The sequence below is a fragment of the Clostridium pasteurianum BC1 genome, assembly GCF_000389635.1.
Lineage (GTDB): Bacteria > Bacillota > Clostridia > Clostridiales > Clostridiaceae > Clostridium_I > Clostridium_I pasteurianum_A.
The window spans coordinates 2710561-2766538 of sequence record NC_021182.1 but is presented as its reverse complement, the minus strand read 5'-3'; the positions used below and the strand labels follow the sequence as shown (position 1 = coordinate 2766538).

Here is a 55978-nt window from a genome sequence, read left to right as displayed (position 1 = left end):
GTGCAATTTATATAAAAATAAATAAAGGGGTAATGTAAAAATGAATAAACAAATATTAATTAAAAATCTTAAATCTAAAATATTCTGGACAGCTATTGGAGCATTTGTATTATACTTATTACATAGTGCTGGTGTTGGAGTTGTAGATGCACAATATAATGAAATAATTAATGCTGTATTACAATTATTAGTGTTAATGGGGATATTAAATGCTCCACAGTTAGATACAGAAGTAAAATAAATACATAAGGGGTGTAGCCAGAAATGGTTATACCCCTTATTTTTCGACTTTTTAATTGTCATGTTTTTATAGTACGAAATTAAAAAGATTTGACTTTGGTATCTTTAAAAATTAATAAAGCTATGCTCTTATCAATTTTTTTAAATAATAAATTATAAGAGATATTAATGGAATTATAAAAACAATAGGTAGAAAAATATATGGTAATGCAAAATTCCAACCAATATTTATATGCTCCGGATTATTTCTTGCTATTATTAGTGAAGTAATAAATATTAATGTACCCAATATAATGCACAACAAACCCCAATTTTTAAGTTTAAATACTTGTGAAATTCCTAGTGCTGATACATACATCAGCACAGATATTTTAAAAAATCCACCTAACATTAAAATAACTATAAATATTATATCTAATCTATTTAAAAAATCTCCAATATGTACCAATCTGAGAGTTTGAAGTAAAGGATAATTACTTGAAACGGCAAACTCATATCCTAAAGTTACTATAAATAAAATATTATTCAATGCTAGAAATATACCCTCTAAAATTGATGTAAAAATCACAGTTTTCTTTAATTTACTTTTTTGCATTAGAAAAGGATATAGCATAATCATAGTTATAAACTCACCATAGGGAAACATAGAAAGTTTCCATCCTTTTGAAACCAGTGGTATGAAACCTCCGTGTAAAATCGGTAATAAATTGTAAAATTTAAAAACGCCCTCATCAGTTATAGATAATAATATAAAAACAAGAATAATGGAAAATATCATAATTATAAAACCTAATTGTGCCATGTTTCCTATATTTTCAATACCCTTATAAACACTATATGTAATAACAATCATAAAAACTGCTGCTATAATGTACATAGGCGTTCTTATCAGTGCAAAAGAAGTTGGAAGTTCAATAAAATCTCTTAAATCTCTGGCAGCATCATATGCAAAAAAACTTATATATGCAATACTTAATATAAAGCCAATATATTTTCCATATATTTTAGGTAAATACGTTACTATAGAATCTTCAGGATATTTATTAAAAAGGCTTATATATATCATTTGAATAATTATAGAAACTAATGAATAAAAAAGCATTGCAATCCAGATGTCATTTTTAGTATCCGGAGTTACAAAAAATAAACTGGCAGTTCCATAAGGTACTAAAAACATTATTGCTAGAAATTGATATGATGTTATTTTTTCTTTCATATTATGATCCTCTTAAACTTTTTATTGTTATTATTTGCAAAAAATTTTATTTTATTAAATTTTATAGGGTGTCACAAAAATGTGATATCCTTATTTTTTCTTAGGTGTCCGAAATTTTGAACCACCTTTATTTTTTAGAGTATTTAAGATATGTATATAAAAAATATCTAAATTAAATATTGTAAAAAGTAAAGATTAGAAATAAGTACTTGCAATATGATTTAGTAGAGTTATAATATATGTATAAACAGTTTGAAAATACACCTATAAAATAAAGAAAATTTATAGGTATTTATTATAGAATTTAATATGCACATAATAATATTCTTAAGTCTGTAAAGTGTTGATATAACTGGCTTGATACTATAAATAAATTATTTGGCTATACAATACATAACGCAAAAGGTAAGCCAACTAATTCGGAATTTATTGCAATGATAGCAGATAAGCTTAGACTTAAGAACAGAGTTAAGAATGTTGCTCAGTAAATGGTTTAGCGGTAGTTTGGGTTATATCAATAGAGCAACTAATTGATTTTTAGACCGACTAATATTTATTTAAAAATAAGGATAACTTTCAATATTCATTGGTGTGATTATTGGAGGTTATTTTTATGAACAAAGATGTAAAAAAATATAGTTTAGATTACAAAATTGATGATTTTATGATTTGGTGTCAACAGAAAGATTTAAGAATAAAAACTATCACATCGTATGAATCATGTCTCAGATTATTTGCTAGATATATGAAAGACGAACATGGTATTGATAATATTAATGAAATAAAAGAACAACATATTAGAGAATATATTAAGTATACTAAAGAAAGAGGAAAGTATACTTTTGTTTCGGACAAAAATTCTTTACGTATAAATTATCCAGAAAATAGAAAAGACTACAATTCAAAAATTTCAGTAACAACTATAAATAATTACATTAGAAACCTGAAAGTATTTTTTAATTATATGGAAGAAGAGTATAATTTAAAAAATAATCCTATGAAAAAAATAAGACAATTTAAAAATAGTAGGAAGCCTAAAGAAGCAATTACAGATGCAGAACTTAAAAGATTACTTCAAAACATTGACACAACTAAATTTCATGAATATCGAGATTATATTATTATCCAATTGCTAATTGATACAGGCATGAGACTTAATGAATGTTTATTATTAGAGATAGAAAACCTTGATTTAGATAGAAGGGCTATTTTAATTCCGCAGGATATAACAAAAGGTAGAAAAGATAGATATGTATTTTTCTCCAGGAGTATGGGAACTCAATTAAAGAGATGGATTCAATATAAAGACAGATATATAGAATCGGAGTTACTATTTTGTACTAAACATAATACAAGATTAAGTGTATCAAATTTTGAAAAGAATTTTAGAGGATATTGTGGAAGAGCAGGATTAAAGAACGTAACAGCACATTGTCTTCGTAATAATTTTGAAAGAAATTTTCTTATTAATGGTGGCAGTATTCATATTTTGTCAAAATTACTTGGACATAGCAGTGTCACCGTAACTGAACAGGCATACGCAGACCTTTCAGACGAAGATATAAGAAAGGCATATAATAAGATAAGTCCTATTGAGAGAATAAAAGGGGGTAGAAAATAATGACTAATTTTACCCTTATTGATAATGATGATATTATATCTAATATTACTGATGGAGCATTTAGAACATATACATTAATTAAATCCATGTGCTATGGGCAAAAAATTGAATGTTACCCTTCTCAAAAATATTTAGCTGAAAAACTTAATAGAAGTATAAGGACTATACAGAGATATATTATAGAACTCGTTAAAGCCAAGATGATTAAAATTAAGCGACGTGGCTCTATAAGCAATGTTTACACAGTAATGAGCAAAGTTACATCTACAGTAAAAGAAGCTGTAAATAAGGCTAAGAAGGCTTATGATAATCATTTTAAAAAGAAAAAAGATTATGCTGATATTAAGAAAACTAAATTTAATGATTATGAGCAGAGAAATTATAACTATGAAAATTTAGAGCAAATGTTATTGGGTAACATGGAATATGATCCTCAAAAATTACTAGAATAAGGAAATAAGAAAAAGACCTATTACAGCTGGCAGGCTCTAATAAGTCCTCAAAATAAATAGGAAAAATAAATATTTAACAAATATATTTTAACCTATATTTTTTAAAAATAAAAGTACCTAGGGTTTATTTCCTATACAATTTTTTAAAAATAATAATATATAGGTTTATTTGTGTTGTAAAAATATTGTTATTTGTATTTTATAATTATATTAGGAAGGACAAATTATCCGTCTAACTTAGATATAATTGTAAAATAGAGGTAACAATATTTGTTTTTTTATATTTTATAGCAAAAATGTCGTATTAGAAATGTCAATAGTATAACTTTTAAGGTGACAGCATTGATATACAAATAAATAATAGCTTGAGAAATAATTATATATAATATTATATCTAACGTAATTAATAGTGTTCACGTTTATACTGTTTACATTCTAATTTACAAAAATCATTAAGTGCTTTTGTATATTTGTTATCTAATAAATCTGAAACCACAAATCCTAAAGATATAACCATAATATTTATAAAAATGATTATTAACATTAAACTCACCTCCAATACATTTATTTGTATCACCTCATATTAATTGTAACATGAAACAGTTGTAAATTACAACAATTGGTGTATAAATATTTGTATTATGGTGAATGGGCAAGATGGCTTGAAGAGAAAGCTAATTTTAAATAAATTGACTCAACTTCAAGGTTGCTTAATATTCCCAAACATTAAATGGCTTTGGAACATAAGTCAAGTGATTAATTTAGTGTTTTATAAAAATATGATATTATTTAAAATAACATTACTTTTTAGTATTCTAGATTGATATATATATAAAATTTTATTGTAAATTATAAAAAATTTTTGTTTACATGTATAAAATTTTTACTAACATGATATAATGTTAATATACGATAGAAACTATGGTGAGATATCACCTACTAGGGAAGTGACGATTCCTTATATTTTAAAGTAAAATTAAAAAGAGGAATTACCCCATAGAGTGCGAATCTATGGGGTAACCCTTTTTTTGTGTTTAATATGCTGATGGTAGTATTTTAGCTCTATATATTCCTTTATTTGACGTATAAAGGTTATGTTGGTTCAACATATTCTAAACACATATTCTTTAATTAAAATACTTTGCTAAGCTTAATCCAATAACTAAAAATAGCATTGCAACTTTGAGATACTTCATTCTCTCTATGCTATTTTCTGCATATTCACCTATTTGGATTAAGCCTAAAATTACAGCTACTCCGATAAAAACCATTAGGAGATATTCACCCCCTTTTCATAGAACTTACTACCATTATTTATTATAACATTCACATATATAATTAAACATATATAGATGTCTTATGATTTAACTACCAAAAAAATTTTTTTATAATAATAATGAAGATTTCGCTATTATAGTGGATTGTAATAATTAATTTGTTAATAATTAAGTATAATTTTTATTAAAATAAAAAATATTAAAAATGGAAAATTTTTAATATTTTATGATTATTTAGATATTGTGATATACACCACCTATTTTGAATATTTTTACCACTACTACAAGGATGATCATAAGGTGGAATTACATTTAAAACATCAATAACTTTTCTTGTTATCGTTTTTATCGAAAGCGAATTTTAAATTTCTAAAATCAATATCGTGAAAAAACAATATATCAAAAAGCTAATGTAGCATTAATATGGGAAGAAATTGAAGAAAAAATAAGTAAACCCTATGTGTGGACATAGGGTTTACTAAAAAAGGGGTACCATTTAGCACTTTTGATCTATGCATATTATACGTTATTATGTAGAAAATGTAAAGAAATTATTGTAAATTTTTTTGTCTAAAATACTTATATTATTAATAGAATTTAATTTTATATTAAAGAAGAAATTTAATTCCACAGCCCCATGAAGTAAATGGACATACTAATACAGTTGATGAGATGAAGAATTTTACATATTGTAATAAAAAATTTCACAATAAAATTGTAAAATAATTGAAAATAATATATAATAAATATATGGTAAAATTTGTAAATGCGGGAGTGGTTTTATGTATGAATGCCAAATGAGTGACTTGAAGGAAAAGAGAGAAAGGTTAATGGTTCAAAATGAAAAAACTGTACAAAATATTATTGTAACTAAATTCTTAGAGATTCTAGGTTATAATGATGAATGGTATATTTACGAGAATGATCTTTATAATTCTAAACTTTATAGTGATATATCGATATGTATAGATAGAAATAAGTCACTATTATTAATTGTTGAGGTTAAAAATAGTAATATCTCTATAAACGATGATGAACTAGAACAATTATCAAGATATATGAATGCTAAAAAAGCTGAATGGGGAATAATTACAAATGGTAATGATTTTATATTATATAATAATGATATAGATGGTAATATTGATGAAAGAGTTGTTTGGAAATATAATTTGTCAAATAATAAAAATATTCAATATGTTCGCTATTTTAGTTATGAATATATATTCAAAAAAAAGGTTAGTAATTTTTTTAAATATATAAGACAATTTGAGGTTTATTTTTTGGAAAATAATAAAGCTTCTTCATTAAAAGGTTATAAAGGTACTTTATATTATTTTTTTGATTTTCTTGCAACTAATAAATTAAGTACATTTTATTCTGGAGTGTTCTGAATAAAATAGACACATAGAATGTACGATTTTCTTTGAAATTCTTGGTATTTTATAATAGACACTTCCAATGTAAATCATTTTAACTAATGCAAATATAAGTAAGTAAAATTATATAGATATCTATCTGTAAAAACACATTACTAAAATTATGCAGCATCTTTTAATTTTAGGTAATAATCTCTTTTATATTCTTTAGGTGACTTATATTCTAATGTTGAATGCAATCTTCTTGAGTTATAAAATAATTCTATATATTCAACTACTGCTATTTTAGCTTCATCTCTGGTTTTAAAGCTACGTCCATATAGCTTATCTTTCTTCAGAGAAGAGAAAAAAGATTCAGCACAGGCATTGTCATAACAACATCCTTTAGCACTCATACTTTGAACAAAATCATTATTTTTTAACATATCTTGATAATCATAGGAGGCATACTGGACACCTCTGTCAGAGTGAAATATCAATCCTTCCTTAGGATGTTCTTTATTAATAGCAGAGTTAAATGCATCAATAACTAATTTTCTAGTCATAGTAGCATCCATGGACCATCCAACTATTTCTCTATTAAATAAATCTACGACAGTAGCAAGATAGAGCCATCCTTCATGCGTATCTATATAAGTTATATCACCTACATAGACTTTATTTGGTTTATCAACTGTAAAATCTTGTTTTAACAAATTAGGAGCTACATTAAAATTATGATTTGAATAAGTAGTTGCCTTGTATTTTCTTTTAAGTTTACTAAATATATGATTTTGCTTCATCAATCTGCAAACTCTATTTTTTCCACAGGCTACGCCTTCTTTATTTAATTGTGCTGTAATTCGGCGAAAGCCGTAGGTACCTCCTGATTCTCTGTGAATTCTTCTTATTTCTATAGCAAGCATAGAATCTTCTTTTTTCCTGCGAGGTTGTGGTCTTTTTAACCAAGCATAGTAAGAGCTCCTTTTAATATCTAATACATTACACATCTTCTCCACGTGAAATTTGGAGCTGTGATCTTTTATGAACTTGTATCTTATTTCACGGGCTTTGTGAAGATGGTTATAGCTTTTTTTAATATAGCGTTTTCTTCTTCGAGGTCTGCCATTTTCTTTTTCATTCGTCTTATTTCTTCATCTTCCGGTCTTAATTTACCCTTACCAGGAAAAGCGTCTTCTCCATGAATTCCATATTGCTTTATCCATCTTCTAACTGAAACCTCACTAACACCTATGTCTTTTGCTACTTGAGTTACTTTCTTTCCTTGTTCTGTAACAAGCTTAATTATTTCTTTTTTATACTCTACTGAAAATTCTCTCTTGTTTCCCATTTCATCGGCACATCCTTCCTTATGCACTTATTATACATACTTTTCTATGTGTCTATCAAATAGGATATACTCCAGTTCATGGATTTAGTAATAATTATATGTACAAGTATTGTGATGGACATACATATAAATCAGAGCCATATAAGCAATGGATAAAGTATTTTCCTTGTGGACAAGTACCAGAAATTGATTATTGGGAAGATGTAGATTTCGATAAATCAATAGAATTATTTATTAACTATGTTGCTAAAGCCAATGTTGATATAAGAAATTTAGATAAGAGTTTCATAGATATGATATTTAATAATATCTATGAAGTTGATGATAATATTGTTGAATCTATACATAGTCAACGTGTTGGTGTGGCTGACACATGGCAAGAAGGTAAAATTAGTTTCTTTATAAGAAATAAATAATTACATAGCATGTCTAGGATATGCAGATTATACATATTCTCGTTGTGGCCCACTGGGTTCCAACGAGGAATTAACACATATAGAATTATTAAGGGGTAACACAAGTTTGTTGCCCTTATATTTTAGTAAGTTAAATTCAACAACTTACTAACGGACTTATTCAAAGCTCGTTAACTATGCCGAAAGTTGGGCTTAGTGTCAAATTTAACACGAAGGAGATTATTATGATAAAACTAAATAAAAAAGAGTTTGCATATGCACAAAATCAATTCAAGCACGTAATAGATAAAATAAATAATTTACATGGTGAAGAATTAAAGGATTTTGTAGATAATATTGGTGGCAGTAAGAATGTTAATAATGCCATTGTAAACATGGATTTTACAGATATTAATATTGTCAATAAAGATGAGGAAATTAATAAACAATTTATTAATACTATCTGGGAAATATGTGGCATGTGGGTATTTGGTGAGGGTTCTATGACTAAGGAAGAAGTACGTGAATATATAGATAGTGATGAGTATTGTAGTATCTACAATAAAATATTAGAAGAAGATATTCAGGAAGCTATTACAAAAACTCATAAAAAACATGAAAAAATGATGAAGAAACTTGGTGAGGATTAATTATGGATGAAAATAATATTGAACGTTATTGCAGCGTAGAAAAAAGCATTGAAGAATCCTTGAAGCAAATAAAGGAATATAAACAGGGTAAACGTAAATTAAAGACATGGAGAGAATATAGACAAGAATGGCAGAAATTAATTGATGAAATTGCGGAGGAGGAATAGATTATGGATGATAAAAAATTAGAAGAATTATTTTATTTTGAATAAATAAGTGGAAATAGATGTAACTGAAATATGGTATAATTTACACAGATTTAATCATCACAGTATTATTTTGAAATCCATATATGTCTTAAGTGTAACCATGCTCAAATTATTCGAATATACTAGGTCTGAGGTGTTTTACTATGTCAATTTTTGATTCAATAACTCCTAAAGAATTGGCTATTCTAGCAGGCGTAGTTGCAATTACACTTACCGAAGGAAAGTCAGCAACTGATAATAACGTCTTGGGTAATTTTTTTGCTGCTGTTTCAGGTAGTATACTCACTATTGCAGCTCAACAGCAAAATCTTGAATCTTTAAAAGAGAAAGAGAAACAAATTGAAGATAAACAAAAACAAATTGAAGATATTCAAAAACAAATTAATGATATAAAAAAAGATCTCTGACACATAGATGATAATCTCTCTATGTGTTCTTTAGATTATTACTAGTATTGTTTACACCTTTCTTATATAACGAATTAAAACAACCTATCATCCTCCAATAATAGGTTGTTTGTGATGTAAAAAACTTAATAGTGGTATGAACATTGATTACATGTAGTTAATGTATAAAGTTAGTTGTTTATGGAGTCGTGGTGGGTGTGGACTAGATATTAAATCACAATTATTAACAGGGAATTTCCTATAAAAAAGCGAAGATTTTGAAGCTAGAGTGTTATAAAAAGAATTTTTATATGAATAAAGTAAATTAACAAATTGCTATGAAATTGTTCCTACCGTATAATATTTCAGTACAAGATATTGTGTTCGGGAGGATTGTTATGGAAGATAATAACTCTAAAATTTCATTAAGAAATGTGTTACTAGATATAGCTAGGAAAAATTATGAGCAAAGTTTGAGACTTACAAGAATTGATTTTTTTCATTTATATGATTCTTGTAAAATTAATAATCTAGTTTCTGAAAAAATAAAAGAAGTCCAAGTCTATATTGACGAACTTGATATTGAGGGCTTGTTAAAAAAACTTGGATATAAACTGAATACACCAAGATTAAAAAAAGCTCAAGTCGATTTTAGACTTAGACAAATAATGAGTTCAATAATTGAATCAAAGAAATTTAAAAAAAGAATTGATAAAAGATTTTCTATATCAATATCAACACTTTTTGCTAGTTCAATTGATATCAGCTCAGAGGAATTAATAATTAGAGAATTAGAAGAATTAATTAGAAAAATAGTAATTGAAGAATTATTTTATCAAGTTAAAAAACGTGAATACGTATTACAGAATAATATTTTATTTGAAAAGAAAGCATTTAGTAAAATAAAATTAATTTTGTTAAGAATGATGAAATATATTAAATATAATTATAAGAGTATAACTTTAGAAATAATTAAAGATTTAATAATAAGTGTTATTGCGAATATAATTGCAAAATCTATAAACAGAAGGATAAAAACTCCTGTTATTATTTTTTTAGAAAAGAGCAAAGAAAGCCAAATGTAATATCCATCGGTAAATTATACCAAGGGAAATAAATATAAATATTTTGAAAAATAAAGGGATAATTACTCCAATTGTAGAAGTATATAGCAGAAAATATAAATTTATGATTGGAGTTGATTATTATGAGTGAAAAAGTTATAGATATAAGTAAAAAATATTCAAGAGAAATAAGTGAAATTAGTTATATATTAGATAATTTAGAAAAAGGTAGATACTATGAAAATACTGGATCAAAAATGGATGGCTATTTGTCAACCAATATTTGTAATTTAAGAGATGAATTAAATGAATTGTTTAATAAGATAGAATACAATAAGGATTCTATAAATGAGGAAATGAGAAAAGCTTTCTTTAAAATTAATGAATAATTCTATAATTTATAAAGGAATTTGAACTAATATTGTAGAATAGTAGATTAAAATACAATTATTGGGGAGATGGAATTATGAGTTATGAATTTAATGCCTATATCATTAAAGCTGTAAAATACAATGATAATGAAAAAAAAGGATCATATAATTGAAGTAAAGGCAGGTAGGTTATTAGCTGATGAAAAACCAAAAAAAATTGACATAAATGAAGTAACATTTTACCCATATGCCAAAGAGTTAATTATTAGTATGTTAGATGAACAGTTCAAAATTAATTTTTACACAGCGTATGAAGAAAATGCAGAATGGTTTTTAGGTTCAGAAGTTGAAGCAGTTCCAGAAGATAAGCCTAAATATATTAGGACAAAAGGAAATTTAACTTTAGAAGATAATTTAGGTGATTTACCTACTTATGATTAATTTTGATTGGAGTGTTAGGTATGTATTGTGAATTAGCTAAGAAAGAAATAGAATTCTTTGATAAGCCTGTTATTTTAGGAGGTAAGAACACAACTGTTAAAGAATGCTCAGAATTCAAAGATATAATTAGAAATGGTGTACTCATTAAAAACGGATGTAAATTTCGATCCAGTGCACAATGCTTAAAAAAAACAATTTGAACAAAAATACAATATTTTGGGAGATGTAAAAAGATTGGTAGAGATTATGGGAATATGTGATTAATTCACATATTTTTGTGATAAAATTGTAACAATCATCTGATAATATAACATTATTAAATAATCTATTAATTACTTATAAAAGAATAACTATTATAAAATAATAATTAGTATTTACAATTTATAATTTTTTATATATAATATAAGCAATTCAGACGGTTATCATACATAAAATATTTTTATTATTGGGGGATGATGTGTTATGTTAGGATTTAAATTTAAGAGAAAAACTGGTAATAAAACTTATAAAGCACCATTAAATTATTCTATAATAAATTTGGATGAAGATGACGAGATAAATTGGTGGTGTAAAGAGTTAAGTTGTACAGAAGAAGAATTGATAGACGCAGTTAATAAAGTTGGAAATTCTACCAATAGGGTAAAAGAGTATTTTGGAGAGAATTAATATATATAAATAAGTGTTTGTCATTTGCAAATCAAACTGGGAAGCTTAAGCACTGGTAGAAATACTGGTGTCTTTTTTATGTGTAGGATTTTTTTATTCGACAATTAAGGGGATAATTAATCCATTCATAGAAGTATATAGGAGAAAATATAAATATGATTGGAGTGTTAAGAATGGAAAAAAGGATTAAAATATTTTTTAATAGTGGTTCAACACCTCTTGAAATTAATGTTAATGAAAATGAATTTTCAATTATTATTGCTTGGTTGAATGGTATTAAAGAAAATGTTTATAAAATTGAAAATGCATATGGACATGATAAAGCCTGTTATTTAACAAGACAAAGTATTAGTCATATTGTCGAAATGTAATGTTCTTTAGTAAGAACTCTTAACAGGGTTCTTTTTTATTGTAGTGTAAATTATTCGACAATTAAAGGATACTATGATTTTTTTATAGAATATTAACAGTAAAATATTGTGGGAGGGGGTATAATATTCCTAAGAAGGTGATTGTTATATGGGAGTATTTTTAAGAAAAGAATTAGGTGGGAAAACTAATGATAAGTTATTACGAAAGAGAAATGGTGAGATAACAAATAAAGCAGCAATAAAATTAATTAAAACATGTTTAATAGTATTCTTTTTATTTGCCATAGGTGATCTATTTACGATACAAAGTACAATATTATTGGAAGTTGTAGGCATTGTAGATGTTATAGTGTGCTTTGGAATACTGTTTAGTATAATTAAGAAATGGTTTAAAGCGAATAAAGAAGGTAAAATAATTGGTGAGGATCTATAGAAATATAGGTTCTTTTTATTTTGAAATAAAAAAGGAATCTGAACTAATGTTGTAGAATATGGTTATATAATACAATATTAGGGAGATGGGATTATGAGTTGGAAAGAAGATTATGCATATAGTTTAATGCCTAAAAAAATTAATTCAGTAGATTTAATAAATGAATCATGTGCTTTTGCAAAAAAAATGAAAATAATATTTGACAAAGTAGGTGTAGATAAAAACATACAATATTCATCTGAGTTTATTAAAATAGCTGATACAAAAATTACTTTTGATGTAGATAATAATAATATGATTTTTGAATGCGATAATAATAAACTTTTCACCTATGATAATAACATATATAGGAATGTATTATAATAATACAAATTTAATGGACATAGGTTTTGTAACTTTTATTATTATATTAATAATATTCTTAATAATTACAAAACGATATGTGAGAAATAGTAATGATAATAGCGATGATAATATTGATTATGATAAATATAAAAATACATATTAATATTGATGTAGGAATTTTATGGGGTGTCCTAAAATGGGGTGCTCTTTTTTTGTTTTTTGGTGTCCGAAATTTTGTACTACCTTTAGGTAAATATTCTTTTGTAACAAATAATGATTCAAAATTAAAAAATCATCCGCAAAATAGAAAAGATTATGAAAAGAAAGTTAGTGTATCTACGGTAAATAACTATTTAAGAAATATAAAGGCATTTATAAATTGGTGTGTTGGCGAGAGATTACTAAAAGATAATATAGCTAAGAATGTGAAGCATTTAAAGGCATCTAGGAAGCCTAAAGAACAACTTTCTGACCAAGGATATAAAAGGCTTATAGGAAGCCTAGATACGACCAAATACGTTGAATTTAGAGACTATACCATCATAAATACTATTATGGATTCAGGAATGTGATTAGGCGAAACATTAGCATTACAAATTCAAGATGTAGATTTAGTAAGAAGAGCAGTAATGATTAATGCAGATAATGCAAAAAGCAAAAGGGATAGAGTTGTATTTTTTAGTAGAAAAACATCTCAATTATTAAGAAGATGGATTTCTTATAAAGATAGATATTTTGAAACAGATATATTATTTCCTACTAAACGTTGTGGTCAATTACAGGTTATGAATTTTGAGAAGAATTTTAAAAAATATATTACTTTGTGTGGAATTAAAAAATATGTTACACCACATAGCCTAAGAAATAATTTATGGGAATATACAACTTTATTTATACAAATACAAGTAACGATAGTGTTAGTTATTTATTGCTTAAGGATGAGTTTAGAGACTACCTTATGGATGGCGATGACTGGGATGTTTCTGTTATAGAAACAATTGATAGTTTGTTTGAGGATGATGTATTAGAATGGGAGAATTATATTTTTATTAATTGCCACACAGATATTATAATTAATGATAAGGATTTAATTCCAGAAATATATAAGGTATGTGGTGTTCATATGGATGGAGATAGGATTGAAAGATTGATTGAAATTATGGGAATAGCGGAGGAATAATTGATACTATTACTGGAGAAGAATCTAAGAAAATATTAGCTGAAGCACATACAGTATCCAGTCAAAGGAGTAAAGCAAATGGCAAGAAATTAATAAGTTTCTTTGATGCTTTAGATTTAGCATATGATGAATTGGCGAAAGAAAAAGGTATTGATAAACAAAGCATACTAATAAAATTGTTTGAGTAGGATTAATTATGGATGATATGAATAAGGTTGTTAGAACTAGTACATTGTTTAAGACAAAAAAAGATATTTCTAAAATGAATGATGAAGAAAGAATGCAATATATTGGTACTTTGTGCGAGGAATTTATGGCAAGTGCAGATATTTTAATGAAAAGTTTGGCAAATAAATAAAGGATATTATCTTCTTTTGTAGAAATATTAGGCAAAAGGGGAGTGAATATATGGATAGAGATAAATTGATTAAAGATATTAATAATGAGCTAGAAACATTAAAAGATATTCCTATTGATAAAGTATTACAAGATAAAGCCTCGAAGGTAGCAAGTAGATATCAAATTTCGGCATCTTATGCACTTTCAGTTTATATGGATTGGAAAAGTAAACAGAAATAATATATTGAAGTGACAAATGCCAGTATTTTTAGGATGATTAATTTATTCACAGAAAGCGGGGTTAATGTGCCACCAATTAAAGGATACTATGACTTTTTATACAATATTAACAGTATAATATTCTATGGAAGGAAGTGCTAATATGACATTTGAAAGTGAAATTCCACAGGAATTGATAGTAAATAAAGTCTATACATCACGTCAAATAAAGCTTTTTATTGTGTTTAATAGAGTTAAGATTATGTCTAAAGATGCAGTAGAATTTGTTAAAAATGATTTGAAATATAAAGTAACTAAAATTATAAAAGGATATGTTGAGAGCAGTTCAATTAAGGATAAAGTTGTACCAAGTAATGAAGAAAAAATTTATATTGTTGAAAAAGTGTAAAATATAAATTTATGATTGGATGTGTTATATTATATGAAGAAATTATATAGCATTTTAAATATAAATAGAGATGATTTTAGTAAATATAAAATCCATTTTGCATATGGATCTAAGCCAAATGATAGACTTGAACCTTTACGTGAATTTCAAAGAGGTAAATTTAAAGAGTGGCAAGAAGGTCAGAATTGTAAAAATTTTGAGAGAGAATATATTCTATCATTAATTTTTTATGGAAAAGATAAATGGTTATTTGCAGGTATTTATAGCAGTAAGGAATGTATTAAAAAACCAAATGAAAAAAGATTTGAATATGATACAGAACTTATTGACATAGGAAAAGATTTCATTGGAGAAATTGTAAATTATCATAAAAGCTTTAGGTCTGCGTATGTATATGGAGAAAAATATATTGATGATTTTATAGTTAGTGAGGATTAATTATAATAATTCAATAAATAAAGGATATTGACCTAATGTTGTAGAATATGGTTATAAATACAATATTTAGGGAGATGTTAATATGAGTGAAAATTGGAAAGAAAAATATGCAAAAAAATTTATTAAATCAGGTATTACACAGCAGAATGTAGATGATACAATTAAGAATTATATTGAAGATTTTAATAAAATATTTAAAGAATTGACAGGTGAGGGACAGATAACATTAGATGTATCTAATAGATTAATTACTTTTCCTGATTTTAAAGTTACATATAAATTAACAGAAAATAAATCTCTTGCACTAGAATTGAATCCAGAAGCAGGGAAAAATAATATAAAAAGGATTATTAAATTTAACAAAGGAAAATATTCTGTAGATAATGATCCAGATAAAAAAATTGATGAACTTTATGATGCTATAGATGAAGGAATAAAATATTTTTATAATACTAAAAACAAATAAACTAATTAAATATTTGAACCCATGTAAGAACTCTTATAGGGTTCTTTTTATTTTAGGACAAAGAAGGATTTTACCTCAATATATATAATATGGGTATATTGAGGTGATGATATGGATTGGAGCAGTATTATTAAATTTTTAATATCTGTGACTTCTATTTCAGGTGTTATAATTTATTTGAGCAAATCAATGTTTAGTCACGTATTAAGCAAGGATTTAGAGAAATATAAAAAGAAATTGGAAAGTTTAAACAAAGAATATGAAATTAAATTTTCTAAGCTTCATGAAGAAAGAGCAAAGGTTATTAGAGATTTATACTATAGTTTAGTTGAAATGGAAAGTAATTATAAAATTTTATTTGAATTATATATAGAAAAATTAATTGATTATAGTCCACTAAATAATATAAAGAAAAAAATATTTGATAATATAAGTTTATTTAACAATCAATATAAAAAGAATAGAATTTATTTTAATAATGACATTTGTATTTTGTGTGATGAAATTAATGTAAAATTTAATAAAATAAAAATTGGAGATTTTATAACATGTATAGAAAATAGAACACAAATTGACGAATACCAAGTAAAGTTAAGCAAAAGTTTACTTGATGAAGACATTCTTAAATTACGTAATAAATTAGAAGATGAATTTAGAAAAATATTAGGTGTAATATAATTGATGAGATAAAAAAGTAGATAAATATGATAGATATTAATTAGAAATACTTATGAATAACTATTTTTTTGCCAGACATAAAGTGGTATAATATTCCTAAGAAAGTTAGGAATGAAATGAAAAAGATTATAATAACAGTTAGTTTATCTTTATTAATGTTAGGAATTATAGGTTGTGGAGCAAAGACTGAAACAAATACAGATGTAAAACAACAGTTTACTACTACTGAAACAGAAGTGAAGAAAGATATAGTTAAATTTCCAGAATGTCAACAACAAATTGGCAATGGTAAGATATATGTATCTACTCCAGCAGGAACTAGCGAAAATGGTAACATACCTACGTTAATGGTTCAAAAAGATACAAAGATTACATAAATAGTATTAGATGCAAGTAATTTTGATGGAAATAAAGCAAGTTATATTTATATTAATAAGAAGTTTTTTACTAAAGAACAATTAGGTTCGATGACACAGATTAGCTTAAGCTTAAAGGGTGATCAATTAAGCAAAGGAATATATACAGTAAGTGCAATACAGTTTGATAACGATGATCCTAGTAGTAAAGTTATTCAATATGTTGAAGCCAAATATCAAATTAAATAATAGATTAATTAAGTAAGTGCAACAATTGTACTTATTTTTTTACGTTAAAGTCAAAGATAGTCAAAGTAAAAGATGGCAATAAAAAAACAAGATTAAAGAAATCCATCCTTTAATCTTGTGAAACTAAACCAATAGTTTTTAATATTATTGTTTCCAGTAACAATAGACAAATGTGAAAGGGATCTCTATTGTTAGGCTTTATTATATTAAAAGCCAAATGTAATATCAACATGTAAATTATACCAAGACATTAATTAAAGAAGGTGAGATATATTTCTAAGAAAACATGTAAGTATTGCGGGATAGTTGATATGAACCATGTATGTCCAGTAGTATCTAAGGAGCGTAGTAAGTACAGGAATAGTAGGGGTGATAGTAAGATATACAATGATATAAGATGGGATAAGATAAGGCAGGAAGTAATAGATGATTGTAATAGTATATGTCTATACTCATTCATATTGATGGTGTGATACGAACAGTTGATTGTGTGCATCATATTGTTGAGATACTACAGGATAAGACACAGGCATATGATAGGGCCAACCTTATAGGACTAAGTCAGGATGCACATAAAGATATACATGAGTTATATAAAACACAATATAAGAGTAATTTAATTAGATTATTAAGACATTTAAAAGATTATTATAATATTTATGGGCTTAGGATAGAAAATATTGGTGAATATAAGAGTTTAGTAGAGAGTTGGAAGGAATAATATCCCCCCGCTCTTTTTTATTTGCAAAAAATAGGCTTACGGGAAGCACATGGGCTTTCCCCTTCTCAAAAAATTACGAAATGGACACATTTAATGTTAAATAATAGCAATTATCAATTAGAAAGGTGGTGGATAATATGGAAAGAGCATCAAAACCAGTCGATTTACAAGCATCTCATTTGACAAAAGAAGAAATTCAACAAAGAAAACAAGCAGAACAAAAATTGAAAGGTAATGATGACTTAGTTTATAAGCCACCAAGACACCTTTCTAAGGATGAAAAAAAATTATATAAATTTTTAGTACAAGAATTACAAGCCAGTGGAATATTGAATAATTTGGATATAACAATATTAGAAACCACAGTAGATGCAATTGTAAGGATGCAAGAATGTAAAAAAATATTAGATGAACATGGATTAGTAACACCAAAATCAGATGGAACATTTGTTAGAAATCCTGCAAGTACAATTTATAAAGATTATAATGCAATATTTAATAAATGTTGTATGGAAATTGGTTTTAGTCCTTCTGCAAGGGCGAAATTATCAGTCATGAACGTTAAAAAAGAACAGGATAAACAAGATCCATTGCTTCAAATATTAAGTGGTGATTCAAATGGATAATATTAAGGATAGTAAAGCATATAAATATTGTAAATGGTGTATCCAAAAAGATAATAATTATGTGGGAACATATGTTAAAAAACAAGCACAAAGTTGGATTAATATAGTAGATGGTAAAGATAATGAAGCATACATAGATGAAAATATGTTCAATAAAGTTTGTGGAATACTTAAATTAATGATGCATCCAGTTTTTATGAAACATCTTTATTGGAGATAAGCAGAAAGAATTATAGAACTTTTGGAAGTGCAATAATATTCATTATTGGTATGTTATTAGAGCCTAGGTTTTCTCAGTTGCACCAGACTACAAATTATTCTCCGAGCTAAGGTTAGCAGTAAGAAAGATAATAAAATGTAGTCCTTTACTAGAAAGTAGATTCAAAATTAAAAGGGATGTAGTTGAATGTAAATTGGCTAATATATATTTAGCTGATGAATCAAGATTATTAGACGATTATCCAATTGATGCAATGCGTTCTAGTCAGATTACATTAGATAATAAATTAGGTATTATTATTAGTACACAATATCCGAATGAAGCAAATGTAATGCTTACAGAAATAGATTATGCTAAGAGAGTACTCGATGGACTTATAGAAAATAAAAGATATTTTAGTTTGTTGTACGAGCCTAATGAAAATATTAGAAAACAATTGGCGAAAAATGATTTAGTTATATACCAATCTAATTCAGTGAGTGTTGAAAATGAAAAAGTGTTTAAAGCTATAGTTGATAAAAGGACTATGGCTATTTTATATGAGAGTAAAAGAGAAAATTACATTTGTAAACAATAAGCATAATTTTATAATAATCAAGGAATTAAAGAGTCAATTAGAAAACAATAAAAAAGAAATTGAAACAGCACTTGAATTCGTAAATCAAAAATTGATGCATGAGAAAATATGGGAAAAAGTATAAAATCAGTTTATGTAGAATTTATGCATTAAGGAAGGAAAAGGGGCATTGCATTGATAGATGAGGAAAAAGAATATAAAAAAGTTTTTTGATTTTTGAAAAGATGGTCAAAACAGTGGTTAACACCCAGTGCTACAAGGAATTATAGTGCAGGTAATGCTCTACGAGAACCAGCAGGAAAAACCTTAGATTTCATATTGTCATTAGATGATTCCAGTAGTTTTAAGAAAAAATTACTATCTTTGAAAGTGTTTTCAGAAGAACAAGATAAAAAAGAAAAAAACATGAAATCTATGGGTACAGGGTTTTACCATGATACTATATCCTTTATTAACAGGGCAATTATCAGCATTGAGAATGGAGAGTCTCCGAAAATTAGGAAAATTTAGATCAAAATTATAATTTTTTATTGCACAATAGGAAAATTGATTAAGTATAAGTTAAAAGAAAATATATGAAAATGTTTACATGGGTATAAATTTATGATAAAATATTAGAAAAGGAAGAGAAACTATTGTTTAACGAGGTGATTTTATATGTCATTTTTAATATTTATCTCTAGTATTGCTTTAGTAGAATGCATAATAGTAATGTCGTTATGCAAAGCTGCTTCAAAGGAAACGCCTATCTATAACAATAAAATTTAGCGTATTCTTTGTTAATTACTAATATCTTATATGATGAGAGTGGTGGATCTACTCTCTATTTATTTTATTGAATAATAGGAATATAATGCGTATTAATAAGCATTAATAATCCTAAATACTTATTTCATCCAAATATGTTTATAGACATATGTTCGTGTCAATACTTTCACTGAGGTGATTTACTTGGCGGTAAGAAAAGCGAACATGACAATAGATCCTGATGTCTATGAAAGATTTATAAAGATAGCTGAGAAGAAGGGTATTAGAGTTTCGACTTGGGTTAATGCTAGAATGAAAGAATTTGTAGAGCAGGAAGAAGCAGCTGACCTCAAAAAATAAGTAAGAGCACTCTTAAAAGGGCTGACGTAAGGACAGTAAAAAGAGAAAAATTAACATGGAATAAAGTAACATGAAAAAAAGGATAGAAAAAAACATAGCCAAGCCCTAAAATATAAGTTAAATTCGGACAAACAAACTTATAAAAAAGGAGAATTGGCTATGCTTAACAATCAAGAATATATTACCGCAGAATTAGGAAAAATGCTATATGAGATTTTACCCATATCATCCAAGAAACTAAAAAATTTAGTATATATTGTTTTGGGAATATTGTTATCAAAATCAGTTATAATCTCAGAAATATCAGAAAAGCTAAAGGATTACTATACAGAAGCCAATGAAGAAAGTAAAATAAAAAGAATTTATAGATTTTTTTCAAGTTCAACAATAAAGTCAGACTACCTATATTATAATTTTATCGATGAAATTATGATAAATTATATAAAAAGAAGTACCACTAATAAACTGGTTGTAATATTTGACCATACAACACTGGAAGATAAATTTTTAATACTTAAATTTTCGCTGAAAGTGGGAAAAAGAGCAGTTCCACTATGGTATAAAATATTTGAATATAATGAAAAAGATAATAAAAATTTCAAACATATAAAACAGGGAATAGAAGAGATTAAGGATCTTATAAGTTCATATAATTATGAAGTTGTATTGCTGGCAGATAGAGGTTTTAAGAGTATAGATTTATTTAAGTTTATAAATAAAATAGGATGGAAATATTGTATAAGATGTACCAATGATATGCTTGTAAATATAGAAGGGAAAGAAAAAATAAAATACCTTAGAGATATAAAAACTCTAAAAAAAGGCGTAAAAAAGTTTAATGGAATTTTACTAAGTGCTGAAAAATATAGATGCAATTTAGCAGTTTGTAAGGCAGAAGAAGCAGCGGATACCTGGTATATAGTAACCAATCTTGATAGTAAGAATGCTGTTAATGAATATAAGAAAAGATTTATTATAGAAGAAATGTTTAGAGATTTAAAATCCAGTGGCTTCAATATGGAAGATACATGGACAAACAGTCTTATATATTTTGAAAACTTATATTTATGCTTATGTATAGCATATACATGGATGATAATATTAGGAGCAGATTGTTCTAAGAATAAGAAGAGTAAGATAATAGGCGCAACTAAAAAGATAAGAAATAAAATAGTTAGAATATACAGCTTATTCAGCAGTGGATTGACATGGTTTAACAGATGTTATGATTCTAATAGAAAAAAATATGCCTTAAAATTTAATTTGATACTTTATGACATCTAATATGGCAAAAAAAGTAAATATATTCTTTAATAGTAAGGCACCAGTATACCCATTCTCTATTACATTAATTTCATGTTTATGATTATATTATCTTTATAAGCATATTATTGCATTATTACTATTTGGAAATATAATCTTGTAAATGATTTTTATGTTTATTATTCTTATTTAATGCAATTCACTGTCCGTAAGTCAGCTTAAAAGGGTGCTTTTTAATATGTAATTTGAAAATATATTTTATGCTTTAAAAAACTTAAAATATTCTGCTATAATAGAACATAGATAATCGTAGTTAGATTGGAATAGAGGTGAATCAAAATGTATTGGAGTCCATTATTTGAAAATGATGTACCAGTAGTACTCTTCTGCTCTTAATGGAGTGAAGGTGACTACATCTCTCCGTTAGGGGCATTTTCGACCTAAATAAAAGACGGAGGGTATAAAAAATGAAAAACACCATATTAGGTTCTATATATTTAGCTTTAGCTGCCAGTATTTGGGGTGGCATGTACGTTGTTGTTAAAATTGTAGTATCAGTCATACCTCCACTGGAACTTGTGTGGATGCGATATTTAGTGGCTATTGTCGCACTTCTCGCTATCGGCTTAATAACACGACAAAAATGGCGAATCGATAAACGTCATTTCTTAATAATCATAGCCATTGGAATAATTGGTAACGCGATTTCAATTGTTACACAGGAAACTGGTACAATGCTATCCTCAGCACAAATGGGAGCCATTATTACTTCTTCAACACCAGCATTTATGGTTATTTTTGCTCGCTTACTCCTTAAAGAACGGTTGACGTTAAAAAAGGGACTCTCCGTTTGTTTAGCGACAATTGGGGTTTTTCTCATTGTTGGAGGCGGTCATGTGAATTTGTCTAGTAAACTTGGTGGTATCTCACTGCTTATTGCTGCTTTGACATGGGCACTCATGTCTGTACTTGTAAAGCGCGTGCCGAGTAATTATTCACAAATTGTAGTAACGACGTATTCCATCTTGGTATCCCTAATCGTGTTGACACCTTTTGTTTTGCCACGGTTACACGCAATTAATATCTCACAACTGATTCATCCGACCATTTGGGGAGGAGTCTTGTATTTGGGTATTATATCAACCGCATGTGGATTTTTACTTTGGAATCGTGGATTACAAATGCTTAACGCCTCAAGTGGAGGGCTATTTTTCTTCTTTCAACCCGTGGTTGGGACATTACTCGGATGGCTTATTCTAGGAGAGAACATAGGTGTAACATTTTGGATAGGCGCCATCCTAATTCTTACTGGTGTTTTATTCGTTATCATTGAGAAAAAATAGTATTTAAAAACTCCTTCAACCGTATCTGAAGGGGTTTTGCTTGTGTAACAGCACTCATTTTCATGAATAGGGATAAATATTAGCAGCCGTGTCATGTACTGAAAAGTATATACCATTATATGTAATTTACTTCATAAAATTAGATTTGATGTGTAGATATTTCAAGTAAAATAAATGTTGTAAGGTGTAAATAACTTTACTTTGAATAAATTACTAAATATATTTACCTACAAAATAGCTTAAAACTGTAATAGAAGAACTTTACTAGTTAAAATAAATAATATGACCATTTATTTTATCTAATTTATTGAGGCTACTTTGCACTTAATGACACGTTTGCTGGTATTGGGCCTATTACAAGAAGGCTTATAATGAGGATTTAACTCCAAAAACCTTTAACGGTATTAAAATAATAGGATTTACTTATGGAGATACTTTTGAGCAGTTAGAGAATGATTTAATTTGGTTCGCAATAGTAAATATTCGTATTTATAAATATCCATAAACCATTATAAATAACCACTTGTAGATAGAAATGGATATATTAGGAAGTGGGAACATAGGATTCGCAATAGTAAACAAGGTGTAATAGATATCGCTATAGTTATTACATTTGCCAATTCGCTTAATAAAAATATAACCAAAAACATATGGAATTAATATAAATATTTAGCAATTTATACCATGATATGTAATATAATTATAATAGCATGTAATAGGGGTGTAAATTGTTTTGATATTTATAATTATACCATTTATTTTGTTTTATGATTGCTTAATGATTTCATTATTTAAAAGTGCGAAAATAGGAGATAAAAAATGTAACAAAATAACATAGACAAACAATAATTAGAGGAATTAGAAATTTATATTCACAATAGGATAATAATGTTAAAGTTCTTAAGAAGGATTTAGATTAATTTCTAAGTCCTTTTTTCATACCTTAAAGGGGAGATTTTATGTATAGAGTAAAAATAATAAATAATGGTGTAGAAACAATAATCCATGAACCAGGAGCAAGCAAACAATTACCACATGTATTAGGAACAAACTACAAAGAAGTTTTATCTATGGCTAAACAATTCTCTTTTGTTATACCATATGGTAATCCAGGCTATAACACAATAGAAGGCTTAATAACAAAAGTAATAGATACTAGAGATTAGGCATTCACCATGGCTCATAGGATTAACAATTTTTGATATTATAATGATAATATTAACACTTATAGAATATCAGAATATTAAAAATAAAGTTTATGAACAAGTATCGGAAAATTAAATTCAAAGATGACAATGCAGAACTTGAATGATTACTTGTTGAAAATCAAAGTCGTGAAAAAACAATGACTCAAAAAGCACAGGAAGGTAAATTATGGCAAGAAATTGAAAAGAAAAAGGCTAAAAAAAGAATGTTGTCTGGTGGATACCCTACGGACAATGGTTCGGAGGGTGAAAAATGGGAAGTTAGAAATATTATAGCTGATAAAGTTGGTATTGGTTCAGGACGTACATACGAATGTGCAAAAGTGGCAATTGATAAAATAGATTTCAACGACGACATTATGTAGGCATTAAATAATAAAATAAATTGCTATCATTTTTAAGCGATAGCAATATCTCTCTTTTTAAGGGGTATAGGCTTAATTGCTTATACCCTTTTTTTATTTTCAGCTATAATTTATATAGTAAAGTACATTCTCGCTCTTTCACAAGACCCATAGCATAAAATTTTTCTTCTTTTTCTGTAAATCTACTTTTACTTATTCTTCTATTATGAATTTCTGACTTATCCACTATAATCTCTATTTCCTTATCTTTAAAATTTCTTTTTCTATAGTATGGATCAAATACATATACATAATCATCATCAATAGACGTGAGTAGAACATAATGATATATATTTGGATCAAAATAAACTTTTACAGCAGCAACTCCATCGTTGTTTAAGCATTCATAAATCTTGCTATCAGTTTTTAAATTTATTTCCTCGCTTTCTAATGTTTCGCATTGGATCTTAAAATTATGTGATTTAGAGAATTCATTTAGCCAATTACTTATTAATTCTACTGCAAAATATGATGTACCATTTCCACCTGATTTTCCGTTTCTATTATAAGTATCTAAACTATACATATAAATATTTTTTATAACTTCTGGGAAGATTTCATCTCTTTGAAATAGATACTTTAAAGCATTTATAAAAGTTGTTGGAACACAATCATATTCTGTAATTTGATATCCTAATGGTGTTTTCATTTTTACTATAACCTCGAATTATTTAAATTTTTAAACTTACGTTATTATATATTATATAATAATTTTTATCATTGATATAATGATTTATAAAAAAATTATACATTGGTTTAAGTAGTATTTCTAGGTTTTATTTATATATTAAATAAATTTTATTAAAATAATGCATATTTAATACGATATGAACTGCACCCTGTCAAGTAGACAGTGAAAATAATAAAAATTAACCTAAGCGGCTAAAGTCCTAAATTCTAATGGGCCTAGACCGTTTAGTCTTTTTTGTAATCTCTTTGTATTGTAGAAGCTAATATATTCATCAATTGCATTAGAGAGATTGTGGGCGTATAGCAATTAGTAGAGAATTAGAGATAAAAACAACGGAAGTATTGATGGGAACTCATGCAGTAAACCAAACAATAGTTGTAGCTCGATTTTCAAGGGCTAACTATATCCGAAAATCTAAGACAGTTACCAAACAATAGTTGATTCAATTCGGTAAGTCAAGTGATTAATCAAAAGTTGTAAAAAAGACAATTGAAAGACTTGAAGATTGTGCATAAAACATTTTAAGAGGTATAAAATATAATAAAAAAATAGGAGCGTGATAAACATGGTAAAACAATTAATATTAGATGTGAGTATTTCAAAGAATGAAAATATAGAAGAACTTATTAGTTCTATAATAAAAGTAATTAAAAAAAGAGGTAATGAAGTGTTAACTCCGAATGAACTTATATTAAGTCAAGGTGTTTCGGAGTTTTATCCTGATAATGAAAGTGTAAGTAATAAAGATCAATTAGAAGAAAGTCTGAGTAATATATTACGTTTAAAAAAAGAGGAATTAAAAAGTTTAGAAGAAGGTAGTGTGGATTATTTAATTTTAAAAGAAGAAATTTCGGAGGCACAATATATCTTAGATGATAATTGTAGTGCTAAAACTATAGAACAAGTGAAATATTCAACAACAAGTAATAATATATATAATTTATTAAGTCATATAACAGAGGAGGAATATCAATAAATATAGTAGATAATCATGAATTTGTTATACTTAATCATGTTTCTGTTATCTTTAATTTAAAACTTATATTTTTGTTAAGTATATATGCAATTAAATCTAGGGTATCATAAATATACATATTGTTTCCAACAAGATATAGTTATTATAAAACCTTAAATGGGATAAACTAAAACTATTCTAATATTTTGCACTTATTTAGAAGGGAATGATAATATATGAAAAAATTTACTACGAGAACTTATAGAAGTAAAGAGCAATTTATTAAAGCATCTAAGAAATTAGAAAAGAAAGGTTATAAGGTATTAAATGTATCTGAAGTAGATAGAAAACACGTAGTGGAATACCAAACTAAACCTTAATATAAAAATTCATTATATAATACATTATGATCTACTATCACTATTAGATAGTAGATTTTCTTATGCAAATAATTAATCTTAGTATTATTAGCATGTAAAGTTATCCTATTACTATGACAAGTTTAATTAAGTGTTCCAAAACTAATATCATATTTATTATATTTTAAATTATCAGTCCAGAGTAATTCTTCACCACTTCCATATCCCTGCAATTCTTTTATAGTAAAATTATTTTTTGCAGTAATGTATGAATATGAGTAAAATCCTGCAATACATATTATAGCGATAATTATAATCCCAGCTATAGCTTTTTTCATAGAGGTAGAAATTTTATACCACCTTTCATTTTTTAGAGTGTTTAAGAATGTTGGCAAAATTTTAATGATATTTTAATGAAATTTTGGTAAAACATGAATATGAAATAGGGAATATATCAAAACTAAAGTTAAATGTGCTATTGAGGAGAAGAAATAATGATGTTGAACGATGAGCTATTAGAAAACAAAAAAATTAATAAAAAAAATAATATACTCCACAAAAGTTTTGAAATAGGAATATTATTAAAAGGAATTGATTCAATATTTCAAATGATAGGTGGAATTTTACTGGTATTTTTAAATCCCCATAGATTAAATAAAATAGTTGTTTTATTAACGCAACATGAATTATCAAAAAATCCAAGAGATACCATTGCAAACTTTATTGTTAAATCGAGTTTAGGATTTAATTTAAGTGCTCAGCATTTTGCTGTTTTTTATTTGATTTCTCATGGGGTAATAAAGTTAATACTTGTTACTATGTTGTTGAAGAAAAAGATGTTTGCTTATCCACTTACCATATTTTCTTTAGCTCTATTCATTGTTTATCAAATATATCGTTATTCACATAGGCATTCCCCATTGCTTATAGGATTAACAATTTTCGATATTATAATGATAATATTAACATTTATGGAATACCAGAATGTTAAAAATAAAGTTTATGAATAAATAGAAGAAAATTAAGGTTAATATTAAGTAATTTACTATTCTTTAAAATATAATATTGGAGGCGATTTTTTTGTTTGAACCCTTAAATATAGTATTACGAGTGTTTTCAGCCCTCATATTTCTTTTTGCAGCTACTAAATTTTTAAATAAAAGAAGTTTATCTAACCTAACTTATTTTGACTATATTGCAGCTACTATTCTTGGAACCATAGCAGGCAATCTAGCTTTTAACGTAAAAATACATATTTTAAATTTTATTCTTTCCATTATACTTGTAACATTAATTATATCATTAGTATCTTATTTTTCTCTAAAATATAAGTCTTTTCGTAAATTTTTTGCTGGAGAATCAACTATTTTAATTAAAAATGGGAAAATTTTAAAGGAAAATTTGACTAGCTTAAACTATTCTTATGATTACCTAAATCAACAACTAAGACAGGAAAAAGTGTTTGATATTTGCCAAGTTGAATTTGCTATCCTTGAAACTAGTGGAAAGCTAAGTGTTCAACTAAAACCTCAAAACTGTCCATTAACCTCACAATCACTTTATTTATCAACAAAACATGAAAATCTTGCAATTGAACTAGTCTTAGAAGGAAAAGTTATAGAAAAAAATCTAAAACAAAATAGCTTAACGCAACAATGGCTCTATAAAGAATTAAAGAAAAAAGGAATTGAAAACATAAAAGAAGTAGCCTTTGCTGCATTGTCCACTAATGGTAACTTTTATGTTAATCTTTATCATGATTAATATAAATCATCGTACTATGAATAGAATTTTATTCAGAAGTTGAGCTTAAGAAAGAGAAAACTTCATTTTAAGTCATAGTAAGTAAATGGACAAACTAAGACGAGAAATGAAATGATTGCTAGTGAATTTGTGAATTTAAGTGTATTATATAGAGTGATAAAACTCTATTAATAATTTAATAAAATTTTAGTGAAACATGAACATTAAAATAAATAATATGACAAAACTAAAGTTAAATGTACTGTTGAGGAGAAAAAACAATGATATTTAGTAATGGGGTGTTGAAAATTAAAAAAAATAACAAAAATAATATATTTCACAAAGGTTTTGAAATTGGAATATTGCTAAAAGGAGTAGATGCAATACTACAAATTATAGGTGGAATTTTACTAATATTTTTGAATCCAAATAGATTAAATAAATTAGTTGTTTTATTAACGCAGCATGAATTGTCAGAAGATCCAAGAGATATTATTGCAAATTTTTTTATAAAGTCAAGTTTAAGGTTTAATTTAAGTACTCAGCACTTCGGTGTTTTTTATTTAATATCTCATGGAATAATAAAGCTGATTCTTGTTGTTCTATTGTGGAGGAAAAAGACCTTTGCTTATCCACTTACTATATTATCTTTAACTTTATTCATTATCTATCAAATTTATGGCTATATGCTTAATCATTCTGTGGGACTTATAGTATTAACAATTTTTGATATTATAATGATAATATTAACATCTATAGAGTACCAAAATATTAAAAATAAACTTTATAAATAGGTATAAGAAAAATAAGGTTAATAGTAATTAAAGAATTAAGATATAAAAATTGGATAAAAAGACTATAGAAAGAATGAAAGCAAAGGAAAGATTAGCATAAAATAGGCCTTACACAGATTTCTGCGTAAGGCCTAAAAAGATGAAACAAGAGATATTGTTACTGAACAATTTGGATTTGCTAATCATAATATATATAATAAAACAAAGTATATACAGATAATGATTTAGAAAAATTAATTTAGTATGATATTTTAGAAATTTTAGTTTGAATGTTGTTTGCAAGATAATGTATGAAATTTTGTTTATTTGCAGGTTTTATTATTTTATAGTTTCTTTTGTAAATTTATTAATTATTTTCATATCTTCTTGATCTTTTAGTATTTCATATAAGATGCTGTATTCTTCCCCTAATTTATATAACTTAATTTTTTCTAATTTATTTAAATTATGAAAATTTGATAATAGTAAATTTATGGATAACTCGATTAGGCTAAGTTTATCTTCTGTTTTAAGCATTTTTGCTATTTGATTATTAGTCATATTTGATATTTCATTTATATCATAATTATCTATCTTTATAGTAAATCCATCAATGTATCTATTGTTTGTCAACTCTGTATACTTTCTAATTATACGAAGCTGAAGAATATCACATTTGTGAATAAAGCCATTTAATGTTCCTGGATAGCCATTTACATAATATCCTTCTTCAACTTTTACAACTAAAGTTGTTCTTCTAGTAAAAGAGGTATCCATGATAAAAACTACATCTCCTACATGATAATCTACACTATTATAAGTAAAAGCATATTCTCCTAGATTTCCAAAATGTATGTCTTCTTTTGTTTTATAATTTTGTTTTATAATTTTACCTTTCATACATTTTACCTCTTTTCTAATTATAGTAATTTTATATTTATTAAGCTTTCAGATAACTATATTAAAATTATGTACTTTCAATAGAAGACGTGGTAAAAATTTTAAAAATATAGATTGTAATTAAATTTATATTTTTAATAGAAACAGCTGAAAACAGAATTTAAACAAAGTAGCCATATTGCAATAAAGACAATTTATTGCAATATCCATATATAGAAGATATCAAATATATATAAATAAGTTTGCTTTCTACTTTTAGTTTATACATATTCTATAGCTTAGATACAATATTGTCTCATATATGTAAAATTAATATAAAAAAATATAAAATAATTAGAAGATATTTGATAAATTATAACATTATTAATAAATTGATAGTATTTATAAAATAATTTATTATTTCATGTAAAAATTAAGTTTTATTATTGAAATATAGAGTATTCTAGGAAAAAAGAGTATCAAATTTATGTCTTTTACTAAAATATAGCTTTAATTTAGAAAATTTTAAGCTGATAGAATAACATATAATTAATATTGATAATTGTAGCTAAATTTGACAATTATATTTTAGGTCATTAAAATTAAAATATAATTTGTATAAAAGAAGATTTTTTAATTTGGAGGAATTTCTTATGAGACTAGAAGAAGAAACTGTATGTGAGAAGAGCTTATATAAAGGTAACGTAATAGAATTGCTTTTACAAAAGGTTAAGCTTCAAAATGGTAAATATTCAAGTAAAGAGATAGTAAGGCATCCTGGTGGAGTTGCTATTATAGCTTTTAAAGATAAAGATACAATACTTATGGTGGAACAATTTAGGAAGCCCTTGGAAACAGTACTGATTGAACTTCCGGCTGGTAAACTTGAATCTGGTGAGAATACAGAACAATGTGGAAGGCGAGAACTTGAAGAAGAAACGGGATATAAGGCAAATAATTTTAAATATTTAGGAAAGATTGCCACGTCTCCGGGTTTTTGCAATGAATATATTTATTTTTATAAAGCTGAAGATTTATACGAAGGTAAAATTGGTGGAGATGAAGATGAATTTATAAATATTAAAGAGGTAAAGACTAAAGATGTAAAAGAAATGATAATAAAAGGTGCTATAATAGATGCAAAAACTATAAGTGCTTTTATGTATTTATAGTTGGCATATTTATGACTACCTAGTATAGTACTTAATAAAATTATCATATTATCCTATAGCTAATCATAAGTATTATATAAAAAGGTGATTAACGATGGGAGGAATAATTAATGAAAATGGTATTTTTTAAGAACTTAATATCAAATCATTTGCAAAACAATTTATGGTTATATATATTGAGTGCTATTTGTTTGTGTACAGGTATTGTACTTGGAGTTTACACTGTAAGGTATATGAGTGGATTTGAAAAAAGTGACCTTTTAAATTATCTATCATCATTTATACAAACTTACAATTCAAAGAATATCAATTATAACCAACTTTTCTTTGAAACGGTAAAAAATAATATACCAGTATTGTTAATAGTATGGTTTTTGGGATTAACTATGATTGGAATTCCAATAATCTTGGTACTGGATGTAATAAAGGGATTTACCATTGGTTTTACCGTGACTTTTTTTGTAAATGGCATGGGCTTCAAAGGAATATGGCTTGCACTTTTATCTGTTATTCCTCAAAATATTGTATATATACCTTGTATAATAATTGGATCTGTATTAGCAATGGAATTCTCTTTAATGATGATAAAAGATAATGGTAAAAAACGTTGGACAACGGGCATTTCTTCAAGAATAATGTCCTATTCTATAGTATTCGTTATAATATCGGCATGCATGTTTGTGGGTTTATCTTTTGAAACTTATATAACGCCTAATATTATTAAAGCAATTGCATAAGAGGGGACTGTGATAGCTCTTGATTGAGAAGGTTGAATTCATTGATGCTGTAATTTTAATTATGAAATGTTTTTTGATCCTTATTTTTTTGGGTGTTATACTTCCAAAGTTAGTTGATTATTCGATTTATTTATTTATTAGCAAGTCAGAGGTTCATAATAATAGCATTTTAGTATATAATGTACTTGAGTGGGATAAACGCATTATTTATAATTTTATATATTTATTCAAATTAGCCACTAGTTAGCTAGACATATTTTATATGAATTTTGGGAGAAAATTTATGAGCGATTTAGTAAATAGTTATATTAGCCATATTAGTAATAGAAAATTGAGCTCAAATACGCTTGATGCCTATATAAGAGATATAAAGAAATTTCATGAGTTTGTTATGAGCAAAGAGGAAAGTATCGATCAGGTAGATGTAGTTATTATAATGGCTTATGTACAGAGTTTAAAAAAAAGCGGTAAGGCAAATTCATCTGTTATAAGAAATATAGTTTCTATAAGAAATTTTTATAAATATTTAATAAATATAGGCAAGATTGAAAGTAATCCTGTAATACAATATCAGTCACCTAAGATAAAAAGAACCTTACCTGCTATTTTAACAGTAGAAGAAGTAGACAAGCTTCTATCCATGCCTGATTGTGAAACCAATAAGGGAGTTAGGGATAAATGCATGCTTGAAATAATGTATGCAACAGGTATAAAGGTTACAGAATTGTTAAACCTAACTATATATGATGTGAATATAAAGCTTTCTTATGTTAAATGCAAAGGTTTAAAGGACAGGGAAAGAATGATACCTATAGGTTCTTATGGAGTAAAGTGGATTGAAAATTATCTAAAGATAAGATCACAATTAAATATAAATAATTTGGATTTATTATATTTTAATCTTCATGGAAATAAAATGACAAGGCAGGGCTTTTGGAAAATAGTAAAACAATATGCAGATGAGGCAAAAATTGATAAGCCTATAAATTCCTATACCCTAAGGCACTCTTTTGCAGTACATCTATTGCAAAATGGTGCAGATATAAAAACAATTCAAGAACTACTAGGTCATAGTGATTTATCAACTACCCAGATTTACTCAGGTATATCTAAAAAAAGTAAAATTGCAGAAGTATATAAAAAAGCACATCCTAGAGCATGATAACCGTAAGAAAAGGTAAGTGCTTACATTGATTAAATAAAATAGATTACATAACAATATTTTGTATTTCACAATCTAAAGTCCTACAGATAAAGCGACATAGTCGCTTTTTTTATACATTATTTCTAGAATGTTGAATAGTATTGGTACAGAATTTCAGAACCTTTAAAGATTTTTTATATATTATTTCAATTAGGAGATGAAACTTTATGAATAGAGTTATACTAATAGTACTTGATAGCGTTGGTATAGGAGAAATGCACGATGCAAAGCTTTATGGAGATGAGGGAAGCGATACTCTTGGAAATATAGCAGAAAGCATTGGCGGGTTAAGGCTGCCTAATATGGAGAAATTGGGGCTTGGTAATATCAATGATATTCATGGAATAAAAAAAATTGATAATCCAATTGGTAACTATGGAAAGTGTGCTGAATTATCAAAGGGTAAGGATACTGTAACAGGTCATTGGGAAATTTCTGGAGTAGTATTAGAAAAGCCTCTAAAAACTTTTCCTAATGGCTTTCCAGCAGAAATTATTGAAAAGTTTCAAGATAGTATAGGAAGAAAAATAATTGGTAATAAAGTGGCTTCAGGTACGGAAATCATTAAAGAACTTGGTGAAGAACATGTTAAAACGGGATATCCTATTGTATATACTTCAGCAGACAGCGTATTTCAGATTGCTGCCCATGAGGATGTAATTCCACTTGAAAATTTATATGATATGTGTAGAATAGCACGAAAAATGCTTACCGGTGAAAATACTGTAGGTAGAATAATAGCAAGACCATTTGTAGGTGAAAAGGGAATTTATACAAGGACTCCCAATAGGCGTGATTTTACCTTAGATCCTTTTAATAAAACAATTTTAGAATATGTAAAAGAAGATAATTTAAATGTTATGGCAGTGGGGAAAATAGAAGATATATTTAATGGAAAAGGAGTAACAGAAGCAGTACACATAAAAAATAATAGTGAAGGTGTAGATAAGACCATTGAGTATATGAAAGCAGACAAAGAGGGATTAATATTCACAAATTTAGTGGATTTTGATATGCTTTACGGCCATAGAAATGATGTAGAAGGATATGCTAAAGCTTTGGTGGAGTTTGATAAAAAGCTTCCGGAAATAATAAATGCTATGAAAAATGAAGATATTCTTATTATAACTGCAGATCATGGCTGTGATCCTACAACACCAAGTACAGACCATTCAAGAGAATATATACCGCTGCTTGTATATGGTAAGTCAATAAAAAGTGGTGTAAATCTAGGGATAAGAAGCTGTTTTTGTGATATAGGTAAAACTGTTCTAGATATATTACAGATTAAAAATAATTTATATGGAGAAAGCTTTAAAGATAAATTAATTTAGGAGAGGTTCATATGGATAAAAATACTATAATTGAAAGTGTGGATTATATAAAAAATATTATAGATATAGTACCTAAAATAGGAATAATACTTGGCTCAGGGTTAGGAGAGCTAGCAGATGCTCTAGAAAAAAAGATTGTTATAAAATATAGTGATGTACCTAATATGCCTGTATCTACAGTAAAAGGTCATGCAGGTCAATTTGTAATTGGAGAACTTTTAGGAAAAAATGTAATAATGATGCAGGGAAGATTTCATTATTATGAAGGTAATTCTATGGAAAACTTATCACTCCCAGTTTATGTCATGAAATATTTAGGTGTAGAAAATTTGATTGTTACAAATGCTGCTGGAGGAGTAAATACAGATTTTAATCCAGGGGATTTAATGCTTATTAAAGATCATATAAATTTTGCATTTAATAATCCGCTTATAGGAAGAAATGACGAGAAAATAGGAACTAGATTTCCTGATATGTCCTGTGCTTATAATAAGGAACTGATCAGCATAGCAAAAGGTATTTCAAATAAATTTAACTTAGATGTTAAAGAGGGTATCTATTTAATGATGACTGGGCCCTGCTATGAAACTCCAGCAGAAATTAGAATGACAAGAATATTAGGAGGAGATGCAGTAGGTATGTCTACTGTTCCAGAGGTTATTGCAGCTGACCACTGCAATTTAAAGGTATTGGGAATCTCCTGTATTACCAATATGGCAGCAGGTATTCTGGATAAACCTTTAAACCATGCAGAAGTTGTAGAAACATCTAATAAAGTTAAGGATAAATTTAAAAATTTTATAATCAATATAGTTAAGGAAATATAACGATAAAGAGGTGTATTTACTATGAATATTGTAGAAAAAATTAATAAGGCTAAGGAATATATATTAAATGTATACAATAAAAAAATAGATTTGGCAATAATACTTGGTACAGGTTTAGGCAGCCTGGCTAATAGTTTAGATAATAAATTGGTAATAAAATATGAAGATATACCTGAATTTCCAGTATCCACTGTAGCGGGTCATGCTGGGGAATTGATAATTGGAAATATTAAGGGCAAATGTGTACTTGCAATGAATGGCAGATTTCATTATTATGAAGGCTATTCAATGGAAACGGTAACCTTTGGGATTCGGGTTATAAAAGCTCTGGGTATAAGAGATATAATTATAACAAATGCAGCAGGAGGAATGAATCCAGATTTTGGAGCAGGAGACTTGATGCTCATAGAGGATCATATTAATTTTATGGGTACAAATCCTTTAATAGGCAAAAATTACGAAGAATTAGGGCCAAGATTCCCAGATATGTCCAAGGCATATAATAAAGAGCTTATAATATTGGCAGAGAAAAGTGCAGAAGAATTAGGATATAAGATTAAAAAAGGGGTTTATGCAGCAGTAACAGGACCCAATTATGAGACTCCAGCTGAATTAAGAATGCTTAGATTATTAGGAGGAGATGCCGTGGGAATGTCTACAGTACCAGAGGTTATTGCAGCCAATCACATGTCCATGAGAGTGCTTGGAATTTCCTGTATTACAGATATGGCAATAGCAGATAATTTAGAACCATTAGATCATAAAAAGGTTTTAGAAACTGCCAATAAGGCTCAGATTAAATTTGTCTTCATTGTAAAGGCGATAATAGAAAAAATTTAATCCTATTTTGAAAAAGTAAACATTATAAACAGAGATTATGCAATTTATTTAAATTTCACTTTCACTTAATATGTGAAGCTGAAATTGTTTATCTATAAAATATATATATTGCAATAAATTATATTCATAATAAAATATTCATTGAATTTAAGTGGCTGCTAACTAAATGTTATTTATTAAATGAACAATTTTAATTGCAACTTAGTATAAGATAATTTTCTTCTATGTATTTTTGTGAGATATTTATCCGATGACTATCCACTCTAATACTCCCATCCTTCTTCAAAGTGGGAGCAGAGTGTGGCTACGTCCCTGGATAACGATTTCTAAGTATCACAAACCGATACTAAGAACTCTGTTTATAATAAATTAAAGGGGAAAACTAAAATGAGAATGGTAGATTTAATTAATAAAAAGAAAGAAGGCAAAGCCTTAAGTAAAGATGAAATTGAATTTATTGTATCTGGATATGTAAAGGGCAGTATACCAGACTATCAAATGTCTGCTTTTTTAATGACAGTATATTTTAAAGGCATGAATAGAGCAGAAATATCAAATCTTACACTATCCTATGTAAACTCGGGAAATACTGTTGATTTATCCGGTATTAAAGGTATAAAGGTGGATAAGCATTCTTCAGGAGGAGTAGGAGATAAGATTTCACTAATAGTTATTCCTCTTGTAGCTGCTGTAGGTGTTCCAGTTGCAAAGATGTCAGGTAGAGGAATGGGACATACAGGAGGAACCATAGATAAATTAGAAGCAATTGAAGGGTTTAATACCAATTTAGACTATAATACTTTTATAGATAATGTAAATAAATACAAAATGGCTATTACTGGTCAAACAGCTAATTTAACACCGGCTGATAAAAAGACCTATGCCTTAAGGGATGTAACAGGAAGTGTGGACAGCATACCGCTTATTGCCAGTTCAATAATGAGTAAAAAAATAGCCGCCGGTGCAGATGCCATTGTACTTGATGTAAAGGTTGGATCAGGAGCCTTTATGAAGTCTTTAGATAATGCTAAAGAGCTAGCAGAAACTATGGTTGCTATAGGTAAAGCTTTAAATAGAAAAACTATAGCCATTATAACTAACATGAATGAGCCTTTAGGTCATGAAATTGGAAATGCAAATGAGGTAAGAGAAGCTATGGAAGTGCTAAAGGGAAATGGAGCGGAAGATGAGACCACAGTTGCTTTGACTATTGCAGCCTACATGGTTCTATTAGGCGGCGCCTTTAAAGATTTTGATTCTGCCTATGAAAAGTTAAAAGATATTATAAAATCCGGAAAAGCTATAGAGAAGTTTAAAGAGTTTATTAAAATACAAGGTGGCGATACAGAGATAATTGACAAACCTGATAAACTTCCAAATTCAAAATATCATGTTGAAATAAAAGCAAAGGAAAGTGGGTACATAGAAGCTATAAAAGCTGACAATATAGGTGTTGCTGCAATGTTACTAGGTGCAGGCAGAAGAACTAAAGATGACAAAATAGATTTTGCAGCAGGTATAACTGTTGTAAAAAAATATGGTGACAGAGTCAATGAGGGAGATGCAGTTTTTATATTACATACAAATATGGGGAATTGCACTGAAGCCAAAAATATAGTGGAAACTAGTTTTAAAATCGGAAAAGAAAAACCTGAAGCCATTAAATATATATATGAGATAATTAAATAAATTTAGTATTTTTTTCCATAACTAGTGGCTATAATACTTACATTGCTTTTATTAAAAATGATAGTAAAGAGTAGCTATGTCCATGGATATGGATTTTTATGTATTATACATAGGGACTTAGAAATTTGTTAGTAGGCTTAAATAGAAAACTCCATTTGATACCAAAAACTCTGTCTATATGATTAATTGTAAATATAATGAAAGAGAGTACTATAAATTAGTGCTCTCTTTCATTATATTTATATATATGTTAAATATTAATAATAGCTTTTAGACTATTTTTTTACTATTGTGTGATAATCTTTTTTTAGTTGGTAAAAATAAAATTGTTAAAACAATTTATAAGAAAGGGTGGTACATATATGATAAAAAAATGTAAGCTTATTTCAAGTACTTTATGTGCAGTTATGATGTCAACCATGTTTTTTTCCATTCCCATATCGGCAGAAGTATTGGAACCAGCAGGTAAGAAAAGTGAAAATTCATCCAGTACAGATGTGGACGCAAAATCTGCACTATTAATAGAACCTTCAACAGGAAAGATAGTTTATGAAAAAAATCCTCATGAAAAATTTGCACCAGCATCAGTAACAAAGATAATGACCATGCTCATTACCATGGAAAATGTGGATAGTGGGAAAATTAAACTGACGGATAAGATTACTGTTAGTGAAAATGCAAAAAAAATGGGTGGAAGTTCTATGATATTGGATACGGGAGAAATAAGAACTGTAGAAGAACTTTTAAAGGGAATAGCTATAGCTTCAGGAAATGATGCTGCAGTGGCTATGGCAGAGTATTTAGGCGGAAGTGAAGAAAATTTTGTGAAAATTATGAATGAAGAAGCACAAAGACTTGAAATGAAGGATACTAGTTTTAGAAATTGTACCGGGCTCAGTGCTGAAGGGCATTTAACTACAGCCTATGATATAGCATTAATGTCTAAAGAATTATTAAAGCACTCTCAAATTTTAAAATACTCAGGAACCTATATGGAAACTATCAGTGAAGGTAGAAAGTCTCCCATTGAACTTGTTAATCACAATAAATTAGTAAGATTTTATAAAGGATGTGATGGACTAAAGACAGGCTTTACTGAAGAGGCAAAATATTGCATATCAGCAACGGCAACCAAGGATGGAGTCAGAATGCTAGTAGTTATAATGGGTGCACCTACTTATAAAGTGAGAAATAGAGATGCGTCAATGCTTATGACTTATGGCTTTTCAAAATTCGAAAGTAAAAAAATTGTTCAAAAAGATAGCAATATTGAAAAGGTAAATTTAAATAAAAAAGGTGATAAATTTTTCTTAGCAAAAGCTAAGGAGGATTTGAGTTTAGTAGTTCCTAGAGGTAATAATGGAAAAATAGATCATAAATGCATTTATAATAAAAATGATAAAGGCTTTAAAAAAGGTGATGAAATTGGATATTGTGAATTCTATCAAGATAATAAGGTATGCGGTAAAGTGAAGCTATATTGTGATAGAGATGTGAAAAAAGGTGGAATACTTGAGCACTTCAAATACAATTTTGGTAGAGTATTTGATAATGCTATTTAAGGAATATAAATAAACAGTTATTAAATTTTATACTGTGTTTTTTCAGGCTCTGATAAACAGAGTTCTTGGTACCAGGTGGAGTTTTTGTTCCATCTGATGCTAACTAACAGAGTTATTAGTATCGGTTTATGATACTTAGAACTCGTTGTCCTTTAGGGTAAATCGTTATCCAGGGACGTGTCCACTCTTTACTCCCACTTTACGAAAAATGGTGGGAGTATTAGAGTGGGTTGTCATCGGATAAAGTAAAATCAGGGTCTGAATTTAATAAGTATCAAACTCATTTATTATTTTAGATGTCCTATATACTTCTATGTGATAAAATGTTATTGTTATGCTAAAGTTGCAAATAGCTATTTATGAATATGATAACCTATAATTAATAATATGAGTAAACTATAAAAATTTATAATAAAACTTATGGATGCTTATAATAATTTTAAGCTATATATTTATTTATGACTTGTATATTAATTATTGAGATTTATAATATATAGTGCTTATAACATTTCTTACATAAAATAAAGAAAGAATTAAATTGGGAGAATTATTATGTCAATAAATATTAAACTAGACAATTTTGAGGGGCCCTTTGACCTTTTATTGCATTTGATTAAAAAAAATAAAATGGACATATATGACATAAAAATATATGACATAACTTCACAATATTTAAGTTATATAAAGGAAATGAAAGAAATGGATTTGGAGGTAACCTCTGAATTTATTGTAATTGCGGCAAATTTACTTGAAATTAAATCTAAACTATTATTACCTAAAAATAAAACTGAAGACTTAGAGGAAAAAGAAGAAGATCCTAGAATGGAGTTGGTATCAAAACTGGTGGAATATAAAAAGTACAAGCTTTTGGCCAATTTTTTCAAGGAAAGAGAAGAAAATACTGGAATCATATTTATAAAAAAGCCTGAAATTATAGAGGATTTGAGGAAAAATGATCATTCTACAGAGGAATTATTAAAAGGGGTAAGCATGTTAGATTTGTTTAACTTATACGATAAGCTTATGAACGTATATTTAAGTAAAATAAATACAGAAAATGCTATTTCAACAGAAATACCTATTGATAAATTTAGAATAGAAGATAAAATAAATGAATTAATGTCAATTTTTAAAACTAAGGATAGTACATTTTTTTCAAATATAAAAAAACGATGCAATAGTAAAATTGAGATAGTGGTTACATTTTTGGCACTGTTAGAATTGGTAAAACTTAAAAATGTAAAAGTACTGCAACAGTGCAATTTTAAAGAAATTTATATTGAAAGGGTTTTTAACAGTGAAGAAGTATAGTATAGACCAGTTAGAAATTAATGAAATTTCAAATAAAAATGAATATTTTTCAATAATTGAATCACTTCTATTTGTGAGTGGGGAACCATTAAACTTAAAGAATATAGCTGATATAATTCAATGTGATTTAAAATATACTAATAAATTACTAAAGGAAATGGCAGCAATTTATGAAGATAATAGTAGAGGAATAAAATTAATCTCTATTGATGATAATTATCAGTTAGTTACAAAGCCTCATAATAGTGAATATATTGAAAAATTATTAAAAACCAATAAAAGACAATCTTTATCTCAAGCATCCTTAGAAGCTCTGGCTATTATTGCATATAAGCAGCCTGTCACAAGAATAGATATAGACGAAATTAGAGGAGTAAAATCCGATAGAGCTATTGTTAGTTTACATGAGAAAAATTTAATTAAGGAATGTGGAAGATTAGAGGCACCGGGAAGACCTATATTGTATGGAACTACTGAAGAATTTCTAAGATATTTTAATCTATCAAATTTAGAGGAGCTACCTTCACTGGACAATTTTGTAGATAGCTTTAAGGATATTACAGAGGAAGATGAAATTTAGAGGTACGGTTTAACCAGCAGAATATTGATGAGGGTTAATTCTCTTTTATTTGTGAACTACTCCAACTTAAAGAAGTAAGAGCTTCCTGTTTTTAAGAGTTTGTAATCTACACTCTCCACAGGGTTGAAATCCATTTGTATAGAGGGTACTGTACGATAGTGACCTACATGAGCCTTAAATATTTTACGTAGGGAAGGCTAGCTTGGTTTTCGCATTCTCCCTACAACCTTATATATTCAGTTTACAAAGAGCAACTAATATTAAATAGAATACGTAAAGGGAAGTACATGAAAGTTAAATTTGGCAGTTATTCATTAAAAAATTACTAATAAGTTTTCATTTAATGTATAAAATTCTAGTTAGTATCATCATTTTCTTTTTCGGAATTTTCTTCTTTAGATTTTACTGTTCCATTTTTATTTTCGTTATGTTTTCCAATACTATCCTTTATTAAATCAATTATTTGAGGTATAGTATCTATCATCTTGTCATAGGTATTTTGAGCATCAACTGATAAGAGTCTTATGGTACCTTCCTTTAAGACAAGAAAAGCAACTGGCTTTACAGATACACCAGCACCAGAGCCTCCTCCAAAGGGGAAAGCATCTGAATTTTCGTTTTTATTTATACCGTTGGAAAACTCGGTACCACCTGAAGCAAAGCCAAAAGAAACTTTTGATATAGGCAGTATTAAGGTACCATCCTTTGCTTCTACAGGATCTCCAACAATTGTATTAACATCAATCATATCTCTTAAATTTTCCATAGTATTTGTCATTAGATTTTCAATAGAATGACTTTCCATTTATAATTCCTCCTTAGGATGTGTAAACTTTAAATTTTTTAGCTTTTTATCCTTTATAAAGCCAAACAGGATTAAAATTACTATATATATAGTATTTACTATACTTATTTGTAATATACTTTTTAATACTAAATCTATTTTTGATTTTTTGAAATTAGGTTCAACAGAGAATTTAAATTTTTTCACATTAAAAAATTTATTTATTAAAGAATACAAAAATGGTGAACAGGAGTTTAAAATTCCAAAATATATAGCTGTTTTAGCCACATCTTCAGTGCCATATTCCATATAAAAAATAAAACTCAATTTTGGTTTTAGTCTGCTATTTTCTAATTTAAGTTTTATTTTTTTAACTGTTGTATAGTACTTTTCAATAATTCCAATGAAGTCCTTGCTTCTCACATCATGTTTCATGTTCTTAGTTACTCGTTTTCTAAAACCTATTTCTTTTCCATATATATATGTATGTAAATTGTTATTGTAATAATGCAATTTAAAATGTATCGGTATAGGAAAAAATATTATTATAGATATAATTATTATAATAGTCATATCTTATCCTCCGTTATTGATAATATTACATATTATAACCATAATAATTAATTTTAATAGTAAATAGTAATAAATGTAATTTATTTTATATTCAGTATGGCTTTTTAATATTTCGAATAAGATATTTACTATTTAAATGATGATAGTACTTTACATAAAATAAATTATGTAAAGTAAATAAAAAGTAAACCAAAAGCATAGATTTTAATTTTATACAAATAATAAGTTAAGGCATTTAAAAGGATATCTAAGCTATAAGAAGAAGGTGTAAAAATGAAAATTAAAAAGCTTAATAGAGTTATTATTTCGATAATTTCTTTTTGCTTAATAAATATGGTTTCCTGTAATGTATATGCAGAAGTTATAAACGTAAACGCACGAGCAGCAATAGCTATAGATTCTAAATCTAAACGTGTACTATATGAAAAAAACTCAGATATGATTCTTCCAATGGCAAGTACAACAAAAATCATGACTGCTCTTGTAGTCATAAAATATGGAAATTTAGATGAAAAGATTACTATATCCAAAACTGCAGCGGGCATTAGAGGATCTACCGTTGGTTATAAAGAAGGAGAGAGCATAACAGAGAGGGAACTACTATATGGATTGATGTTTAGATCTGGTAATGATGCTGCCATTGCTTTAGCAGAAGGTATAGGAAAAAGTATAGATGGATTTTCAAAATTAATGAACGAATATGCAGCAGAAATTGGAGCTTTTAATTCTCATTTTGAATCTCCTCATGGACTAGATAGTGAAAATCATTATTGTACAGCTTACGACTTAGCTTTGATAACTGCAAAGGCTAAAGAAAATAAACTTTTTAATGATATAGTAAGCTGCAAAGATGTTGTCGCCGAAGATATGGATTTTACAAGAGATTATCATAATATAAATAAGATATTATATCAAATACCTGGTGCAAATGGAGTGAAAACAGGATCAACAGGAAAGGCTGGAAAATGTTTGGTTACATCTGTAGATATAGATGGTCATGATGTAATTTTTGTAGTATTAAATTGCACGCCTAGATGGAAAGAAACAGGTAAGATATATAAATATGTTAAAGATAATTATTCTTATAAAAAACTGTATTCAAAAGATGAACTTATTGCAGAAGTTCCAGTAAATAAGAAAAATAAGATTAAATTATCTTTAAAGAATGATCTAGTATTACCCTGTGAAAACAATAAAAATTATACTACAAAATATGTAGTACCTAAAGTGGCTACCCAAACAGTAAATAAAGGTGATAATTTTGGCAAAATACAGGTATATGAAGATGATAAATTAGTTTACTCTGAACCTTTAATAGCGGCCAACACTGTAAATGCACATAATTCTATAATAAACAATTTTTTTAAAAGAGTAAATAGAGAATAAGTCTAAATTGATTATCCAAGGACGTACCGCTGGTATCTACATATTAGCAGAGTTGATACTACAGCGGCTGGTCATTGGATAAATTTATGTTTTTATATCTAGCACAAAGTTTTTACACATTATTCTACTTCTATTTTACAGAAGTTGCTATTAGATACCATTCTTTATATAACAATCAATATTATTTTGCTATCTTGAATAAAATCTTATAGTTGTCACTAAATCTACAGATTCCATCACAATTTTCATATAAATCTGAGAATAGTATATATTTTAACTCTATACAGTAGAATTCAGCTAACTCATTTGACAATGATATAAATTACTATAAGTACTTGCAGCATGAGCCGTAAGGCTAATTGTTGGGACAATGCTTGTGCTGAAACATTCTTCAGTACTATAAAATGGGGAATGTTATACCAGAAACAATATGCTACGTGTGAAGAAGCACAGCGTGATATATTTTGGTATATAGAAATTTTCTATAATAGAAAAAGGGAAAATCAGGCATTGGCTATATTATACCATCTCAATTTAGAGATAGATATAAAATTTTGTTAGCATCATAGAAAATTCTAAGTGAATTTTCTATGATGTGAAAACAATAGTAATATTGCGATTTACATAGAATACCTAACTCTCAAGAGTCCTCTTTTTCTGGAAAAGCTCAAACGTATAAATAGTTGGTATTTCGTATTACCATTATCTGATCGAATGTATGAATAGTCCATAATTTATATTGAACTCTAAGTGATACAATAATTATTAAAGTTAGGAAAAAAATTCAAAAAAACTATTGACTTGGAGTGAACTCCAAGTGATAAAGTTAAATAGCGGGAAGAAATAAATGAAACAAGTAAAATAATTAAGAGAATGGAGGATAATTATTATGAAGTATAGAAGATTAGGAAAAACAGACATAGAAGTATCAGCGGTTGGATTAGGCTGCATGGGAATGAGTGCTGCTTATGGTCAGGCAGATAATAAGGAAAGTGTTGCCACTTTAGAATACGCATTGGATCTTGGCATGAACTTCTGGGATACTGCTGATATTTATGGAAATGGAGCAAATGAAAAGCTGATTTCCAAAGTTTTGGTTCCCAACCGTGATAAGATTTTTATTGCAACGAAATTTGGTTTCCGTTTAAGGGAAACGAAGGGAGACGCATTTGTTGGAGGAGATACTTATGTTGATGCTTCACCAAAGTGGATGAAACAGGCAGTTGAGGATAGTCTAATACGTTTGAAGATTGACACAATTGACCTTTACTATGCACACCGCGTAGACCCTAATATTCCTGTAGAAGAAACAGTTGGTGCTATGGCTGAACTAGTAAAAGAAGGAAAAGTACGTTACTTAGGATTAAGTGAGTGTACAGCAGAAGATTTGAAAAAGGCGAATGCTGTTCATCCGATAACTGCGGTGCAAAGTGAATACTCTTTGCTTACTCGTGATGTGGAAAAAGAGGTTCTTCCATTAACAAAAGAGTTAGGTATAGCGTTCATTCCATTTGCTCCGTTAAGCCGTGGACTGATTACGAACAAACTTGATGTAAGCACACTTAAAGAAAATGATTTTAGAAGGAATCTTCCACGTTATAACGGAGAATATTTAGATAATAATCAGAAATTAGCATCTGAATTTGCCGAATTTGCGGAAGGTAAAAATTGCATACCTGCACAGCTTGCCATAGCATGGGTAATGGCACAGAGTGATAACATCATTCCTATTCCTGGAACAAAACGTAGAAAATATCTAGAAGAAAATGCAGGTGCGGCAGATGTGACTCTTACTGCTAAGGATTTGGAAGATATAGAAAACTTATTAAAGAAATATCCAAATATCGGACCACGTTACAGTGCGCGTGAGAACAAATTTGTAAAAAAATAAAATCAGAGATATTTTGCAGCAAATGAATAGATATTTAAACTTATCAGTAATGAACCAAGTTCCTGAAAAGAAGGTAGTTGGTTTGCTGGTCTTGTAAAAAAGAAAAGGAGGAAGGAAATGTGAGTAAAATTGAATTATGTAACAGTAAATTCCGGGAACTATTTGGTGATATCAAGTTTCCAATAGGCGAAACGGATCCAGATTTCTATAATATTATGAAACATTTTATTTATGGGGAAGTATCCTTTCAGGGAAACTTGGATGATAAAATGAGAGAACTCATTACACTTGTGGTTTTTACAACAAACCAGACTTTAGATGAAATAAAAGTTCATGTAGGTGCCTCATTGAAGGTTGGTTTAACCCCAACTGAAATCAAAGAAGCGATCTATCATTGTGCTCCATATATTGGATTTTCAAAGACTCTAAATTCCATTTATCAAGTAAATGAAGCATTTAAGGAAAGAAACATTTCCCTTCCTATGGAAAGTCAGAAACAGACAACGGAAGAAAACGGATATGAAGAAGGCCTTAAAGCACAGAAAATTATTTTTGGTGATATAATTGATAAAATGCAGGAAAGCACACCAGAAAATCAGAAGCATATTCAGAGCTATCTTTCGGCATATTGTTTTGGTGATATTTATACAAGAAGCGGACTGGATTTGAAGACAAGGGAACTTTTGACATTTTGTATCCTTTGTACATTGGGTGGATGTGAAAACCAGATTCGTGGACATATTCAAGGAAATGCTAACATGGGCAATGACAAAGAAACTCTTTTATCGGCACTGACACAGTGTATGCCTTATATCGGTTTTCCAAGAACTTTGAACGCACTTGCCTGCATCAATGAAATTATTCCAGAAAATAAAGGAGGGAATACAGATAGTTAGGGGGTGGTTAATATGGAATATCGAATTTTAGAAAGAACAGGAATTAAAGTAAGTGCCATTGGTATTGGAGGTGAAGGATTTGAAAATAAAAGTTATGAAGATTGCGAAGCAATTATTGATTGTGCAATGAAAGAAGGTATTAATTTTATTGATATATATAATTCAAATCCGGAAGTTAGAAGCAATGTTGGCAAAGCGTTAAGTAAATATCCTCGAAGTAGCTTTGTTATTGAAGGACATCTATGTTCTACTTGGGATAGAGGACAGTATCGGCGCACCAGGAATTTTAATGAAGTTGCCAATGCATTTGAAGACTTTTTAGCTAGAATGCAGCTAGACTATGTGGATGTAGGGATGATTCATTATGTTGATGATCAAAAAGATTTTGATAACATTTTTAATGGAGAAATAATTAAATATGCAAAAGGATTAAAAGAAAAAGGGATTATTAAGTCTTTAGGGATATCAACACATAATACAGATATTGCTTTTAGAGCAGTGGAAACAGGAATAATTGATGTAATTTTATTTAGTATCAATGCTGCTTATGATATGTTACCAGCCAGTGAGGATGTAAACATATTATTTGAAGAAAGTACTTTTAAAAACAGGACCTATGAAGGTATTGATCCAAAACGAGATAGGTTATACCAAACTTGTGAAAATGCGGGTGTTGCTTTAACTATTATGAAAGGATATGCTGCTGGATTGTTACTAAGTGACAAAGAATCGCCCTTTGAAAAAGCACTGACTCCAGTACAATGTTTACATTACTGTTTAACCAGACCGGCAGTTGCTTCCGTAATGGTTGGAGTATCTAATACCAATCAAATACTTGCAGCAACTGACTATGTCACCGCAAGTAATAAAGAAAAAGATTACAGTGAAGTTCTTGCAAATGCTCCAAGAAGTTCATTTAGCGGACATTGTATGTATTGTGGACATTGTGCCCCATGTTCGAAAAAGATAGATATTGCATCAGTAAATAAGTATTTAGATTTAGCCTTGATTCAAGAAGATGTTCCTGAAACAATAAAGAATCATTATGACTTATTAGAACATCATGCAAGTGAGTGCATAGAATGTGGGTTATGTATAAAAAACTGTCCATTTAGTGTGGATGTTATTAATAAAATGAAACAGGCAGTTAAACTATTTGGCAATTAAACAATTAAATTAAGAAGATTAAAAAGTACTTGACTTGGAGTTAACTCCAAGTATTATAATATCAAATATCAGGAGGTGAAATCGTATGACGATTGCAGAAGTGAGTAAGAAATTTGATCTTTCGCAGGATACACTCCGCTATTATGAACGAATCGGACTTATTCCGAGTGTGAACCGCAATAAGGGCGGAATCAGGGATTATACAGAAGAAGATTGTAGGTGGGTCGAATTTATCAAATGTATGAGAAATGCAGGTCTTCCGATTGAAGTATTGATTGAGTATGTTACGCTGTTTCAACAGGGCGATGAAACCATAGAGGCTAGAAAAAAACTCTTAACTGAGCAACGTAAGCTGTTAACAGAAAAAATGGAAGATATGAAGAAAACGATAGAACGCTTGGATTACAAAATAGAAAGATATGAACAGGCGGTAGTTGTAAAAGAAAAAACACTAAGAAGACCGGAGGATTAGGAATGAAAAAATTAGGGTTTGGGTTTATGCGTTTACCAGTAAAAGACAAAGATGATGCTGGAAGTATTGATTTGGATACAGTCAAGAAAATGGTAGATATTTTTTTAGAAAGAGGGTTTACGTATTTTGATACAGCTTATCCTTATCATAAAGAAATGAGTGAAATAGCGATTAGAGAATTGTTAGTAAAACGTTATCCAAGAGATAAATATTTTCTTGCGACTAAAATGCCAGTTGCTCGTTTAAAAACAATGGAACAACAAGAAAGTATTTTTAATGAGCAATTAGAAAAGTGTGGAGTAGAATATTTTGATAATTATTTACTTCATAATTTAGGTGAAGCTCATTACAAAATCGCTCAAGAATTAAATAGTTTTGAATTTATTCAAAAAAAGAAAGAAGAAGGAAAAATAAAAAATATAGGTTTTTCTTACCATGATAGAGCTGATTTATTAGATGATATTTTAACTGCTCACCCAGAAGTAGATTTCGTTCAATTACAAATTAATTATTTAGATTGGGACAATGAAAGTATTCAATCTAGAAAATGTTATGAAGCTGCAAGAAAGCATAACAAACCAGTTATTGTTATGGAACCAATTAAAGGTGGTACTCTTGCAAAAGTACCTGAAGAAGCAGAAAAATTATTTGAAGAATATCATCCTGATATGTCTGTGCCATCATGGGCAATTCGTTTTGCAGCTAGTTGTGAAGGGGTAATGATGGTTTTAAGTGGAATGTCTAATATAGATCAATTGTTGGATAATACAGGTTATATTCAAGATTTCAAACTATTTGTAAAGGAAGAATATGATATTGTTGAAAGGGCAGTTGATATTATTAATAAAGCAATTACAGTCCCTTGTACAGCCTGTGAATATTGTGTAAAAGATTGTCCTAAAAATATTGCTATTCCAAAATACTTCGCATTATATAATACTGAAAAGCAATCTATCCGAGGGTATTTTTCAACTCAAAAGGTGTATTACAATAACTATATTCAAACATATGGTAAGGCATCAGAATGTATTGGATGTAAACAATGTGCAAGACAATGTTCACAACACATTAAAATCACTGAATTTTTAAAAGACGTCGCAAAAACATTTGAATAATTTTATTAATAATTGTGTGGCAAGTGTAAGGCTCATTGATCTTATGGTCTTAATACTTCAAATCTTTTGAAGAGAAATTATGAGGACTATAAAACATTTTTAAAAATATAGGATAGAAATAAAAAATAATTTATAACCGGACTTTAAAAGATGGATTTAGAGGATTCCTTACAAAATAGATTATACAGAGTTAAAATAACATCTTTCTGTTATTTTAACTCTGTATTGTCTTCGGGAGTTGGAGTTGATATGCCAACTATAGATTCTGTAGATAAGAATGGTAATGTGGGAACAATACCTTCAGGAATTAAACAAAATATAACGCATCTGCATAGTATGTACTGTTGGAAAAAGATTGTAGGAGGTTTTCATGTATCAAAATAAATATACAACACCTAAAACAATACAGGACCGTTCAATGATTCAACCTATGATGCCAAATATTGAGTACTTATTCAGAGGAGAAGAATTCGAAGAGAATAAAGTAAATAATATAAATACAGCTTCACCTATGCAGCAAAATATTGCTCCACCGACACAACAAAACATTAATCCGCCTGTACAACAAAATATAGTTTCACCTGTACAGCAGATGCCTAATGTGAAACCTGTGGAGCATCAGATGTCAAATGTACCTACTAATCCATCAAAAATAGATAAGAATAAAATAAAAGCAGATGCAGAAAAAATTGTAAAAATATTTGAAAAAAGTAATCCAGATATTCTAAATGCATTAATAAATTGCAGTGTATCAGTATTTGCGGCAAGAAAGTATTTATGTAAAGTTGTTGAAATGGCACTTATGCATCATCATAAAATGAACAATATTAAAAAATAATTATATTATAGAATGAAAGAAGGGCCTAGAAAGTAATCTAGACCCATTTGTCATAAGGTGCATTTAAGGTTTTGTGAGCATCAACAGACCATGAATCTGCAAGTTCCACACCTTTAGTATGGTGATTCAGCTCTGATGAAGCTGCTGCCCATAGACCAAAAGCTCCATACACATGTACCCAGCAACCTGCATTTCTAGCCTTTTGGCATAGTGTTTCAAAATCATCAAAAGAACCGGAATTCAGGATTTATTTCGTAAGAGTACCAGAAACATATATGGAGTCAATAAAAAAGGGACTTTTGAACACATCCTGGAGGGCTTCACCTATTACTGCAGAATTAGTGACCCAATTGTTCGTAACAGGGAAGGCTGAGACAATTTTGGAGAATAAGCGTGAGGAAGTACGTAAAAGAAATGATTTGGCGATAAAAATACTATCAGGATACGATGTAGTAAATAAACCCTGTGGTTTTTTTCAATGGCTTCTTCTTCCAAGTAAGTGGCAGGGGAGAGAATTTGAGCTATCTCTGCGTGAAGCTGGTGTACAGGTGCTTTGTGCAGAGAAATTTGTGGTTGGGAGCAACCGAGCACTTTCCGCTGTTAGAATCTCTTTGTCTGGATCGAATACCATTGAAGAGTTGGAAAAAGGACTTAATATTCTAAAAAAATTATTGCAAAAAGGTTATGAGAATCAGATAATTATTCTGTAAATCAGGAAAGATTAATTTTAAGTTATTAAGCCTTAGTGAACAAGACTAGAAATTGAAATAGCATAATAAACTAATAGAAGTTCTTTGATTGTGTTAAACTATAAATGCTCTAAAATCTTGATTAAGGATAGAGTGTTTTATTTTATGATAAATTTATTTTGTAGCACTTAAACTTCTATATTTTGAAGGAAATTAAGTTTATTTGTAGAATAGTGGTATTAAAGGAAGTATTCTAAAAAACTGAAGATAATGTCTATAATGGGAAGTTGATTCCGAGAGCAAAGTGTGGAGTATATCCTATTTGATAGACACATAGAAAAGTATGTATAATAAGTGCATAAGGAAGGATGTGCCGATGAAATGGGAAACAAGAGAGAATTTTCAGTAGAGTATAAAAAAGAAATAATTAAGCTTGTTACAGAACAAGGAAAGAAAGTAACTCAAGTAGCAAAAGACATAGGTGTTAGTGAGGTTTCAGTTAGAAGATGGATAAAGCAATATGGAATTCATGGAGAAGACGCTTTTCCTGGTAAGGGTAAATTAAGACCGGAAGATGAAGAAATAAGACGAATGAAAAAGAAAATGGCAGACCTCGAAGAAGAAAACGCTATATTAAAAAAAGCTATAACCATCTTCACAAAGCCCGTGAAATAAGATACAAGTTCATAAAAGATCACAGCTCCAAATTTCACGTGGAGAAGATGTGTAATGTATTAGATATTAAAAGGAGCTCTTACTATGCTTGGTTAAAAAGACCACAACCTCGCAGGAAAAAAGAAGATTCTATGCTTGCTATAGAAATAAGAAGAATTCACAGAGAATCAGGAGGTACCTACGGCTTTCGCCGAATTACAGCACAATTAAATAAAGAAGGCGTAGCCTGTGGAAAAAATAGAGTTTGCAGATTGATGAAGCAAAATCATATATTTAGTAAACTTAAAAGAAAATACAAGGCAACTACTTATTCAAATCATAATTTTAATGTAGCTCCTAATTTGTTAAAACAAGATTTTACAGTTGATAAACCAAATAAAGTCTATGTAGGTGATATAACTTATATAGATACGCATGAAGGATGGCTCTATCTTGCTACTGTCGTAGATTTATTTAATAGAGAAATAGTTGGATGGTCCATGGATGCTACTATGACTAGAAAATTAGTTATTGATGCATTTAACTCTGCTATTAATAAAGAACATCCTAAGGAAGGATTGATATTTCACTCTGACAGAGGTGTCCAGTATGCCTCCTATGATTATCAAGATATGTTAAAAAATAATGATTTTGTTCAAAGTATGAGTGCTAAAGGATGTTGTTATGACAATGCCTGTGCTGAATCTTTTTTCTCTTCTCTGAAGAAAGATAAGCTATATGGACGTAGCTTTAAAACCAGAGATGAAGCTAAAATAGCAGTAGTTGAATATATAGAATTATTTTATAACTCAAGAAGATTGCATTCAACATTAGAATATAAGTCACCTAAAGAATATAAAAGAGATTATTACCTAAAATTAAAAGATGCTGCATAATTTTAGTAATGTGTTTTTACAGATAGATATCTATATAATTTTACTTACTTATATTTGCATTAGTTAAAATGATTTACATTGGAAGTGTCTATTATAAAATACCAAGAATTTCAAAGAAAATCGTACATTCTATGTGTCTATTTTATTCAGAACACTCCAGTGGTTAGAAATTGAGTAAAATTTATTAAAGTTTAGAACGTGATATGGTGAACCGTGCCATAAGTGACGAAGGTTTTTTAGTGTCACACTATAAGTTTAGATTAAGATAGTGTGATGCTAGATAATGTGGTTGATTAGATTTAATAAAGCAGGACTTACTTCTAAAGTAAGTCCTCTTTAAGAAGATTTTGAAGTATAAGCATTTATGAATATAAAATACACCAATACTTAAATAGCACTAGTTTTGTTAATCAAATTAAAAATAATTATATAAAACAGTTTGTGCAATATTTTTTCTTTTTGTATGATTAGGATTAGGTTTTGCATCTTTACTTGGATAGCCTATTGGTAGAATACATACTGGCTCAATGTTTGATGGTATATTAAAAGCGTTACGAACAGCAATTGGATCAAAATTACCAACCCATGTTGTACCCAATCCGAGTTCTGCAGCTTGTAACATCATATGTGTAGCAACAATACTTGCATCAATATCAGTATGGACCTTTCCATCATACGTACTCTTCCATGATTCAACTTTGTTAGCACATATAAGTAAAGCCATAGGTGCATTGAAGTGATAAATTGTACAATCTTTTAGTTTAGCAAGTGCCTCATCACTTTCAATTACTAAAATTCTTTGAGGTTGATAATTTACAGCAGTAGGTGCTAATTGCCCAGCTTGTAAAATTAAATCTAATTTTTCTTGTTCAACTTTTTTAACATCAAAATTTCTTAAAGAATATCTTTTTTTTGCCAATTCTATAAAATTCATAGAAATACCTCCTCTGTAGGCTATTATATAATACAATATAGTATTTTTTATATACTAGCTTGGTGAGCAAATTGTACCCCCATATTAAAAGCATTTTGACAGTCTTTGGGGAATTGTTCTTCTTTAACTTTTGCTTTTTTCTTTTCATCAAATGCTGTTACAACATATTTTGAATAATCATTAAATTGATATGTGTCATTAACAGCTAGTGATTCAAATGTACCAAAGATTCTCTCCATGTCCTCTTCTACAAATTTAAGATTTTCCTTATATCTAAATTCTTTCATCTGGTCATTGGTCACATTCATAGTATAAATAAAACCAGTTAGTATTTTCTTACCAAAAATACTAGAGTAGTTTTTATCATACTTTGAGTATGGGAACATGAGCCTTTCTAAAAATGATCTCATAGCTCCTGTAACTCCTTGAAAATAAATTGGAGAACCGAGAATAATTGCATCAGCTTTTGCAGCTTTTTCAAGAATTGGTGTTAAATCGTCGTTAAAGCCACATTTGCCATAGCTTTTACCATTTTTCATTTTACAAGCAAAACAACTTACACAACCTTTATAATTGTAATCATAGAGGTGAATAAGTTCTGTATCAGCACCATGTGATGCTGCTCCTTCAAGTGCTTTATTAAGAAGAGTAGCTGTATTTTTATTTTTTCTAGGACTCCCGTTAATAGCTAATATTTTCATAAATTATACCTCCATTTGTACATGTAATTGACTTTATGGTATAAATTATATATCATTATAAAAAAGTAAATAAGTATGCACTTATTTGTTATATGCTAACCAAAAGGTAAGTAAAGGAGCATTATATGAAAGATTTTGAGAGTAAATATGGAAATTGTCCAATGTACTATACAATATCTATACTTGAAGGAAAATGGAAATGGGTTATATTATGGGAAATATATGAAGCAGAGATAATACGGTATAATAAATTGAAAGATATATTACAACCAATTGCTCACAAAACATTAAGTAAACAACTAAAAGAATTAGAAAACAGCAATCTGATTCACAGAGAACAGTATAATGAAATTCCACCTAAAGTTGAATATTCCTTGACCGAAGAAGGAAAAACATTAATTCCAATACTCAACCTTATGTTCCAGTGGGGTGAGAAACATATTAAAAATAAGTGAATTTTTGTAAATTAAATATTATTTCAAGATATTCTTATATTTTAAAACTAATATCTATTTTATGAAGAATATCTTAAGTTTAAAGGTGAAAATGTAATATTTATAAACGCTCTAAAATCTTAATTAAAGTTAGAGCGTTTTATTTTATGATGAGTTTATTTTTCAGCACTTGAACTTCTACATTTTGAAGGAAATTAAGTTTATTCGTAGAATAATGATATTAAAGGAAGTATTCTAAAAAATTGAAGTTAATGTCTATAATAGGAACCTTGATAGTTAAAAATTTTATAAATTAAGTACTGCTTACATTTCTTTGTAAAGAAAAAATAATGATGATTATAATTAGGAATCATTAATTACGAATGAATATAAAAGGGAGACAAAGTATTATGAGATATTTAGTTTTTAATGGAAGTCCTCGTAAAGGTAATACATGGAAGCTAGTTAAATTGATTCAGGAAGAATTACAGGAAATTTCGCCTGAATCAACGTTTGAGGAAATCCAGTTAGTAGATCTAGAACTGCCATTTTGCACTGGATGCAGCCTTTGTTTTAGAAAAGGCCATGAATACTGTCCCCATCATAAAATTATGAAGAAAATAATTGATAAAATTGATGAAAGTGATGGCATGATTTTTGCAATGGCAACCTTTAATATGCAGCCAAACGCCTTGACTAAAAATCTGATTGATCACCTATGCTTTATGCTTCACAGACCTCATTTTTTCAAAAACAAAGCAATTGTTGTTACAACGACAGGTGGCGTAGGAAGTAAGAGTGCAGTAAACTACCTTACTGGGTGGCTAAAAGGAATTGGATTTAACCATTGTTGTAAGCTTCCTATTGCATCATATAGTTGGGATAATTATACAATAAATAAGAAAACAAAAATTAAATGCAAAAAGTTGGCGGACAAATTCAATAAAGATGTTTCATCTAAAAAGATGCATACACCAACTTTTGCTGTTTTAATACCATACAACCTATTTAGAGGAATGAGCCTTGGGTATGTAAAAGGAACAGAATATGAAACACAAGATGGTGCATACTGGGTTGACCCATTAAGAAGTAAAAGTACTTATGATCCTTTGATAAATGTTCCATTTTATAAAAAGGTGTTTGGAGACGCGTTCTATGTTATTGGAAAAGCAGCAAGTAAATTCACAACCATTACATACAAAAAATGATTAGAAATTATCTGTGGTAAAAATGATAAATCGAATTATAA

The 55978-nt window shown here is 28.2% G+C and carries 76 protein-coding genes and 4 pseudogenes (1 of these 80 cut by a window edge); 67 read left to right on the top strand and 13 right to left on the bottom strand.

Annotated features, from left to right (window positions below):
* Together CLOPA_RS25640 and CLOPA_RS13055 are read left to right on the top strand one after the other, a co-directional pair.
* A protein-coding gene (locus tag CLOPA_RS25640; protein WP_015615910.1) for a hypothetical protein crosses the window boundary here: on the top strand, positions 1–25 show its 3' portion. Its footprint begins 119 nt before the window's first position; only the last 25 of its 144 coding nucleotides appear in the window; its start codon lies beyond the left edge, outside the window; its stop codon occupies positions 23–25.
* A 15-nt stretch (positions 26–40) separates the two neighbouring features.
* Positions 41–241, top strand: a complete 201-nt coding sequence (locus CLOPA_RS13055; protein ID WP_015615909.1) for a bacteriophage holin — start codon at positions 41–43, stop codon at positions 239–241.
* 120 nt (positions 242–361) lie between these two features.
* On the opposite strand, the gene CLOPA_RS13050 is transcribed toward CLOPA_RS13055, so the two are convergent.
* Positions 362–1456, bottom strand: coding sequence for a GerAB/ArcD/ProY family transporter (locus CLOPA_RS13050; protein WP_015615908.1), 1095 nt, complete (start codon positions 1454–1456; stop codon positions 362–364).
* Positions 1457–1812: 356 nt separating this feature from the next.
* On the opposite strand from CLOPA_RS13050, the pseudogene CLOPA_RS24425 reads away from it, so the two are divergent.
* The 3 genes and pseudogenes from CLOPA_RS24425 to CLOPA_RS13040 all read left to right on the top strand — a co-directional run.
* Positions 1813–1944: pseudogene (locus CLOPA_RS24425) on the top strand (sporulation initiation factor Spo0A C-terminal domain-containing protein); the annotation flags it as partial.
* 125 nt (positions 1945–2069) lie between these two features.
* Positions 2070–3077, top strand: a complete 1008-nt coding sequence (locus CLOPA_RS13045; RefSeq protein WP_015615907.1) for a tyrosine-type recombinase/integrase — start codon at positions 2070–2072, stop codon at positions 3075–3077.
* Complete coding sequence (locus CLOPA_RS13040) at positions 3077–3529, top strand: helix-turn-helix domain-containing protein (RefSeq protein ID WP_015615906.1); 453 nt, start codon at positions 3077–3079, stop codon at positions 3527–3529. Before CLOPA_RS13045 ends, CLOPA_RS13040 begins: the two co-directional genes overlap by 1 nt.
* 403 nt (positions 3530–3932) lie before the next feature.
* Here CLOPA_RS13040 and CLOPA_RS25135 read toward each other — a convergent pair whose 3' ends face one another.
* A complete protein-coding gene (locus CLOPA_RS25135; RefSeq protein ID WP_015615905.1) occupies positions 3933–4073 on the bottom strand; it encodes a hypothetical protein in 141 nt (46 codons plus the stop codon).
* A 583-nt stretch (positions 4074–4656) separates the two neighbouring features.
* Complete coding sequence (locus tag CLOPA_RS25130) at positions 4657–4800, bottom strand: hypothetical protein (protein WP_015615904.1); 144 nt, start codon at positions 4798–4800, stop codon at positions 4657–4659.
* Positions 4801–5588: 788 nt separating this feature from the next.
* Between CLOPA_RS25130 and CLOPA_RS13035 the strand changes: the two genes are divergently transcribed.
* Complete coding sequence (locus CLOPA_RS13035; protein WP_015615903.1) at positions 5589–6197, top strand: type I restriction enzyme HsdR N-terminal domain-containing protein; 609 nt, start codon at positions 5589–5591, stop codon at positions 6195–6197.
* A 146-nt stretch (positions 6198–6343) separates the two neighbouring features.
* Here the strand turns inward: CLOPA_RS13035 and CLOPA_RS13030 are convergent.
* Positions 6344–7512, bottom strand: a protein-coding gene (locus CLOPA_RS13030) for an IS3 family transposase (RefSeq protein ID WP_278245982.1) whose coding sequence is annotated in 2 segments (ribosomal slippage) — positions 6344–7248 and positions 7248–7512 — 1170 coding nt in all. Because the reading frame shifts where the segments join, the coding sequence is not laid out codon by codon here.
* Between the two features lie 98 nt (positions 7513–7610).
* On the opposite strand from CLOPA_RS13030, the gene CLOPA_RS13020 reads away from it, so the two are divergent.
* The 33 genes and pseudogenes from CLOPA_RS13020 to CLOPA_RS12890 all read left to right on the top strand — a co-directional run bounded on the left by CLOPA_RS13020 (position 7611) and on the right by CLOPA_RS12890 (position 24604).
* Complete coding sequence (locus CLOPA_RS13020; RefSeq protein ID WP_015615902.1) at positions 7611–7928, top strand: hypothetical protein; 318 nt, start codon at positions 7611–7613, stop codon at positions 7926–7928.
* A 224-nt stretch (positions 7929–8152) separates the two neighbouring features.
* Positions 8153–8557 carry a hypothetical protein gene (locus tag CLOPA_RS13015; protein ID WP_015615901.1) on the top strand — a complete coding sequence of 135 codons (405 nt, stop codon included), beginning with the start codon at positions 8153–8155 and terminating at the stop codon, positions 8555–8557.
* A gap of 2 nt (positions 8558–8559) precedes the next feature.
* Entirely contained in the window at positions 8560–8724 is a 165-nt protein-coding gene (locus CLOPA_RS25125) for a hypothetical protein (RefSeq protein WP_015615900.1), read from the top strand.
* A 185-nt stretch (positions 8725–8909) separates the two neighbouring features.
* Positions 8910–9173, top strand: a complete 264-nt coding sequence (locus tag CLOPA_RS13010) for a hypothetical protein (protein ID WP_015615899.1) — start codon at positions 8910–8912, stop codon at positions 9171–9173.
* Positions 9174–9550: 377 nt separating this feature from the next.
* On the top strand, positions 9551–10237 hold the full coding sequence (locus CLOPA_RS13005) for a hypothetical protein (RefSeq protein ID WP_015615898.1): 687 nt from the start codon (positions 9551–9553) through the stop codon (positions 10235–10237).
* Positions 10238–10359: 122 nt separating this feature from the next.
* Positions 10360–10605 (top strand): hypothetical protein, encoded by a 246-nt coding sequence (locus tag CLOPA_RS13000; protein ID WP_015615897.1) that lies wholly within the window; start codon positions 10360–10362, stop codon positions 10603–10605.
* Positions 10606–10734: 129 nt separating this feature from the next.
* A complete protein-coding gene (locus tag CLOPA_RS12995) occupies positions 10735–11028 on the top strand; it encodes a DUF3892 domain-containing protein (RefSeq protein WP_172638617.1) in 294 nt (97 codons plus the stop codon).
* A 20-nt stretch (positions 11029–11048) separates the two neighbouring features.
* Positions 11049–11228: a hypothetical protein gene (locus CLOPA_RS12990; RefSeq protein ID WP_015615895.1), complete on the top strand. Its 180-nt coding sequence runs from the start codon at positions 11049–11051 to the stop codon at positions 11226–11228.
* Between the two features lie 262 nt (positions 11229–11490).
* Complete coding sequence (locus CLOPA_RS12985) at positions 11491–11694, top strand: DUF3606 domain-containing protein (RefSeq protein ID WP_015615894.1); 204 nt, start codon at positions 11491–11493, stop codon at positions 11692–11694.
* A gap of 173 nt (positions 11695–11867) precedes the next feature.
* Entirely contained in the window at positions 11868–12065 is a 198-nt protein-coding gene (locus CLOPA_RS12980) for a hypothetical protein (protein WP_155241913.1), read from the top strand.
* A 148-nt stretch (positions 12066–12213) separates the two neighbouring features.
* The gene (locus tag CLOPA_RS12975) at positions 12214–12498 is read left to right on the top strand and encodes a hypothetical protein (RefSeq protein ID WP_015615892.1); all 285 of its coding nucleotides are present in this window, start codon (positions 12214–12216) and stop codon (positions 12496–12498) included.
* 93 nt (positions 12499–12591) lie between these two features.
* On the top strand, positions 12592–12861 hold the full coding sequence (locus CLOPA_RS12970; protein ID WP_015615891.1) for a hypothetical protein: 270 nt from the start codon (positions 12592–12594) through the stop codon (positions 12859–12861).
* A gap of 92 nt (positions 12862–12953) precedes the next feature.
* On the top strand, positions 12954–13415 hold the full coding sequence (locus CLOPA_RS23820) for a hypothetical protein (protein ID WP_051115653.1): 462 nt from the start codon (positions 12954–12956) through the stop codon (positions 13413–13415).
* 15 nt (positions 13416–13430) lie between these two features.
* A pseudogene (locus CLOPA_RS23815) lies at positions 13431–13835 on the top strand (tyrosine-type recombinase/integrase); the annotation flags it as partial.
* Positions 13802–14023, top strand: a complete 222-nt coding sequence (locus CLOPA_RS25635) for a hypothetical protein (protein ID WP_015615889.1) — start codon at positions 13802–13804, stop codon at positions 14021–14023. The pseudogene CLOPA_RS23815 and the gene CLOPA_RS25635, both read left to right, overlap by 34 nt.
* 196 nt (positions 14024–14219) lie before the next feature.
* Positions 14220–14381, top strand: a complete 162-nt coding sequence (locus CLOPA_RS25120) for a hypothetical protein (protein ID WP_015615888.1) — start codon at positions 14220–14222, stop codon at positions 14379–14381.
* A gap of 50 nt (positions 14382–14431) precedes the next feature.
* Positions 14432–14602: a hypothetical protein gene (locus CLOPA_RS25115; RefSeq protein ID WP_015615887.1), complete on the top strand. Its 171-nt coding sequence runs from the start codon at positions 14432–14434 to the stop codon at positions 14600–14602.
* Positions 14603–14744: 142 nt separating this feature from the next.
* Positions 14745–14990, top strand: a complete 246-nt coding sequence (locus tag CLOPA_RS12955) for a hypothetical protein (RefSeq protein WP_015615886.1) — start codon at positions 14745–14747, stop codon at positions 14988–14990.
* 33 nt (positions 14991–15023) lie between these two features.
* The gene (locus CLOPA_RS12950) at positions 15024–15428 is read left to right on the top strand and encodes a hypothetical protein (protein WP_015615885.1); all 405 of its coding nucleotides are present in this window, start codon (positions 15024–15026) and stop codon (positions 15426–15428) included.
* An 82-nt stretch (positions 15429–15510) separates the two neighbouring features.
* On the top strand, positions 15511–15894 hold the full coding sequence (locus CLOPA_RS12945) for a hypothetical protein (RefSeq protein WP_015615884.1): 384 nt from the start codon (positions 15511–15513) through the stop codon (positions 15892–15894).
* A gap of 111 nt (positions 15895–16005) precedes the next feature.
* Positions 16006–16572, top strand: coding sequence for a hypothetical protein (locus CLOPA_RS12940; protein ID WP_015615883.1), 567 nt, complete (start codon positions 16006–16008; stop codon positions 16570–16572).
* Between the two features lie 116 nt (positions 16573–16688).
* Positions 16689–16949: a hypothetical protein gene (locus CLOPA_RS23810; protein WP_051115651.1), complete on the top strand. Its 261-nt coding sequence runs from the start codon at positions 16689–16691 to the stop codon at positions 16947–16949.
* A gap of 670 nt (positions 16950–17619) precedes the next feature.
* Entirely contained in the window at positions 17620–17898 is a 279-nt protein-coding gene (locus tag CLOPA_RS12930; protein ID WP_080648315.1) for a hypothetical protein, read from the top strand.
* Between the two features lie 137 nt (positions 17899–18035).
* Entirely contained in the window at positions 18036–18524 is a 489-nt protein-coding gene (locus CLOPA_RS12925) for a phage terminase small subunit P27 family (protein WP_015615882.1), read from the top strand.
* Complete coding sequence (locus CLOPA_RS25790) at positions 18517–18744, top strand: hypothetical protein (RefSeq protein ID WP_051115650.1); 228 nt, start codon at positions 18517–18519, stop codon at positions 18742–18744. The genes CLOPA_RS12925 and CLOPA_RS25790 overlap by 8 nt, the downstream gene beginning before the upstream one ends.
* Positions 18745–18937: 193 nt before the next feature.
* Positions 18938–19321: a hypothetical protein gene (locus tag CLOPA_RS25785; RefSeq protein ID WP_051115649.1), complete on the top strand. Its 384-nt coding sequence runs from the start codon at positions 18938–18940 to the stop codon at positions 19319–19321.
* Positions 19284–19445 carry a hypothetical protein gene (locus CLOPA_RS25630; protein ID WP_015615881.1) on the top strand — a complete coding sequence of 54 codons (162 nt, stop codon included), beginning with the start codon at positions 19284–19286 and terminating at the stop codon, positions 19443–19445. Before CLOPA_RS25785 ends, CLOPA_RS25630 begins: the two co-directional genes overlap by 38 nt.
* Before the next feature lie 92 nt (positions 19446–19537).
* Entirely contained in the window at positions 19538–19831 is a 294-nt protein-coding gene (locus tag CLOPA_RS12915; protein ID WP_015615880.1) for a hypothetical protein, read from the top strand.
* Positions 19832–20293: 462 nt separating this feature from the next.
* The gene (locus CLOPA_RS26495) at positions 20294–20428 is read left to right on the top strand and encodes a hypothetical protein (RefSeq protein WP_278246068.1); all 135 of its coding nucleotides are present in this window, start codon (positions 20294–20296) and stop codon (positions 20426–20428) included.
* Between the two features lie 159 nt (positions 20429–20587).
* The gene (locus CLOPA_RS23795; RefSeq protein ID WP_015614406.1) at positions 20588–21712 is read left to right on the top strand and encodes an IS4 family transposase; all 1125 of its coding nucleotides are present in this window, start codon (positions 20588–20590) and stop codon (positions 21710–21712) included.
* A 446-nt stretch (positions 21713–22158) separates the two neighbouring features.
* Positions 22159–23034, top strand: a complete 876-nt coding sequence (locus CLOPA_RS12900; protein ID WP_015615877.1) for a DMT family transporter — start codon at positions 22159–22161, stop codon at positions 23032–23034.
* A 959-nt stretch (positions 23035–23993) separates the two neighbouring features.
* A complete protein-coding gene (locus CLOPA_RS12895; RefSeq protein ID WP_015615876.1) occupies positions 23994–24200 on the top strand; it encodes a hypothetical protein in 207 nt (68 codons plus the stop codon).
* 179 nt (positions 24201–24379) lie between these two features.
* Positions 24380–24604: a hypothetical protein gene (locus CLOPA_RS12890; RefSeq protein WP_015615875.1), complete on the top strand. Its 225-nt coding sequence runs from the start codon at positions 24380–24382 to the stop codon at positions 24602–24604.
* 103 nt (positions 24605–24707) lie between these two features.
* Here CLOPA_RS12890 and CLOPA_RS12885 read toward each other — a convergent pair whose 3' ends face one another.
* Positions 24708–25292, bottom strand: coding sequence for a hypothetical protein (locus CLOPA_RS12885; protein WP_015615874.1), 585 nt, complete (start codon positions 25290–25292; stop codon positions 24708–24710).
* A gap of 225 nt (positions 25293–25517) precedes the next feature.
* Positions 25518–25622, bottom strand: a pseudogene (locus CLOPA_RS24415) (IS3 family transposase); the annotation flags it as partial.
* Positions 25623–25899: 277 nt separating this feature from the next.
* Between CLOPA_RS24415 and CLOPA_RS12880 the strand changes: the two are divergent.
* A complete protein-coding gene (locus tag CLOPA_RS12880) occupies positions 25900–26310 on the top strand; it encodes a hypothetical protein (RefSeq protein ID WP_015615873.1) in 411 nt (136 codons plus the stop codon).
* Positions 26311–26525: 215 nt separating this feature from the next.
* The gene (locus CLOPA_RS25625) at positions 26526–26669 is read left to right on the top strand and encodes a hypothetical protein (protein WP_015615872.1); all 144 of its coding nucleotides are present in this window, start codon (positions 26526–26528) and stop codon (positions 26667–26669) included.
* A gap of 122 nt (positions 26670–26791) precedes the next feature.
* Here the strand turns inward: CLOPA_RS25625 and CLOPA_RS12875 are convergent, their stop codons facing one another.
* Entirely contained in the window at positions 26792–26986 is a 195-nt protein-coding gene (locus tag CLOPA_RS12875) for a hypothetical protein (protein WP_041710884.1), read from the bottom strand.
* Positions 26987–27142: 156 nt separating this feature from the next.
* Between CLOPA_RS12875 and CLOPA_RS12870 the strand changes: the two genes are divergently transcribed.
* The 3 genes from CLOPA_RS12870 (at position 27143) to CLOPA_RS12860 (ending at position 29185) form a co-directional block, all read left to right on the top strand.
* Positions 27143–27658, top strand: coding sequence for a DUF2127 domain-containing protein (locus CLOPA_RS12870; RefSeq protein WP_015615870.1), 516 nt, complete (start codon positions 27143–27145; stop codon positions 27656–27658).
* A 70-nt stretch (positions 27659–27728) separates the two neighbouring features.
* Positions 27729–28412, top strand: a complete 684-nt coding sequence (locus CLOPA_RS12865; RefSeq protein ID WP_015615869.1) for a YetF domain-containing protein — start codon at positions 27729–27731, stop codon at positions 28410–28412.
* Positions 28413–28672: 260 nt separating this feature from the next.
* Positions 28673–29185, top strand: coding sequence for a DUF2127 domain-containing protein (locus CLOPA_RS12860; protein ID WP_015615868.1), 513 nt, complete (start codon positions 28673–28675; stop codon positions 29183–29185).
* 318 nt (positions 29186–29503) lie between these two features.
* On the opposite strand, the gene CLOPA_RS12855 is transcribed toward CLOPA_RS12860, so the two are convergent.
* Positions 29504–30064, bottom strand: coding sequence for a hypothetical protein (locus tag CLOPA_RS12855; protein WP_041710883.1), 561 nt, complete (start codon positions 30062–30064; stop codon positions 29504–29506).
* 632 nt (positions 30065–30696) lie between these two features.
* Here CLOPA_RS12855 and CLOPA_RS12850 point away from each other — a divergent pair.
* The 10 genes from CLOPA_RS12850 to scpB all read left to right on the top strand — a co-directional run bounded on the left by CLOPA_RS12850 (position 30697) and on the right by scpB (position 41299).
* Positions 30697–31215 (top strand): NUDIX hydrolase, encoded by a 519-nt coding sequence (locus CLOPA_RS12850; protein ID WP_015615867.1) that lies wholly within the window; start codon positions 30697–30699, stop codon positions 31213–31215.
* Positions 31216–31325: 110 nt separating this feature from the next.
* The gene (gene spoIIM, locus CLOPA_RS12845) at positions 31326–31952 is read left to right on the top strand and encodes a stage II sporulation protein M (RefSeq protein WP_015615866.1); all 627 of its coding nucleotides are present in this window, start codon (positions 31326–31328) and stop codon (positions 31950–31952) included.
* 283 nt (positions 31953–32235) lie between these two features.
* Positions 32236–33114, top strand: coding sequence for a site-specific tyrosine recombinase XerD (gene xerD / locus CLOPA_RS12835; RefSeq protein ID WP_015615864.1), 879 nt, complete (start codon positions 32236–32238; stop codon positions 33112–33114).
* A gap of 209 nt (positions 33115–33323) precedes the next feature.
* A complete protein-coding gene (locus tag CLOPA_RS12830; protein WP_015615863.1) occupies positions 33324–34490 on the top strand; it encodes a phosphopentomutase in 1167 nt (388 codons plus the stop codon).
* Between the two features lie 11 nt (positions 34491–34501).
* Positions 34502–35317, top strand: coding sequence for a purine-nucleoside phosphorylase (locus CLOPA_RS12825; RefSeq protein WP_015615862.1), 816 nt, complete (start codon positions 34502–34504; stop codon positions 35315–35317).
* Positions 35318–35338: 21 nt separating this feature from the next.
* A complete protein-coding gene (locus tag CLOPA_RS12820) occupies positions 35339–36157 on the top strand; it encodes a purine-nucleoside phosphorylase (protein WP_015615861.1) in 819 nt (272 codons plus the stop codon).
* Between the two features lie 387 nt (positions 36158–36544).
* The gene (locus tag CLOPA_RS12815; RefSeq protein WP_015615860.1) at positions 36545–37846 is read left to right on the top strand and encodes a pyrimidine-nucleoside phosphorylase; all 1302 of its coding nucleotides are present in this window, start codon (positions 36545–36547) and stop codon (positions 37844–37846) included.
* Positions 37847–38253: 407 nt separating this feature from the next.
* Positions 38254–39408 carry a D-alanyl-D-alanine carboxypeptidase family protein gene (locus CLOPA_RS12810; protein WP_431602580.1) on the top strand — a complete coding sequence of 385 codons (1155 nt, stop codon included), beginning with the start codon at positions 38254–38256 and terminating at the stop codon, positions 39406–39408.
* A 552-nt stretch (positions 39409–39960) separates the two neighbouring features.
* Positions 39961–40719, top strand: a complete 759-nt coding sequence (locus CLOPA_RS12805) for a segregation/condensation protein A (RefSeq protein WP_015615858.1) — start codon at positions 39961–39963, stop codon at positions 40717–40719.
* Complete coding sequence (scpB, locus tag CLOPA_RS12800; protein ID WP_015615857.1) at positions 40706–41299, top strand: SMC-Scp complex subunit ScpB; 594 nt, start codon at positions 40706–40708, stop codon at positions 41297–41299. Before CLOPA_RS12805 ends, scpB begins: the two co-directional genes overlap by 14 nt.
* 355 nt (positions 41300–41654) lie before the next feature.
* On the opposite strand, the gene ytfJ is transcribed toward scpB, so the two are convergent.
* Both ytfJ and CLOPA_RS12790 read right to left on the bottom strand, forming a co-directional pair.
* Positions 41655–42104, bottom strand: a complete 450-nt coding sequence (gene ytfJ, locus CLOPA_RS12795; RefSeq protein WP_015615856.1) for a GerW family sporulation protein — start codon at positions 42102–42104, stop codon at positions 41655–41657.
* Positions 42105–42656 (bottom strand): DUF2953 domain-containing protein, encoded by a 552-nt coding sequence (locus CLOPA_RS12790; RefSeq protein ID WP_015615855.1) that lies wholly within the window; start codon positions 42654–42656, stop codon positions 42105–42107.
* A 273-nt stretch (positions 42657–42929) separates the two neighbouring features.
* Between CLOPA_RS12790 and CLOPA_RS12785 the strand changes: the two genes are divergently transcribed.
* The 9 genes and pseudogenes from CLOPA_RS12785 (at position 42930) to CLOPA_RS12750 (ending at position 50421) form a co-directional block, all read left to right on the top strand.
* Complete coding sequence (locus CLOPA_RS12785; RefSeq protein WP_015615854.1) at positions 42930–44042, top strand: D-alanyl-D-alanine carboxypeptidase family protein; 1113 nt, start codon at positions 42930–42932, stop codon at positions 44040–44042.
* Between the two features lie 339 nt (positions 44043–44381).
* A pseudogene (locus CLOPA_RS12780) lies at positions 44382–44603 on the top strand (IS3 family transposase); the annotation flags it as partial.
* Between the two features lie 328 nt (positions 44604–44931).
* On the top strand, positions 44932–45933 hold the full coding sequence (locus tag CLOPA_RS12775) for an aldo/keto reductase (RefSeq protein WP_015615853.1): 1002 nt from the start codon (positions 44932–44934) through the stop codon (positions 45931–45933).
* A gap of 119 nt (positions 45934–46052) precedes the next feature.
* The gene (locus CLOPA_RS12770; protein WP_015615852.1) at positions 46053–46829 is read left to right on the top strand and encodes a carboxymuconolactone decarboxylase family protein; all 777 of its coding nucleotides are present in this window, start codon (positions 46053–46055) and stop codon (positions 46827–46829) included.
* Between the two features lie 12 nt (positions 46830–46841).
* Positions 46842–47996 carry an aldo/keto reductase gene (locus tag CLOPA_RS12765; protein WP_015615851.1) on the top strand — a complete coding sequence of 385 codons (1155 nt, stop codon included), beginning with the start codon at positions 46842–46844 and terminating at the stop codon, positions 47994–47996.
* Between the two features lie 85 nt (positions 47997–48081).
* Positions 48082–48468 carry a MerR family transcriptional regulator gene (locus CLOPA_RS12760; protein ID WP_015615850.1) on the top strand — a complete coding sequence of 129 codons (387 nt, stop codon included), beginning with the start codon at positions 48082–48084 and terminating at the stop codon, positions 48466–48468.
* Positions 48469–48470: 2 nt separating this feature from the next.
* Positions 48471–49583, top strand: a complete 1113-nt coding sequence (locus CLOPA_RS12755; RefSeq protein ID WP_015615849.1) for an aldo/keto reductase — start codon at positions 48471–48473, stop codon at positions 49581–49583.
* A 150-nt stretch (positions 49584–49733) separates the two neighbouring features.
* Positions 49734–49967: a hypothetical protein gene (locus CLOPA_RS25105; RefSeq protein ID WP_015615848.1), complete on the top strand. Its 234-nt coding sequence runs from the start codon at positions 49734–49736 to the stop codon at positions 49965–49967.
* Complete coding sequence (locus tag CLOPA_RS12750; protein WP_015615847.1) at positions 49954–50421, top strand: hypothetical protein; 468 nt, start codon at positions 49954–49956, stop codon at positions 50419–50421. Before CLOPA_RS25105 ends, CLOPA_RS12750 begins: the two co-directional genes overlap by 14 nt.
* 37 nt (positions 50422–50458) lie before the next feature.
* Here CLOPA_RS12750 and CLOPA_RS25100 read toward each other — a convergent pair whose 3' ends face one another.
* Entirely contained in the window at positions 50459–50665 is a 207-nt protein-coding gene (locus CLOPA_RS25100) for a pyridoxal-dependent decarboxylase (protein ID WP_242834334.1), read from the bottom strand.
* Between the two features lie 136 nt (positions 50666–50801).
* Here CLOPA_RS25100 and CLOPA_RS12745 point away from each other — a divergent pair, with 136 nt between their 5' ends.
* Together CLOPA_RS12745 and CLOPA_RS12735 are read left to right on the top strand one after the other, a co-directional pair.
* Positions 50802–51131 carry a hypothetical protein gene (locus tag CLOPA_RS12745; RefSeq protein WP_155241909.1) on the top strand — a complete coding sequence of 110 codons (330 nt, stop codon included), beginning with the start codon at positions 50802–50804 and terminating at the stop codon, positions 51129–51131.
* Positions 51132–51491: 360 nt separating this feature from the next.
* A protein-coding gene (locus CLOPA_RS12735; RefSeq protein WP_278245982.1) for an IS3 family transposase occupies positions 51492–52660 on the top strand; the annotation gives its coding sequence in 2 pieces (ribosomal slippage) (positions 51492–51756 and positions 51756–52660; 1170 coding nt in all).
* Positions 52661–53075: 415 nt separating this feature from the next.
* On the opposite strand, the gene CLOPA_RS12730 is transcribed toward CLOPA_RS12735, so the two are convergent.
* Together CLOPA_RS12730 and CLOPA_RS12725 are read right to left on the bottom strand one after the other, a co-directional pair.
* On the bottom strand, positions 53076–53594 hold the full coding sequence (locus tag CLOPA_RS12730; RefSeq protein ID WP_015615844.1) for a nitroreductase family protein: 519 nt from the start codon (positions 53592–53594) through the stop codon (positions 53076–53078).
* A gap of 47 nt (positions 53595–53641) precedes the next feature.
* On the bottom strand, positions 53642–54295 hold the full coding sequence (locus CLOPA_RS12725; RefSeq protein WP_015615843.1) for a flavodoxin family protein: 654 nt from the start codon (positions 54293–54295) through the stop codon (positions 53642–53644).
* 125 nt (positions 54296–54420) lie between these two features.
* On the opposite strand from CLOPA_RS12725, the gene CLOPA_RS12720 reads away from it, so the two are divergent.
* Complete coding sequence (locus CLOPA_RS12720; RefSeq protein WP_010237355.1) at positions 54421–54750, top strand: winged helix-turn-helix transcriptional regulator; 330 nt, start codon at positions 54421–54423, stop codon at positions 54748–54750.
* Between the two features lie 389 nt (positions 54751–55139).
* Positions 55140–55937 carry a flavodoxin family protein gene (locus CLOPA_RS12715; RefSeq protein WP_015615842.1) on the top strand — a complete coding sequence of 266 codons (798 nt, stop codon included), beginning with the start codon at positions 55140–55142 and terminating at the stop codon, positions 55935–55937.
* The last annotated feature ends 41 nt before the right edge of the window (positions 55938–55978 follow it).

Coding starts and splice junctions, on each gene's coding strand:
- CLOPA_RS13055 (WP_015615909.1), top strand. CDS start 41: ATGAATAAACAAATATTAATTAAAAATCTTAAATCTAAAATATTCTGG.
- CLOPA_RS13050 (WP_015615908.1), bottom strand. CDS start 1,456: ATGAAAGAAAAAATAACATCATATCAATTTCTAGCAATAATGTTTTTA.
- CLOPA_RS13045 (WP_015615907.1), top strand. CDS start 2,070: ATGAACAAAGATGTAAAAAAATATAGTTTAGATTACAAAATTGATGAT.
- CLOPA_RS13040 (WP_015615906.1), top strand. CDS start 3,077: ATGACTAATTTTACCCTTATTGATAATGATGATATTATATCTAATATT.
- CLOPA_RS25135 (WP_015615905.1), bottom strand. CDS start 4,073: ATGTTAATAATCATTTTTATAAATATTATGGTTATATCTTTAGGATTT.
- CLOPA_RS25130 (WP_015615904.1), bottom strand. CDS start 4,800: ATGGTTTTTATCGGAGTAGCTGTAATTTTAGGCTTAATCCAAATAGGT.
- CLOPA_RS13035 (WP_015615903.1), top strand. CDS start 5,589: ATGTATGAATGCCAAATGAGTGACTTGAAGGAAAAGAGAGAAAGGTTA.
- CLOPA_RS13020 (WP_015615902.1), top strand. CDS start 7,611: ATGTACAAGTATTGTGATGGACATACATATAAATCAGAGCCATATAAG.
- CLOPA_RS13015 (WP_015615901.1), top strand. CDS start 8,153: ATGATAAAACTAAATAAAAAAGAGTTTGCATATGCACAAAATCAATTC.
- CLOPA_RS25125 (WP_015615900.1), top strand. CDS start 8,560: ATGGATGAAAATAATATTGAACGTTATTGCAGCGTAGAAAAAAGCATT.
- CLOPA_RS13010 (WP_015615899.1), top strand. CDS start 8,910: ATGTCAATTTTTGATTCAATAACTCCTAAAGAATTGGCTATTCTAGCA.
- CLOPA_RS13005 (WP_015615898.1), top strand. CDS start 9,551: ATGGAAGATAATAACTCTAAAATTTCATTAAGAAATGTGTTACTAGAT.
- CLOPA_RS13000 (WP_015615897.1), top strand. CDS start 10,360: ATGAGTGAAAAAGTTATAGATATAAGTAAAAAATATTCAAGAGAAATA.
- CLOPA_RS12995 (WP_172638617.1), top strand. CDS start 10,735: ATGAAAAAAAAGGATCATATAATTGAAGTAAAGGCAGGTAGGTTATTA.
- CLOPA_RS12990 (WP_015615895.1), top strand. CDS start 11,049: ATGTATTGTGAATTAGCTAAGAAAGAAATAGAATTCTTTGATAAGCCT.
- CLOPA_RS12985 (WP_015615894.1), top strand. CDS start 11,491: ATGTTAGGATTTAAATTTAAGAGAAAAACTGGTAATAAAACTTATAAA.
- CLOPA_RS12980 (WP_155241913.1), top strand. CDS start 11,868: ATGGAAAAAAGGATTAAAATATTTTTTAATAGTGGTTCAACACCTCTT.
- CLOPA_RS12975 (WP_015615892.1), top strand. CDS start 12,214: ATGGGAGTATTTTTAAGAAAAGAATTAGGTGGGAAAACTAATGATAAG.
- CLOPA_RS12970 (WP_015615891.1), top strand. CDS start 12,592: ATGAGTTGGAAAGAAGATTATGCATATAGTTTAATGCCTAAAAAAATT.
- CLOPA_RS23820 (WP_051115653.1), top strand. CDS start 12,954: ATGATAATAGCGATGATAATATTGATTATGATAAATATAAAAATACAT.
- CLOPA_RS25635 (WP_015615889.1), top strand. CDS start 13,802: ATGGATGGCGATGACTGGGATGTTTCTGTTATAGAAACAATTGATAGT.
- CLOPA_RS25120 (WP_015615888.1), top strand. CDS start 14,220: ATGGATGATATGAATAAGGTTGTTAGAACTAGTACATTGTTTAAGACA.
- CLOPA_RS25115 (WP_015615887.1), top strand. CDS start 14,432: ATGGATAGAGATAAATTGATTAAAGATATTAATAATGAGCTAGAAACA.
- CLOPA_RS12955 (WP_015615886.1), top strand. CDS start 14,745: ATGACATTTGAAAGTGAAATTCCACAGGAATTGATAGTAAATAAAGTC.
- CLOPA_RS12950 (WP_015615885.1), top strand. CDS start 15,024: ATGAAGAAATTATATAGCATTTTAAATATAAATAGAGATGATTTTAGT.
- CLOPA_RS12945 (WP_015615884.1), top strand. CDS start 15,511: ATGAGTGAAAATTGGAAAGAAAAATATGCAAAAAAATTTATTAAATCA.
- CLOPA_RS12940 (WP_015615883.1), top strand. CDS start 16,006: ATGGATTGGAGCAGTATTATTAAATTTTTAATATCTGTGACTTCTATT.
- CLOPA_RS23810 (WP_051115651.1), top strand. CDS start 16,689: ATGAAAAAGATTATAATAACAGTTAGTTTATCTTTATTAATGTTAGGA.
- CLOPA_RS12930 (WP_080648315.1), top strand. CDS start 17,620: ATGTCTATACTCATTCATATTGATGGTGTGATACGAACAGTTGATTGT.
- CLOPA_RS12925 (WP_015615882.1), top strand. CDS start 18,036: ATGGAAAGAGCATCAAAACCAGTCGATTTACAAGCATCTCATTTGACA.
- CLOPA_RS25790 (WP_051115650.1), top strand. CDS start 18,517: ATGGATAATATTAAGGATAGTAAAGCATATAAATATTGTAAATGGTGT.
- CLOPA_RS25630 (WP_015615881.1), top strand. CDS start 19,284: ATGAGAGTAAAAGAGAAAATTACATTTGTAAACAATAAGCATAATTTT.
- CLOPA_RS26495 (WP_278246068.1), top strand. CDS start 20,294: ATGACAATAGATCCTGATGTCTATGAAAGATTTATAAAGATAGCTGAG.
- CLOPA_RS23795 (WP_015614406.1), top strand. CDS start 20,588: ATGCTTAACAATCAAGAATATATTACCGCAGAATTAGGAAAAATGCTA.
- CLOPA_RS12900 (WP_015615877.1), top strand. CDS start 22,159: ATGAAAAACACCATATTAGGTTCTATATATTTAGCTTTAGCTGCCAGT.
- CLOPA_RS12895 (WP_015615876.1), top strand. CDS start 23,994: ATGTATAGAGTAAAAATAATAAATAATGGTGTAGAAACAATAATCCAT.
- CLOPA_RS12890 (WP_015615875.1), top strand. CDS start 24,380: ATGACTCAAAAAGCACAGGAAGGTAAATTATGGCAAGAAATTGAAAAG.
- CLOPA_RS12885 (WP_015615874.1), bottom strand. CDS start 25,292: ATGAAAACACCATTAGGATATCAAATTACAGAATATGATTGTGTTCCA.
- CLOPA_RS12880 (WP_015615873.1), top strand. CDS start 25,900: ATGGTAAAACAATTAATATTAGATGTGAGTATTTCAAAGAATGAAAAT.
- CLOPA_RS25625 (WP_015615872.1), top strand. CDS start 26,526: ATGAAAAAATTTACTACGAGAACTTATAGAAGTAAAGAGCAATTTATT.
- CLOPA_RS12875 (WP_041710884.1), bottom strand. CDS start 26,986: ATGAAAAAAGCTATAGCTGGGATTATAATTATCGCTATAATATGTATT.
- CLOPA_RS12870 (WP_015615870.1), top strand. CDS start 27,143: ATGATGTTGAACGATGAGCTATTAGAAAACAAAAAAATTAATAAAAAA.
- CLOPA_RS12860 (WP_015615868.1), top strand. CDS start 28,673: ATGATATTTAGTAATGGGGTGTTGAAAATTAAAAAAAATAACAAAAAT.
- CLOPA_RS12855 (WP_041710883.1), bottom strand. CDS start 30,064: ATGAAAGGTAAAATTATAAAACAAAATTATAAAACAAAAGAAGACATA.
- CLOPA_RS12850 (WP_015615867.1), top strand. CDS start 30,697: ATGAGACTAGAAGAAGAAACTGTATGTGAGAAGAGCTTATATAAAGGT.
- spoIIM (WP_015615866.1), top strand. CDS start 31,326: ATGAAAATGGTATTTTTTAAGAACTTAATATCAAATCATTTGCAAAAC.
- xerD (WP_015615864.1), top strand. CDS start 32,236: ATGAGCGATTTAGTAAATAGTTATATTAGCCATATTAGTAATAGAAAA.
- CLOPA_RS12830 (WP_015615863.1), top strand. CDS start 33,324: ATGAATAGAGTTATACTAATAGTACTTGATAGCGTTGGTATAGGAGAA.
- CLOPA_RS12825 (WP_015615862.1), top strand. CDS start 34,502: ATGGATAAAAATACTATAATTGAAAGTGTGGATTATATAAAAAATATT.
- CLOPA_RS12820 (WP_015615861.1), top strand. CDS start 35,339: ATGAATATTGTAGAAAAAATTAATAAGGCTAAGGAATATATATTAAAT.
- CLOPA_RS12815 (WP_015615860.1), top strand. CDS start 36,545: ATGAGAATGGTAGATTTAATTAATAAAAAGAAAGAAGGCAAAGCCTTA.
- CLOPA_RS12810 (WP_431602580.1), top strand. CDS start 38,254: ATGATGTCAACCATGTTTTTTTCCATTCCCATATCGGCAGAAGTATTG.
- CLOPA_RS12805 (WP_015615858.1), top strand. CDS start 39,961: ATGTCAATAAATATTAAACTAGACAATTTTGAGGGGCCCTTTGACCTT.
- ytfJ (WP_015615856.1), bottom strand. CDS start 42,104: ATGGAAAGTCATTCTATTGAAAATCTAATGACAAATACTATGGAAAAT.
- CLOPA_RS12790 (WP_015615855.1), bottom strand. CDS start 42,656: ATGACTATTATAATAATTATATCTATAATAATATTTTTTCCTATACCG.
- CLOPA_RS12785 (WP_015615854.1), top strand. CDS start 42,930: ATGAAAATTAAAAAGCTTAATAGAGTTATTATTTCGATAATTTCTTTT.
- CLOPA_RS12775 (WP_015615853.1), top strand. CDS start 44,932: ATGAAGTATAGAAGATTAGGAAAAACAGACATAGAAGTATCAGCGGTT.
- CLOPA_RS12765 (WP_015615851.1), top strand. CDS start 46,842: ATGGAATATCGAATTTTAGAAAGAACAGGAATTAAAGTAAGTGCCATT.
- CLOPA_RS12760 (WP_015615850.1), top strand. CDS start 48,082: ATGACGATTGCAGAAGTGAGTAAGAAATTTGATCTTTCGCAGGATACA.
- CLOPA_RS12755 (WP_015615849.1), top strand. CDS start 48,471: ATGAAAAAATTAGGGTTTGGGTTTATGCGTTTACCAGTAAAAGACAAA.
- CLOPA_RS25105 (WP_015615848.1), top strand. CDS start 49,734: ATGGATTTAGAGGATTCCTTACAAAATAGATTATACAGAGTTAAAATA.
- CLOPA_RS12750 (WP_015615847.1), top strand. CDS start 49,954: ATGTATCAAAATAAATATACAACACCTAAAACAATACAGGACCGTTCA.
- CLOPA_RS12730 (WP_015615844.1), bottom strand. CDS start 53,594: ATGAATTTTATAGAATTGGCAAAAAAAAGATATTCTTTAAGAAATTTT.
- CLOPA_RS12725 (WP_015615843.1), bottom strand. CDS start 54,295: ATGAAAATATTAGCTATTAACGGGAGTCCTAGAAAAAATAAAAATACA.
- CLOPA_RS12720 (WP_010237355.1), top strand. CDS start 54,421: ATGAAAGATTTTGAGAGTAAATATGGAAATTGTCCAATGTACTATACA.
- CLOPA_RS12715 (WP_015615842.1), top strand. CDS start 55,140: ATGAGATATTTAGTTTTTAATGGAAGTCCTCGTAAAGGTAATACATGG.